Below are 56,524 nucleotides of genomic sequence, written 5' to 3' on the forward strand. Positions count from 1 at the left end.
CCATCGTGTCAACTGGAGAATCCATGCCTTCCCGAACCGCCCTGTCTTTCCTGCTGCCGCTCCTGTTCGCCCAGCCACTCCCGGCAATGGCTGCCCAGCCCGCCCAGCCCGCTCAGCCCGTTGTTGAGGTCTACAAGACCGCCACCTGTGGCTGCTGTAAACAATGGATCAGGCACCTGGAAGCGAACGGGTTCAGCGTCAAGGCCCAGGACGTGGCGAATCCGGGCGACTACCGCGCGAAGTTCGGGATCGCCGACGAGCATGGCTCCTGCCACAGCGCCAAGGTGCAGGGTTATGCGATCGAGGGGCATGTGCCGGCGTCCGACATCAAACGCATGCTGGCCACCCGCCCGCAGGCGGCCGGCCTTGCGGTACCGGGCATGCCGATGGGGTCGCCAGGCATGGAAGGCGCGCATAGCGAGCCGTACGAGGTGTTGCTGGTGAAGAAGGATGGAACGACGAGCGTCTACAAGCGCTACCGCTGACGCTTGGGTCCTGTCCTACAGCGGCGCCGCCAGGATGCCGATGGCGCCCGCCGCTGCGCTTGGCATAATCGGATATTCATGCAACCAGGATGCGGGAGGACGACGATGAATGCAGGGACGACGAACGGACCGGGGCAGAATGATGCTACCGATAGCGCCGCGATCGGCGTGGGTGGTGTGACCAGTGGCCAGGAAGGGGCAACGCCCAGCCATGAAACGCAGCAGGAAACGGGTGGCAACGGCGGTGAGCAATTGACCGCAAGCCAGGGCAACGGCGAGGAAGCGGCAGTGGCCGAGGCGCGGGATGCGGCGGCGCAGCAGGATGGAACGCCCGCGGCGGCGCCCGGCGCGGCGCCAAACCCTGCGGAGCCGGATGAAACCAGCATGCACAGCGGTGCCCGTGGCGCCTTCGATACCCGCTCCGGCCAGGCCGGCGGTACGGGCACCGGGATCGGCTCGCCGGAAAGCGGCGCCAACCAGTCGCCCGAAGACCTGGCGCCGCCTGCCGGCGAGACGAATCCGGTGCCGCCCGGCGGCCACAAGGCTTAGGTCAGCGGTAAGGCCTGGGCCCGGTTCCGGCAAGGTCCAGGTCCGTTCCAGCAGGTCCGGGCCTTTCGGCAAAGCCAGCGCGCTCCGGCAGGGCCGAGGCTCCGTTCTGGCGCGGCCAGCCGGCGACCAGCGCCGCGACGCGGACGCCGGCCCTGCCCTGGCTGGCCTCAGTTATCCAGCTTGATCGTGCCGTGCTCGCCGGGATCGACGTCCGGCGTGGTGCCGGTCACGGCCGCCTTGGCCATCTGGAACAGGCGCACCATCTTGCTGTCGTTCGAATCCCAGTATTCGGCGCTGTGCGGCGCCACGCGCACCAGCACCACGTGCTCGTCGTCGGGGCCGTGCGGGAACCAGGCCTGGACCATCGGGTTCCACAGCGCACGGATGCGCTCGCGGTCGACCACGCGCTCGGCGGTGCCGCTGATCGACACGTACAGGCTGTCCTCGGGCTGGGCGAAGCTGACGTTGACCTCGGGCTGCATCGCGATGTTCTGCCACAGCGGCGTATGGATCGAGGTGTAGAACCAGAGTCCGCCCTCGGCGTCGGTATCCTGGTTCGTCATCGGATGGCTGATCAGGTGGCCGTGTTCGTCGACGGTCGTAAACATGGCAAAGCGCATCGAGCGAATCTTGTCCGCCAGTGCAGCGGCCTGGACGGAAGCGTTCGTTGTGGACATGGCATACCCTTCAAAGTTGTCTGAAGCACCATCCTAGCCTGAGCACGCAGCCGGCATCGGTGCGGCGGCGAACGCAAGGCCCCGGCATGGGGCGCGAATACCCGCCGGGCCCCTCATCCGTGCCTTGTTATTAGGCCTGCCTGGCCCCGCGAGGTTCGGTCGCGCACATTGATACGCCTCAGCCACCTGCCCCGGCGCACACCGATACTGTGGCTTCGCGCGGCCAGCCAGGCCGCATCTCTCCACCACAGCCGACGGAGGAAACGTGACGCAGCCGGGCGAGAACGCGTGCGGTATCCAGGACCCCACGCAGGGATCCATGCAGGACGCCGCGCAGGCCGGCGGGCACGACGGCTTCCTGCACAGCCTCGACCTGTTCACCCGCCAGCACCGCGCCGGGCACTGGGCCGGCACCTTCGGCGACTTCCTGGCCACCATCCTGCCCGCTGCGCCGGAACGCGTCGCGCGCAGTTCGCACCAGTACATCTGGGACATGATGCGCGCCACCTGCCTCGACGATGCCGGCGGCACCCTGCGCTGCAGCCTGTTCGCCGACGACCTCTTCGGCATCGACGAAGCGCTGGCGCGGGTGGTCGACTATTTCAAGGCGGCCGCGGCCGGTTCGGAAGTGGGCCGGCGCCTGCTGCTCCTGCTCGGCCCGCCTTCTGGCGGCAAGTCGACCCTGGTCATCCTGCTCAAGCGCGGGCTGGAGGAATACAGCCATACCGACGACGGCGCCCTGTATGCGATTGCCGGCTGCCCGGTGCGCGAGTCGCCGCTGCACCTGGTGCCGCACACCATGCGTGCCGCCTGCCGCAACACCTACGGCATCGACATCGCCGGCGACATCTGTCCGCATTGCCGAGCGCGGCTGGAAGACGGGTTCGACGGCGACTTCATGCGCATGCCGGTCGAGCGCGTGTTCATTTCGGAAGCCGGCCGCAGCGGCATCGGCACCTATGCGCCGCACGACCCCACCACGGCCGACCTGGCCGACCTGGTCGGCTCGGTCGATTTGTCGAAGGTGGCGCAGTACGGCGACGAAGGCGACCCGCGCGCCTGGTCCTGGTCCGGCGCCGTGTACGCGGCCAGCCGCGGCGTGCTGGAAATGATCGAGATCCTGAAGGTCAAGCGCGAGTTCCTCTACCTGCTGCTCACGCTCACCCAGGAAAAGAACGTCAAGGTGGCGCGCTTTCCCCTGATCTACCTCGACGAAACCATCCTCGCGCATACCAATCTGGCTGAATTCCGCAAGTTTTTGCAGGAAAGCGAAAACGAAGCCCTGCTCGACCGCATGGTCATCATCCAGGTGCCCTACACCCTGAACTACCGCGAAGAAGCGCGCATCTACCGCAAGCTGATCTCGTCGGCGGCGCCGGCCTTCCGCGACGTCCACCTCGACCCGCACGTGCTGCATGCGGCGGCGGTGTTCGCCATCCTGTCGCGCATCCAGGACGGCGACGACAAGGAGGCCGAGCTGGTCAGGAAGGTGCGCATCCATGCCGACGAGGAAGTCGATGGCGTGAACCGGGCCGACATCCGCCGTGTCAAAGAAAAGGAAAAGGCGCCCGACGAAGGCCTGGCCGGGGTCTCGCCGCGCTTCGTGATCAACGCGCTGTCGAACGCCATCATCGGTTCGAACCAGAAAAGCCTGTCGACCATGGACGTGCTGCTGGCCCTGAAGGATGCCATCGAAAACGACGCCCGCATCGAGGCGCGCAAGAAGCGCAAGTGGGTCGACTACCTGGTCCTGACGCGCAAGGATTTCTATAACCGCTGGGTGAAGCAGGACGTGCACAAGGCGCTGTTTGTCTCCTTCGAGGGCGAAGCGCTCGAGCTGCTCAACAAATACCTCGACGAGGTGGAAGCCATGCTCGACAACCGCACCGTGAAAGACCCGATCACCAACGAGGAGCGGCGGCCCGACGAGCGCTTCCTGCGCGCGGTCGAGGAAAAGATCCACATTTCCGAGTCGGGCAAGCAGTCGTTCCGCCAGGAAGTCGTGCGCAAGGCGATGGGCGCCTACAAGCGCGGGGTCAAGTTCGGACTCGACAGCCACATCCAGCTCAACGACGCCGTCCAGCAGTATTTGTTCGAGGGGCGCCGCGACGTGCTGCGCCTGGTCAGTTCCAGCAAGCGGCCCGACGACGATGTGCGCACCAAGATCTCGGCCGTCGAGAAACGCCTGGTCGACGAGTATGGCTACGACGCGCACAGTGCGCGCGAAGCGCTGAACTACGTCACCACGCTGCTGGCCCAGGAATGAGGGAGCGGACCATCCCATGGCGCTCACCATCAGCACCGAATGGTACGAGTTGTTCTCGCGCGGCGCGCGCGACTGGCTACGCCACAACGACAAGGTGCGCGAGGCGGTGCGCCAGCACCTGCCCGACCTGATCGCCGGCCCCGACCTCATCACCGGACCGCAGCAGCGCAGCGTGCAGGTGCCGGTGCGCCTGCTCGAGCACGCGCGCCTGCGCCTGGCCGAAGGCCGAATCGAGACCGGCGCCGGCCAGGGCCGCGGCGAACCCGGCGACATCCTGCGCCATGCCGAGGACGACGACGAAGGCGACGATGGCGCCGGCGGCAACGAGGACGGCGAAGTGAAACTGCTGCTCGAATTTTCGATCGACGAGATCATGGACTGGCTGTGGGAAGACCTGCGCCTGCCCGACCTGAAGCCCGCGGCCAGCCCGGCCATTCCCGACACCGAACTCGTGCGCGAAGGCTGGGACCGCCGCGGCGCGCGCTCGCGCCTGGACCGTCGCCGCACCCTGAAAGAAGCCATCAAGCGCCGCGCCGTGCAGGACGATCCGCTTCCGTTTACCGACGAGGACCTGCGCTTTCGCCAGCTGGTCAGCCGGCCGCGGCCGGCCACGGCGGCGCTGATCTTCTTCGTCATCGACGTTTCGGCCAGCATGACCCAGCTCGAACGCAAGCTGGCCAAGTCCTTTTTTTTCTTCGCCCTGCAGGGCCTGCGCCGGCGCTACGCCAAAGTGGCGGCGCGCTTCATCGCCCACACCACGCAGGCCTGGGAATTCAACGAAGGCGATTTCTTCCAGGTGAGCGGCATTGGCGGCACGATCGCCTCGAGCGGATTCCGGCTGGTGCTCGACATCATCCGGCGCGAACGGCTGGCCGGGCAAACCAACCTCTACCTGTTCTACGCTTCCGACGGAGAGAATTTTACCGAAGACCGCGGCGCCACCCACCACAGCCTGAAGGAGCTGGCCGGCATGCTCAACTACATGGGCTTCGTCGAAACCCTGCCTGGCGTCACCCGCTCGCTCGATACCGAAATGCGCCGACTGTTCACCGACCTCGAGGCGCGCGGACTGGCGGTGGGCGCCAGCGTGCTGTCGAATGCCGACGATGTCTGGCGCGCCCTGCGCCGCTTCTTTGGCGAGACGGCCGACGCGCGGACCGCGGGCCTGGGTCCGCCGCGAGCCGATCTGCGAGCCGATTTGCAAGTCGACTTGCAAGCCAACCTGCAAGCCGATCTGCGCACCGGTCCGCTCGCCGGTTCACTGGCCAACCCGGGCGAGGTGCGCGCATGAGCAATCCCTTGTCCGGTGATCCTTCGTCCGATGAGCCCTTGTCCGGCGACCGCCTGGCTGACTATGCCGCCCGTCTGGAGCAGCTGGCGATCGAGCATGGCCTGGACTTCGACCCCGTGCACTTCGACATGGTGCCGAACAACTTCATGCTGGAGATCGCCGTCTACGGCTTGCCGGTGCGGATGCGCCACTGGTCGTTCGGGGTGCGCTACATCCACCAGCTGGTGCGCCAGCACATGGGGCACTCGCGCATCTTCGAGGTGATGTTCCCGGGCGACCCTTGCCGCGCCTTCATGCTCGAACATAATTCGCTGGCCGAGAACACCCTGGTCACGGCCCACGTGCTGGGGCATGCGGACTTCGCCAAGAACAATGCGCTGTTCCAGCGCTTCATGGGCATGGCAGGCGGCCACATCCTGGAACAGAGCGCGGCGCGCGCGCACCGGCTGGAGGCGGCCCTGGCCGAGCATGGCCAGGAGCGGGTCGAAGCCGTGCTCGACGCCGCGCTGGCGCTCGAGGCCCATATCGACATCGACCAGCCGCTGCACCGGCCGCGCTATCCCGACTATCTGGCGCGGCCCGGGGACGCGGCGGCCGGCGTACCGGTGCCGGGCGAGCCAGCCGCCGCCGCTTCGCCGGACCGTGCCTTCCGCGACCGCTACACCCGCCTGCCGGGCGAGGACGAACCGCCCGCGCCCGACACGCGGCGCCAGCGCGCACCCTTGCCGCCGTACCCCGAGCACGATCTGCTGTGGTTCATCGCCCAGTACGGCGCCGAACTCGAGGAATGGGAGCGCGACATCTTCCTGGCCGTGCGCGAGGAGGCATATTACTTCCACCCGATCTTCGCCTGCCAGATCATGAACGAAGGCTGGGCCTCGTACTGGCACGCGCGCCTGCTGCGCGAAGCCGGCTTCCTGCCGCACGAACTCTACCTGGCGGCACTGAAATCGCATTCGGACGTGGTGCGGCCGTATGCGGGCGGGCAGCAGCTGGCGCTGTCCCTGAACCCCTACCACCTCGGCTTCGTCATGTGGGAGCACATCATCGAACGCGAGGGGCTGGACGCGGCGCGCCGCATCATGCGCGAGGAAGACGATTTCGGCTTCGTCCGCAACTACCTCGACGAGGACCTGGCGCGGGAACTCGATCTGTTCGTGCACGAAACGCGCAAGGACGGCGAAACGCGGATCGCCAATCGCGACATCCACGCGATCCGCGAGGCGATCCTGGCCCCGAAGTACAATTATGGCGCGCCCTCGGTGGCGGTCACGCTGCTGAAACCCGACGGCAGCCTCGAGCTGCGCCACGACTTCCAGCACGACGGGCGCGGGCTCGACCTCCAGCAGGCCGAGCGCGTGATGGAATACGTCGACCGCATCTGGCGCCGGCCGGTGTCGCTGAACACGGTCGACTTCCGCGGCGTGGTGCGTACCCTGCCGGCGCGCAAGATCGGTTTCTGAAGCGGCCGTCCTGCCGATACCTACGTGCCGGTCTGTGCGTGCCAGTCCGCACACGCTGGTCCGTACGCGCTGATCCGCACCCCCCGGTCTGCACCTTCCGGTCCGCACGCCTCACCCTGGCGCCTGCGGTGCAGGACCGGATCGCGCTTGCGGCCAGGCGGCGCGCTGCGGCTGCATGGTCGAACGCGTTCAAGCATGCCCTCAGCACGCGTCCTGCCGCGCCGCCACGCCCGGCTCGTACCGCCCAGGCGTCAGGATGCCCTGCGGATCAAGCGCCGCCTTCAACGCCGCCACCGTGCGCCAGTAACTGTCGCCATCCGGGTCGAGCGCCGCCATCGAGTGGTTCCCGGCGCGGTAGGGAATGTAGCCGGCTTCGAGCATCTGCGCGAACACGGCGTCGTGGCAGGCCCGGGCACGCGCGGTTTCCTCGGGATCGTCGCGGTCGTAGGCCACGGTCAGGACCCCGCCCAGCGTGCGCTCGTTGATCATGCTGAAGGTGGCGAACAGATCGAAGCCGTAGTGCTCGAACTGGGCCTCGGCCAGGGCGTACACGGCCAGCATGTCCTCGCCGCGCAGCGGCAGCACCGGCGACACCCACAGCAGGCCGCAGCCGTCGCGCGCCGGATCGGCTCCTTCGGGAAAGCCGGCCGGCAACCCGCCGCGCCGACGCCAGTAGGCGCCGGCCAGGAAGCGCCCGTTCGGCACGCCGCGGTTCATCTCGAACAGCGATTCGCCCAGCGCCACGCTCGTGCGCAGGCGTTGCCCGACCCCGGTGTTGCCCAGCAGCCGGCCAGCCAGCGCCCCCCATTTCAAACCGCGCTCGCTGACGAAGCGTGCCTTGCCCCGGGTGCCGCGCAGCGCGCGCTTCACCGCTGCGCTTGCCAGCGCCACCTGGGCCTTGCTGCCATACAGGGCGCCGGACACCGTCCAGGCGCCCAGGCCGGCGCACAGTTGCGCGCGCACCTCGGGCGCCAGCCGCGAAGACGGCGCTGGTGTGCAGCCTGGGCCGGCATCGGCCCCGCATCCCGCTCCCGGTTCCGCCTCTGATTCCGCCCCAGATTGAGGCCCCGATTCCGCGCCCGATCGAGGCCCCGATCCAGGCCCCAGGTCAGGCTTGGCTACACGCTTGGCTGCCGCTCCCGACGCAGCACGCGCCGCCGGCGCCGCCTCATCGCGAGGAAACACCCGCCCGCCCGACAGCACCCGCAAATCGTTCCCGATATGCAGGATGCTGCGCAAGGTGCCGTCCAGGCGCAGTGGACGCAGGGCGTCGACCACGGCGGCAATGTCGCCATGGGCCGGCACGCTGCACAGGAAATGGTTAACGCAGGCAGCCTGGGGCATCAGCCAGATGCCCAGGCGCGTGACGATGCCCATGTTCGACTGCGTAAACAGGCCGTCGAGGAAGGGCCCGACACCATACGGGAACAGGTGGGTGGCGCGCGCCTGGCGGTAGTGGCCGAAGCCGGTGTCGAGCACTTCGCCGCTGGCCAGCACCACCTGCATGCCGGCCACGTGCTGCAGGCGGTTGCCGTAGGGCGAATGGCCAAAGCCGCGCTCCATGATGTTGCCGACGTAACTGGTATCCGGTCCGGCCCCGGTACAGTCGGCCCATAGCGGGTAGCCGTTGTCGCGCAGGAAGTCCGACAATTGGCGCTGGGTCACGCCCGGCTCGATGACGGCATAGGCCAGCTCGGCGTCGACCTGGACGATGCGGTTCATGCGCGACAGGTCGAGGATGACCTGGCCGGCGCCGACCGCGCAGGCATCGCCATAGCCCCAGTTCTTGCCGGTGCTGAGCGGATACACGGCGAGCCGGTGGGCTGCGGCGATGCGCACCAGCTGCGCCACCTCGCCGGCGCCGGCCGGCCGCACCACCGCCAGCGGCCGCACCGGGCGCGCGGCCGTGCTGCGCGCATAGCGTTCCAGGGTAGCGTCGTCGGCCAGCAGGTGCGCCGCGCCGACCACGGCTTCCATGGCGCGCAGGGCGGCGCCGGTATCCACGGCTCCCTGTAGTTCGTTCATGGCGGTCATGTCCGGTCCTCCCCCTGGCACAGCGCGGCCAGGCGCGCGCTGATCCCGGCTTCTTCGCGCAGCGGGAAGAAATACGGGTAGAAGGAGCGCTCGGCGCCGGCCGCGTCGAAGCTGCCGCTCCAACGGCGGATGCGCTCGCCCATCACGTCCAGCGGCAGGCGCAGCAGCACCGCCGGTGCGCCGACCCGGCTGCAGTCGCGTTCGCCGCCGAAGACGGCGAAGCCGAGCATGCGCTGGTAAAAGGCAACGTGGCGCGGGTTGACCTCGATGATGTAGTCGCTGAAGCCGCGCAGCCGGTGTGCATACAGATAGGAAATGTGAATCAGCGCGGCGAAGACCCGCTTCGACATGCCCTTGTCGATGGCCAGGCGCGAAGGCTCGCACAGGCGCCGCCCGGCCAGGCGCAGCGGCGCCAGGCGATCGCCGAAGTTCTCGTCGGCCGGCAGGCGGCCATGCAGGTCCAGCGCCAGGCTCATGGTTCCGACCAGTTCGCCGTCGGTTTCGGCGTAGAAGGTGACGCGGGCACCGTCCTGGCGTGCGGCCGGGTCGAGTGCATAGCCGCGCCAGGCATACATGCGGCGCACCAGGACCCCGGCGGCGTCCTGCCGGCCAGCCGAGCTCGCCAGGCGGACATTGAATACCTGGGGGCGGCCCGGCTCCGGATCGGGAAGTCCCGGCCGCGGCGGGTGTTGCGCGGCGTACGCCGCCGGTTCCGCGGACGGGATGGTTGCAAATGTTGCGATGGGCATGTCATCGACCAGCATGCTGTTTCCTCCTGAGTGGCGTCCCGCCGTTATTGGCGAAAACGGGATAGCTGCCAGTCAGACAAGGTCAGCCGTAGCCAGTTCCCTGCATTTCCTGTGATTCTTTTCTGTCTGAACATAGATCAAGCCCTAGAGAAATTTGCCACAAGCATGGGTCGCATTCCGGCGGGCGTTGCGCCCGAGGATGACAGCGCAAAGGCCTTTTTTGACAGGTATCAATTGAAAAAAGGGTAGCGAAATGCATGGTTTGCCCAGCCATATAATCGACAGACGGCAAGGGCTGCGCGCCGCGCCACCAGGCTTTCACTGGAGAATCCGACATGTTGCTCACATCACGCCGTGAATCGACCCGGCCGCACTTGCCGTCCCCGCCGTCCCTGGCGCACTCATCGTCTGCGCAAGGGGAGCGGCCATGAACGCGCGCTTCCTTCCTGCCGGCCCGGCTGCCGGCGCCGAACTGCTGGTGCTCGCTCCCTGCCTGCCGCGTCCCGACGGCGATGCCGCCAGCCTGCGCTGGTATCAGCTGCTGCGTTTCCTGGCCCGCCATTTCCGGGTACACCTGGGCTGCAGCGCCGACCCGCTGCGCGACGGCGCCCAGTTCAGCCGGGTGCGCGCCCTGTGCCATGAAACCTGTTTCGTGGCGCCGCCCGGGATTGGCCGCAGCATGCGCCTCGCTGCCATGCGGTTCGGCGCCATGCGCATGGACCCGGCGCTGCAGGCCTGGGCCACGCGCCTGTGCGCGCGGCGGCCGGTGGGCGCCGTGCTGGCCTGCGGGGCGGGCATGGGCGCCTGCCTGGCGGCCCTGCCCCCGGGTCTGGTGCGCGTGGTGGACTTCGTCGAGCTCGATTCCGACCGGCAGCGCCGCCGCGGCGCGGTGCGGCCTTGGCCTGGCGCCGCGCTGTGGCGGCGCCAGGCACGGCGCCTGCTGGCCATCGAGCGCGGCGCCGGCGCGGCCTGCGATATCGCGCTATTCGCCGGCGCCGCCGATGTCGCCCGCTTCCGGCTGTTCGCGCCGGAATCGGCGCACAAGGCGCAGCTGCTCGCCAGCGGCGTCGATCCCGAGCATTATTCGCCGCACATCCTGCAGCGCTCGCCCTACAGGCCTGGGGAAAGGGTGCTGCTGCTGGCCGGCCCGCTGCAGGGCGACGCGGCCGACGCCGCGCGCTGGCTGGCCGCCGAGGTCTTCGCGCCGCTGCGCGGCGCCGATCCGACCCTGTCGCTGTACCTGGCCGATACCAGTGCGCATGCGGGGCGGCGCTTGTCCCCGGGAGCCCTGGCGCGCCAAGCCGGCGTGACGCTCGTCGGCGGCCAGGGCGTCCCGTTCGACGTGCGGCCCTACCTGGCCCACGCCGCCCTGGTGCTGGCGCCGCCCGCCGACGGCCACGCGGCCGGCATGGCGGTGCTGGCCGCGATGGCGATGCAAAAGCCGGTGCTCGGCCTGCCGCGCTCGCTTTCCGGTTTGGCTTGCCTGCAGTTGCCGGAAGCCCTGGCGGCGGCGGACGCGCCGGGTTTTCGCGCGCGCATCGCCGCTGTCCTGGCAGAAACCGGAACCGAAACCGGAAACGGAACCGGCGCCGGCCAGGCAAGCGCGGTCGGGCGCGCGGCGCGGGCGCGGGTATTGCGCGAGCACGACTGGAACCTGCGCCTGGCCGGCTTGCCGGCCTTGCTGGCAAGCGCGGTGCAGCCGCTGGCCAGTGCCGGCTGAGCATGCCATGGGTAACCGGCCGCCAGACGCCATCGCGCACAGCGCCGCCTTGCCGCTGGTGGCCCACCTGGTCGAGCGGCTCGACACGGCAGCCCCCAGCCTGCTCGAACTGGTCGACCACTCGCCGGCCGGACGCTACCGCCACGCCGTGGTCTGCCTCGGCAGGCACAGCGCCCTCCATGCCGAGTTGCGCGAGCGCGGGGTCGAGGTGGTCGATGTGGCGCGCCGCGCCGGCCCCGGCTTCTACCTGGCCCTGTACCGCACCCTGCGCGCAATGGCGCCCGACCTGGTGCACACCCGGAATGCCGGCAACCTCGATGGCCAGCTGGTGGCCGCGCTGGCGGGCGTGCGCTGGCGCGTGCATGGCGAATACCCGCGCGACGGCCGCCGCCAGCCCGGCGCCGAGGCGCACGCCGGCCTGTTCGGGGCCGCGCGCCGGAAGGCGGCGCGGCGCCTGCGGATGCAGCTGCTGCGGCGCGCCTGCTGCCCGCTGGTGAACCACTATATCGCCGCCGGCGCCGAGCAGGAACGCTGGCTCATCGAGGCCATCGGCGCCGCGCCGTCGCGGGTTACGCGCATCCTGGCCGGCGTCGACAGCCTGCACTATCACCCGCGCCTGGGTCCGCATACCGCCGTCGGTCCGGCCGGCTTCATGCGCGACGAGGTCTTCGTCATCGGCAGCGTCGGCCGCATGGACGAAGCCGGGGGACACACCACCCTGGTCGATGCCTTCCTGCGCCTGATCGCCTCGCCGCATCCGGCGCACCGGCGCTTGCGTCTCCTGATCGCCGGCGACGGCCCCCTGCGCGCCGCCTGCCAGGCCACCCTGGAGCGCGCCGGCGCGGGGGCGCGCGCCTGGCTGCCGGGCGAACGCGCCGACACCGCCCAGCTGATGCGCTCGATGGACCTGATGGTCTTGCCGGCGCGTTCCGCCGGGCCGGGCACGGCGCTGCTGGAAGCGATGGCCAGCGGCTTGCCAGTGGTGGCGACCGCCGTCGGCGGCCACCGCGAACTGGTCCAGCCCGGCCTGACCGGCATCCTGGTGCCGCCGCTCTCGCCCGAGATCATGGCGGCGGCGATCGCCGACTATTGCCGGATTCCGGAAATGGGCCTGCGCCACGGCGCCCGCGCGCGGGGCCAGGTGATCAACCACCACAGCCTGGCGGCGATGGCGCGCAGCCACTGCGCGGTGTACGACGCCCTGGTCCAGGGCGCGGCCGGACCGGGGCAGCGCTGAAAAGCCTGCCCCGCCGCCGGTGGTGGCTCGGGCAGGCTCAGGGAAGCTTCAGGACAGCACCAGTGGCGCCACCGCATCCTGGCGCGTGCCGTGGGCGCAGCCGTCGTGGCGCTGGCGCGCGAACCACCCCTCCAGCATCATCAACTGCCATACGGTGCGGCCATGCAGTTCCGGGTCTTCCGGCAGGCGCCGCGACAGCAGCAGGTCGAGGAAGTCGCGGCGCAGGATGCGGCGCCGCGCCAGGTCGTTCAGGCTGTCGCAGGCCAGGGCGCGCAGGCGGGCATCGCGCTGCAGCCAGCGTCCGAGCGGCAGTGACGGCGCCGCGGCATGGCGCCAGGTGCAGCCGGGAGCCAGTTCGCGCAATACCGCGGCGAACAGGCGGCGCGGTCCGGGTCCGGCCTTGGCTGCCGGCGCCAGGCGCGCCGTCATCGCCACCACCGCGTCGTCGAGGTAGGGAAGCAGCGGTTCCACGCCGGCGGCGGCGCAGGCGCCGGCAAAGGCCGGCAAGACCCGGCCAGGTAAATCGAGCTGGAGTTCGAGTTCCACCTGGCGGTTGGCCGCGCTGCGCGCCTGGGCGCCCCACCACAGCGCTTCCTGCAGCGCGGCCGACGAATCGGGGTCGACCAGTTCCAGGAAGCTCGGCTCGAACATCGCCGCCACCCCGTGGCCGGATACGGCGTTGGCGCGGCGCAGGCGTGCCGGCAGCGGCGCCAGCGACAGCTCGATGCGCGCACGAAGGCGCGCCAGTACGCCCGGCACCTGCGCGGCCAGCTTGAACAGCAGCGGCTCGATGGCCAGCTGGCGCAGCGCGCCCGGCAGGCGCTCGTAGCGTCCCGGACGCGCCAGCTGGTCCAGGCGCCGGCCGCAGCCGAACAGCTGGGCCGCGCCCTGGGCACCGGCCAGGCGCAGCGCGCCCTCGGCACGCGCCGCGCGCGCCGCCGCCAGCAGGGTCACCGCCGCCGGATCGCCGCAAGGCGCGTCGCAGGCGGCCACCAGCAACGGCACGGCGTCGACCACATCGCGCGGGCCGATCAGGAGGTCGCGGTGGCGGCTGCCCAGGCGCCGGGCGGCGCCGCCCGCCGCGTCGGGCGTCGCGCCGCCCTCGAAGCCGACCGCGACGGTCGTGACCGACTCGCCGCCGGCGCGCTGCAGCAAACCGGCCAGGGCCACGCTGGCGGCGCCGCCGCCGAGCAGCACCGCAGTTTGGCTCGCAGCCTGGCCGGCCTCCTGCCCCTCGGCCGCGCAGGCCAGGGCATCGAGCAGCGCCGCCTGCGGCCTGGGGTCGAGCGCGTGCTCGGTAAAGCGCATGCGCCAGTAGCGCTGGCGCTCGGCGCGGCCGCCGCGCAGGTGCAGGCATTCGCCGGGCGCCAGGCGGCGCTGGCCGCTATGCAGGGTGCGTGGACCGGGCAGCGCCTCCAGGTACACGTAGTCGAAGACGGCCTGCGGGTCGATCTCGCGCCCGGCGCCGGGGTGGCGCGCCAGCGCTTCGCCGCTGCTGGCGAACAGCAGGGTCCGGCCGACCATCTGGTAATACAGGGGCCGGGTGCCGCAGCGGTCGACCGCCAGCAGGGCCTCGGCGCGGCGCTCGTCGAGCAGCGCAAAGGCGAACTGGCCCGACAGTGCGGCGCAGGCCTTGGCGCCGTGGCTGTGCCATAGCCGGGCCAGGGTCTCGGGCCGCTCGCCCCAGCAGGCGATCAGGAGGCCGTCCTCGTGGTACAGGCCGGGGGCGCCGGCCAGTGCCAAGGCGCCCAGGCTGTGGGCGGCGCAGCGCACCGGCGCGCCAGCCGATCCACGCAGGGGCGCCGCCATGTCGAGCACCGGCAGCGCGCCCGGCTCGCGCGAAAACCATCCGCACAGGCCGCTCATGACAGGGCCTCGGCAAACAGCGGCGCCAGTTCGCCGGCCAGCAGCGCGCGGTCGATCTGGCCGTCGCGGGCGCGCGGCAGCGGCGAGCGGCGCACGTCGACCATGGCCGGCAGCATGTGCCGGGGCAGGCGTTCGCGGCAGGCGCCAAACAGGATGCTGGAATCGAGGCGCGCGCCGGGGCGCGCCGTGGCCAGCACCGCGATCACCTGGCCCAGCACCGGATGGGCGACGCCGACCGCCGCCGCCTCGGCCACCAGGCCGGTGCCGACCACGATCTTCTCGACCTCGCGCGGGCTGACGCGGTAGCCGCCGGTGGTGATGGTGTCGCTGCGCGCATCGACCAGGTAGAGATAGCCGTCCATGTCCTTGCGCGCGACCGCGCCCGGCCAGCGCCCGTTCTCGCCGCGCGCCAGCCCGGGCAACGCCGGCAGCTGGCGAAATTCCAGGCTGCTGCGCTGCGGGTCGTTCCAGTAGCCGAGCGTGACCTGCGGCCCGCGCTGTACCAGTTCGCCCGCCTCGCCGGGCGCGCATTCGCGGCCGTCGGCACGCAGCACCAGCCAGTCCGAGTATGGCAGCGCGCGCCCGATCGAACCGGGGCGCTCGTCCAGCAGGGCCGGCATCAGGCTGGTCGAGCGGCAGGCGGCGCCGACGTCGTACATCAGGTGGATGCGGGTGCGCGGCAAGGCGCGGCGCAGCGCCTCGACCGCCGCGCGGCCCGGGCTGCCGCCGGCGCTGGCCAGGTAGCGCAGGCAGTCGGCGGCGCGCCCGAAGCGCATCTGCGCTAGCGCTTCCCAGGTGGCTGGCAGGGCCGAAAGGCCGGTCGCATCGCCGCGCTCGAGGAGCCGCGCCAGGCCGGCCGTATCCGGGGTAAGGTCGAGCAGCGCCGTGGCGCCGGCGGCCAGGGTGGCCAGCAAGGCGTTCAGGCCATAGTCAGTATGCAGGGGCAGCGCCGCCAGGATGCGGTCGCCTGCGCCGATGCCCAGGCAGCGCGCGGTGGAGGCGGCGCCGGCCACCAGGTTGCGCGGCGAGTGGGCGCTGGCCGCCGGCTCGCCGGCTTCAGGCTGGTACAGCAAGGCGCCCAGGGCCGGCATGACTGGCACGCCTGCCGTTCCCGCCGCCCTGCCGGCGCCCGCCAGCCAGTCGTCCCAGCCGACGCTGCGCGGGCCCGTGCCACCCCGGGCCGGGCGCTGCCCACCGCCCAGCACCACGACCTGGCGCAGCGCCGGGCAATCGGCAAGCAGGCCGGCCAGCGCCGCCGCCTGCGCCGCGCCGGCCACCAGCACGCGCGCGCCGCTGTGGCGCAGCTGGGCCAGCAGTCGCAGCGGGTCGAGCGCCGGATCGAGCGGAACAAAAGCGCAGCTTGCGGCCGAGGCGCCCAGCATGGCGGCCACGCTTTCGGGACAGGCGGGCAGGCAGAGCGCGACCCGCTCGTCGCGCCCGGCGCCGCTCTGGACCAGGGCGGCAGCGACGGCCGCGGCGGCTGCCGCCAGCCCGGCATAACTGATGCGCGCCGCGCCGTGGCGCAAGGCGGTGGCGGACGGTGCGCGCGCCGCAATGCGCTCGACCAGTTCATGGATCAATTCGGCCATCTCGTCTCCAATGATGCTGTGCATAAAGATTCATCATTGAGAAAATCTGCACGGGGATCATTGACCCGTATCAATTGATATTGCGACCGTTCCGCTGTCGGCAATCAAGACGCCACGCCCGAGCGCGTGTCAAATGACATAAATGCATGTTCCTGACATGTTCACCCGGCTACGACACGCACGTCACCGACGCGCCGCGCCGCGCCAGTGCAGGAGATCCACGCCATGAATGCCCCGCTCTTGTCCACGCCGCGCGTGGAACCCTTCTTCTTCGACGCCGAACCGGGCACGCGCTTCAGTTTGTATCACGCGCCGAATCCCCAGGTGGCGCCGCGCGGGGCAATCCTCTACGTCCATCCCTTCGCCGACGAACTGACGCGCACGCGGCGCATGGCGGCCCTGCAGTCGCGCGCATTCGCCGAGCTCGGCTTCGCGGTGCTGCAGATCGACCTTTTCGGCTGCGGCGACAGCTGCGGCGAATTCAGCGCCGGGCGCTGGCACCTGTGGCGTGAAGACCTGGTGCTGGCCGCGAACTGGCTGGCCGAGCGCGATACCGGCCCCCTGACCTTGTGGGGCCTGCGCCTGGGCGGCCTGCTGGCCCTGGACGTGGCGGCGCAGATCAGGCCGCGCCGCCTGCTGCTGTGGCAGCCGTACCTGAGCGGACGCGCCTGCATCAACGGCTTCCTGCGCCTGTCCGAGCAACTGCGCGACCCGGCGCCCGGCGCGCCGCGCAGCACCTCGGCCCTGCGCGCCCAGCTGGCGGTGCACGGCGCGATCGAGGTGGCCGGCTTCGAGGTGGCGGTGCCGCTGGTGAAAGCCATCGACGCCTGCGACGCCGCCCAGCTGACCCTGCCGCCCTGCGACATCCACTGGCTGGCCTACGCCGGGTCGGCGCCGGCGCGCGCCGCCGCCGGCGCCGCGCGCATGCAGGCGCGCTGGGCCGCCGGTGGCGCCCAGCTGCATTACTACCAGCTGGAAGGGGCGCCCGACTGGAGCGGCGCCGGCCACCTCGACTGCCCCGAGCTGCGCACCGCCACCGCCAGCCTGTTCGCGGGAGAACCGACATGAAGCTCGAACAGCGCGCCCTGCGTTTTTCTTCCGGCCGCAATGCCCTGATCGGCATCGTCGACGTGCCCGAACGCCCGCTGGTGCGCGGCCTGCTGGTGCTGGCCGACAGCCGCCAGTACCGCACCGGCAGCCACCGCCAGTTCACGCTGCTGGCGCGCCTGCTGGCCGGGCGCGGCGTGGCCGTGATGCGCTTCGACCGCAGCGGCGCCGGCGACAGCGAGGGCCGCGAGAGCGAGCGTTCCGACGACAGCGACCTGGCCGCCGCGATGAAGGAATTTTTTATCCACGTACCCGAAATGAAAGAATCCGTCATTCTCGCCGCCGGCGACGCCACGCGCGCGGCGGCCCTGTATGCCGCGGGGGACCCGCGCGTCACCGGCCTGGCCTTGTTCAATCCCGAGCTGCCGCCCCTGGAGTCCGGCACGACCGGCGCTTTGCGCTACATCCACCGCCTGGCGCCGGAGCTGCTGCGGCGCCGCCTGCCGGGCCTGCGCGGCGCACCGCCGCCGGCCCTGCCGCCCGAACTGGCCAGCGCCTTTGACGCCTACAGCGGCCACATCCTGCTGGTGCTGGGCAGCGCCGACCCGGCGTTCGAGCGCACCGCGCGCCTGCTCGAGCGGCGCCGCGCGCACTGCCGCCGGGTCGAGATCGCCGGCGCCGACGTGGGCTTCAGCCGCAGCGACTGGCGCGAAGCGGTGGCGGCGGCCAGCACCAGCTGGCTCACCTCGTGGTGATCGAACGGCCGCCGTCGCCGCGGGGGCAAGACGGATGGGTGCCAAATCGTCTATAGTGGCGCTCTTGTCCAAACAGTAGACTTGCCATGAAATTTGACGTCGCAATCGTCGGCAGCGGTCTGGCCGGCTTGTCGGTGGCTTTGCATCTCGCCCAGACGCGCAAGGTAGCAATCATCTCGAAACGCGCCCTCCTCGACGGCGCCAGCAACTGGGCCCAGGGCGGCATCGCCGCCGTGCTCGATTCCGGCGACAGCCACGACCAGCACATCGCCGATACCCTGGTGGCCGGCGCCGGCCTGTGCGACGAAGTGGCCACCCGCTACATCGTCGAACACGGGCGCGAAGCGATCGAATGGCTGATCGAACAGGGCGTCCCGTTTACGCGCGACGCATCGGCCGAACTCGGCTTTCACCTGACGCGCGAGGGCGGCCACAGCCAGCGCCGCATCATCCACGCCGCCGACGCCACCGGCCACGCGGTGCAGGTGACCCTGGAACAGAAGGTGCGCGCGCACCCGAACATCGCGCTGTTCGAACACCACTGCGCGATCGACGTCATCACCTCCGATAAACTTACCGGCAAGGGCGTGCATGGCGGCGCCCCTGCCCTGGTCGGCCAGCCGCGCTGCCATGGCCTGTACGTGCAGGACGAATCGACCGGCAAGGTGCTGACCTTCGAGGCCGAGCACACGGTGCTGGCCACCGGCGGCGCCGGCAAGGTCTATTTGTACACGACCAACCCGGACACCGCCACTGGCGACGGCATCGCCATGGCCTGGCGCGCCGGCTGTCGCGTGTCGAACATGGAATTCATCCAGTTCCACCCGACCTGCTTGTACCACCCCTATGCCAAGTCCTTCCTGATCACCGAGGCGATCCGCGGCGAAGGCGGATTATTGAAGCTGCCGCCGGAAGCCGGCGTGGCGGCCGGCACGCGCTTCATGCCGGCCCACGACGAACGCGGCGAACTGGCCCCGCGCGACGTGGTGGCGCGCGCTATCGACTTCGAGATGAAGAAGCGCGGCCTGGACTACGTCCACCTCGACATCAGCCACCAGAGCCCGGAATTCCTGCAGGAGCACTTCCCGACCATTTACGCACGCTGCCTGGAACTGGGCATCGACATCACGAAGGAACCGATTCCCGTCGTGCCGGCCGTGCACTTCACCTGCGGCGGCGTGGTGACCGACCTGGCCGGCCGCACCGACATTCCCGGCCTGTACGCGGTCGGCGAAACGGCCTGTACCGGCCTGCATGGCGCGAACCGCCTGGCCAGCAATTCGCTGCTCGAATGCGTGGTCGTGGGCCGCGCCTGCGCCAGCCAGATCGCCGCCGCCCCGCGTATCGAAAGCCCGGTCTTGCCACCCTGGGACGAAAGCCGCGTCACCAACGCCGACGAGGAAGTGGTCATCGCCCACAACTGGGACGAGCTGCGTCGCTTCATGTGGAACTACGTCGGCATCGTGCGCACCACCAAGCGCCTGGAGCGGGCCCAGCACCGCATCGCCCTGCTGAAGGAAGAAATCGACGAGTACTACCGCAACTTCCGCATCACGCACGACTTGCTGGAACTGCGCAATTTGGTCGACGTGGCCTCGCTGATCGTGAACAGCGCGCTGTCGCGCCGCGAAAGCCGCGGCCTGCACTACTCGCGCGATTATCCCGACACCCTGCCGAAAGCCCTGCCGAGCGTGCTCACGCCGCTCAGGCGCTGAGTCTGCGCCAAGCGTCCGGGACCCCATGAACCGCAAGCTCACCGTCTCCACCGCCCTGCTCCTGACCGTGCCGCCGGTGCTCTGGGCCGGCAACGCCATCGTCGGCCGCCTGGTGCGCGACGCCGTTCCGCCCATGACCCTGAACCTGCTGCGCTGGTCGATCGCGCTGCTGGTGCTGCTGCCGCTGGGGCGCGCGGCGCTGAAGAATGGCAGCGGCCTGCTGGCCAACTGGCGCCGCTACGCCCTGCTCGGCCTGTTCGGCATCGGCCTCTACAACTCGCTGCAATACCTGGCGCTGCAAAGCTCGACGCCGATCAACGTGACCCTGGTGGCCTCGGGCCTGCCGGTGTGGATGCTGCTGGTCGGACGCCTGTTCTTCAAGGTGCCGGTCAAGCCGCGCCAGGTCGGCGGCGCCGTGCTGTCCATCGCCGGCGTGCTGGTGGTGCTGTGCCGCGGCGATCTCGGCCAGCTGGCCGCGCTGCGCCTGGTAAGTGGGGATTTGTACATGATCCTGGCGACGATCGCCTGGTCCTTCTACAGCTGGCTGCTGATGCAGCAGCGCGACGTGCCCGGCATACGCGCCGACTGGGCCGCCTTCCTCCTGACGCAGGTGGTGTACGGCGTGCTGTGGTCGGGTGCGTTCTCCGGCGTCGAGTGGGCGCTCAAGGGTGTCGACGTCGCCTGGAGCTGGCCGGTGGCGGCCGCCCTGCTGTACGTGGCGATCGGGCCGGCGATCATCGCCATGCGCTGCTGGGGCGCGGGCGTGCAGCGCGCCGGGCCGGCGCTGGGCGCCTTCTTCATCAACCTGACGCCACTGTTCACGGCGCTGTTGTCGTCCGCCTTTCTGGGCGAGGCGCCGCACCTCTACCATGCGCTGGCTTTCCTGCTCATCGTGGGTGGCATCGCCGTGTCTGCGCGCCAGGGCTGATGCGGGAGTGCTAGGATCGGCAGACAGGAGGAGGCCGCACCATGTCTGAAGGATTCACGATCACCGAACGGGCCGAGGTCTTTGCCGAAATGCTGGCGGCGTTCCTGGCGCGCCACCCGAACACGCTGGTGCTGACCGGCGCCGGCCTGTCCACCGCCTCGGGCATCCCCGACTACCGCGACCGCGACGGCGTGCGCCGCGGCCGCCAGCCGATCCAGGGCCCGGAGTTCCGCAAGCTCGAAGCCGTGCGCCGCCGCTACTGGGCGCGCAGCATGGTCGGCTGGCCGACGCTGGCGCAGGCGCGGCCGAACGCGGGCCACGCGGCGCTGGCCGCGCTCGAATACGCGGGGCGCATCGGCCCGGTGCTGACCCAGAACGTCGACGGCCTGCACCAGCAGGCCGGCAGCCGCGCCGTGCTGGAACTGCACGGGAACATCCACACCGTGGTCTGCCTCGATTGCCGGACCCTGATGCCGCGTGCGCTGGTGCAGGGCATGCTGGAGGAAGCGAACCCGCACCTGCTCGGGGCCATGGCCGTGCCGCTGCCGGATGGCGACGCCCAGATCGAGCCGGAGTCGCTGGGGGACTTCACGCTGCCGGTTTGCCCGCACTGCGGCGGCACGCTGATGCCGGACGTGGTGTTCTTCGGCGATAACGTGCCGCCGGCGCGCACGGCGCATGCGCTGGCGTTGATGGAGGCGGCCGACGCCCTGCTGGTGGTGGGGTCCTCGCTGATGGTATTTTCGGGCTTTCGGTTTTGCCGCATGGCGGCGGCAGCGGGCAAGCCGATTGCCGCCGTGAACCTGGGACGTACGCGTGCGGATGACCTGATCTCGATAAAGATCGAGGATTCGGCCGAGCAGTTGCTGCCGCAGGTGGTGCGCCTGCTGGGGTGAGGTGGAACGCAGACGTTGCAGGTGCCGGGCGGCGGCGGGAGACACGGCGGTTCTATACCGCGTGGACACAGGTGTCCACCCTACGGAGCGCCACAACGCATACCAGGTGGGTACAAGTACCCACCCTACGGACCGCCATAGCGCATACCAGGTGGGTACAAGTACCCACCCTACCCGTTCAGCCGACGATGCGCAGCGAGAAGTCGGTGGCGCGGACGTCTTTCGTCAGGCTGCCGATCGAGATGCGGTCGACGCCGGTTTCGGCGATGGCGCGCACGGTCCCCATGTTGATGCCGCCCGAGGCTTCCAGCAGGGCGCGGCCGGCGTTCACTTTCACCGCTTCGCGCATCATGTCCAGGTCGAAGTTATCCAGCAAGACCGATTGCACGCCGGCGGCCAGCGCTTCTTCGAGCTGGGCGATGGTCTCGACTTCGATCTGCACGGTGACGCCGGCGTTCAGCGCTGCCGCATTCTCCAGCGCGCGGGTCACACCGCCGGCGGCGGCGATGTGGTTCTCCTTGATCAGGATGCCGTCGTACAGCGCCATGCGCTGGTTCTGGCCGCCGCCGACGCGCACCGCGTACTTCTGCGCCTGGCGCAGGCCCGGCAGGGTCTTGCGGGTGTCGAGGATGGCGGCGTTCGTGCCCTGTACCACGTCGACGTAGGTGCGGGTGGCGCTGGCCACGCCCGACAGCAGCTGCATGAAGTTCAGCGCCGCGCGTTCGGCCGTCAGGAGCGAACGCGGCGAGGCCTCGATCGTGCAGACCACCGAATCGGCCGCCATCAGGTCGCCCTCGGCATACTGCCAGCTGATCTCGGTGTCCTGGTCGATGGCCAGCATCACGCCTTCGAACCAGGGCGCGCCGCACAGCACGGCGGCTTCGCGCACGATCACGCGCGCCTGCACGCGTGGTTCGGTTGGGACCAGCATGCCGGTCAGGTCGCCGGTGCCCACGTCTTCCAGCAGCGCGGCGAGGATGTTCTGTTCGAAGGCGGCTTGCAGTTTGTCGTCGAACTGGGAATGCGGATTACGCAAGGTCGTCATGCTGGGCCTACTCCAGAGAAAAGCGTGGTGTTCTGTTCGAGCGCGCCGGTCGGCAGCGCCTTTGCCTTCTTGGCGGCGGCGAAATCGAGCATGCGGTCGATGGCGCGCACGGCTTCCTTGCCGACGGCGGGGTCGACGAAGACTTCGTTGGCGCCGGATTCGAGCACCTCGGCCAGGTTCTTCAGGCCGTTCATCGCCATCCACGGGCAGTGCGCGCAGCTCTTGCAGGTGGCGCTGTTGCCGGCGGTCGGGGCTTCGATGAAGGTCTTGCCCGGTGCCGCCATGCGCATCTTGTGCAGGATGCCGTTGTCGGTGGCGACGATGAAGGTGGTGGCATCCATCGTTTGCGCGGCGTTGATCAGCTGGGTGGTCGAGCCGACCACGTCGGCCTGGGCCACCACGTTGGCGGGCGACTCGGGGTGCACCAGCACCTTCGCGTCGGGATACTCGATCTTCAGGAGGTCGAGTTCGATGCCCTTGAACTCGTCGTGCACCAGGCAGGAGCCTTGCCACAGCAGCATGTCGGCGCCGGTCTCTTTCTGGATGTAGGAGCCCAGGTGACGGTCCGGCGCCCACAGGATCTTTTTCCCCTGCTCGTGCAGGTGCCTGACGATGTCGAGGCCGATCGACGAGGTCACCATCCAGTCGGCGCGTGCCTTCACGGCGGCGCTGGTATTCGCGTAGACGACCACGGTGCGGTCTGGATGCTGGTCGCAGAAGGCGGCGAATTCGTCGGCCGGGCAGCCCAGGTCGAGCGAACAGGTCGCTTCCAGGTCCGGCATCAGGATGGTTTTTTCGGGGCTGAGGATCTTCGCGGTCTCGCCCATGAAGCGCACGCCGGCCACCACCAGGGTCTTGGCCGGATGGTCGCGGCCGAAGCGCGCCATTTCCAGCGAGTCGGAGACGCAGCCGCCGGTTTCCTCGGCCAGGTCCTGCAGCTCGGGGTCGACGTAGTAGTGGGCGACCAGCACCGCTTCCTTTTCTTTCAGCAGGCGCCGGATGCGGTCTTTCAGTTCCGCCTTTTCTTCAGGCGTCGGGGTGGCGGGGACCTTGGCCCAGGCATGGGCGGTGCAGGCGGCGCCGTCCTGCGGGTGGTCGTATTCGAAGGTTTTGATGGGGATGTTCATCGCAGCGGATTCGTCAATGAATACAAAAACGGCGCCGGATCAGCGGCGCCGGTTGAACGCGTGGACGGCACAGCCGTCCACGATGCGAACATGCATCGGTTTAGTCGATGCCCTGGCTGGTCAGGTACTCTTCGTAGGTGCCGCGGAAGTCGACAACTTCGTTTTCCTTCACTTCGAGCACGCGCGTGGCCAGCGAGGAGACGAACTCGCGGTCGTGCGAGACGAAGATCAGCGTGCCTTCGTATTTATCGAGCGCGATGTTCAGCGACTCGATCGATTCCATGTCCATGTGGTTGGTCGGCTCGTCGAGCAGCATCACGTTGTGACGGCCCAGCATCAGCTTACCGTACATCATGCGGCCCTTTTCGCCACCGGACAGGACCTTGACCGATTTCTTGACTTCGTCGCCGCCGAACAACAGGCGGCCCAGGATCGAGCGCACGGCCAGGTCGTCGTCGCCCTCTTTCGTCCAGCGGCCCATCCAGTCGGTCAGGATGTCGTCTTTCGGGAATTCCTCGGTCGGATCCTGCGGCATGTAGCCAACGTTCGCGTTCTCGGCCCACTTCACGCGGCCGTGGTCGGCGTCCAGGCCGGTGATCGCGGCGCCGCCGATGCAGCGCAGCAGCGTGGTCTTGCCCGCACCGTTGGCGCCGATAATCGCAATGCGCTCGCCCGCTTCGACCATGATCGAGAAGTTCTTGAACAGGGTGCGGTCGTAGGCCTTGGTCAGGCCCTCGGTTTCCACGGCCAGGCGGTGCAGTTTCTTCTCGCCTTCGAAGCGCACGAACGGATAGGCGCGCGAGGACGGCTTGAATTCCTCGATCTTGATCTTGTCGATCATCTTGGCGCGCGAGGTGGCCTGGCGGGCTTTCGACTTGTTGGCCGAGAAGCGGCGCACGAAGTCCTGCAGCTCGGCGACCTTCTCTTTCGCCTTGGCGTTGTTCGCCAGCTGCTGGTTGCGCGCCTGGGTCGAGGCCAGCATGTAGTCGTCGTAGGAACCCGGATACACCTTCAGGGTGCCGTAGTCCATGTCGGCGATGTGGGTGCAGACCTGGTTCAGGAAGTGACGATCGTGGGAAATGATGATCATCGTCGAATTGCGCTGGTTCAGCACGTCTTCCAGCCAACGGATGGTGTTGATGTCCAGGTTGTTGGTTGGTTCGTCGAGCAGCAGAATGTCCGGGTTCGAGAACAGGGCCTGGGCCAGCAGCACGCGCAGCTTCCAGCCCGGCGCCACGGCGCTCATCGGGCCCTGGTGCAGTTCGCTCGCGATTTCCAGGCCGAGCAGCAGTTCGCCGGCGCGCGCTTCGGCCGAGTAGCCGTCGAATTCGGCGACCTTGCCTTCGAGCTCGGCGGCTTTCATGTAGTCGTCGTCGGTGGCTTCCGGATTGGCGTAGATGGCGTCGCGCTCGGCGATGGCGTTCCACAGCTCGGTGTGGCCCATCATGACGACGTCGAGCACGCGCACGTCTTCGTACGCGAACTGGTCCTGGCGCAGTTTACCGAGGCGCTCGCCCGGGTCGAGGCTGACGTTGCCGGCCGACGGTTCCAGGTCGCCGCCCAGGATCTTCATGAACGTCGACTTGCCGCAACCGTTGGCGCCGATCAGGCCGTAGCGGTTGCCTTCGCCGAACTTGACGGAAATGTTCTCGAACAACGGCTTGGAGCCGAACTGCATGGTGATATTGGCTGTACTGAGCACTGGGGTGACCTTTAAAGCAGGGTTTGCGCGAAGTTCGGACAGGGTTTGTACGAACTTTGCAATTAACCGTCGATTTTACCATTTTCGCCAGCGGCGAGCCTAGGAATGTCGTTCCGATATGCGATGGCGGACTGTGACCGCGGCGGCAGAACGTCGCGCAGGCCGGCCGCACGAGCCCTGGTCATCCTGCTGTTGTGTTTTTTATGCAATTTTATTCAAAGTAAATTGCCATAAACAAAACTTGTAAGTACATTTCAGGTTTGCTTAATAACAAGGCAACTTCATGTCCGATCCCAAGCATATCGCCTGCCTGGACGGCTGGCGCGGCGCTGCCATCGCCGCCCTGCTCCTCGGCCACTTCTATCCGGTACCCGGCATCAACTTCGGGACCCTGGGTGTGAACCTGTTCTTCGTGCTGTCGGGACTGCTGATGACGCGCATCCTGTTCGTCCAGAAGCAGCCGCTGGGAATCTTCTACCGGCGCCGTGTCGCGCGCATCTTTCCTTCGGTGTACCTGTTTCTGGCCGTGACGACGCTTGCTTTCCTGGTCGCGGGGCGCGACCTGAGCGTGCTCGAGCTGGCCAGCGCCGCCACCTTCACGAATAACTACATCGTGCCGGACGGGCCCTGGCGCATGCCTTTCGGGCATATCTGGTCGCTCAGCGTCGAGGAACACGCCTACGTCCTGCTGTCGCTGCTGGCGCTGCTCACCCGTGCCAGCCGTCGCCGCAGCGTGCGCGCGGTGGGCGCGGCCACGGCCGCCATCAGCCTGGTCGCCCTGCTGTATGCCTGGACCCACAGCGGCGCCGCGCTCTCGCGCCTGTGGCTGCATTCCGAGGTATCGGCTTTCGGCATTTTTGCGTCGAGCCTGGTGTTCCTGCTGGGCCTGGGCGCGCGTCCTTCGCGCTGGGATTGGATGGCGGTACCAGCCTTGCTGGTGATAGGTATCGCCGCGCACTGGTGGTCGGCGCCGGCGCCGCTGCGCATGCTGCTGGGCTGCGGCGCCTTTGCGCTGGCGGTGAACCGGCTGCAGCATGCGCCGCAGGCCGTGATCCGGGTGTTCGAGTTCGCCCCGCTGCGCCAGCTCGGCGTCTGGTCGTTCTCGCTCTACCTGTGGCAGCAACCCTTTTATCAACTGGTGCGGCACGAGGGCATGCATCCGGCCCTCGGCCTGGGGCTGTCGCTGCTGGTCGGGGCCGCTGCCCACTACCTCGTCGAAAAGCCGGCGCGCGCCTGGCTGAATGCGCACTGGGGCAAGCCGGCCTCGGCGCGTCCTCAGGCGCAGCGGATGGTCGGGTAATCTGAGAGTTTGATGCTGAACCCTTCGGCATCCGACACCAGGCGTGCCTGGGCGCCGAAGGGTATCGTCACGCGGCACGGGCCATGGCCGAAACGCAGGCCGGTCAGCACCGGCAGCGGCAGCGTGGCGCGCAAGTGGGCCAGCATGGCGTCGAAATCGTAGCCGTTGTCCATCGGCCCCAGCCTGTAGCCGGAAAAGTCGCCCAGCACAACCGCCTGCTGGCGCGCCAGCACCCCGGCCTGCATCAGCTGCAGCAGCATGCGCTCGACCCGGAACGGATGCTCGCTCACGTCTTCCACGTACAGGATGCCGCCTTCGATGGACGGGAAATACGCGGTGCCGAGCAGTGACACCAGCATCGCCAGGTTGCCGCCCCAGATGGTGCCGCGCACGTCCAGCGCCGGGTTGCCGCAAACCTGCTCGACGATGGTGTGCGTCGGCCCCGCCAGGCAGGACCAGAACTGGTCGAGCGTGAAATCGACCGGCTCGAGGGCGCCAAAGTCGCCCGCCAGCATCGGCCCGGCATAGCTGAGCGCGCCGGTTTTCGCGTACAGGCCCATGTGCAGGGCCGTGATGTCGGAAAAGCCGACGAACAGCTTGCCGCTGGCGGCCAGGCGTTCAAAGTCGATGTCGGGCAGCAGGCGCGTCAGGCCGTAGCCGCCGCGCAGCGCCATCACCACCTGGACGTCGGGGTCATCGGCCGCCGCATACAGCTGGGCCAGGCGGGCGGCGTCGGTGCCGCCGAAGCGCAGGTGGACGGCGTCGGGGTCGTAGTAATTGTGGACCAGGCAGCCGCGCGCTTCGAGACGGGCGATGCCGCGGGCGATGGAATCGAGGTCGTGCGTATGGCCGGCGGGCGCGACGATCGCGACGCCGAGTTGGGAGGTGATCACTGTTTGACGAAGAGGCGCGGTGTTGAGTCGAAAGCCATCTTACCGCGCGCATGGGCGTCGATCAAGGCAAGCATCCGCTCGTTCAGCTGGGCCGGCAGGTCGTGGCCCATGCCTTCGATGACCTCCAGGCGCGCGCCCGGCACCTGGGCCGCCACGTCTTCGCCGCAGGCGAGCGGCACCAGCGGGTCGCAGGCGCCGTGGATCACCAGGGTCGGCGCGGCGATCGACTGCAGCAGCGCGCTGCGGTCGGCGGCGCCGGCAATCGCCAGCATCTGGCGCGTGACGCCGGCCGGGCAATAACAGCGCCGCAGCGAGCGTGCGGCGCGCCGGCGCAATTGCTTTTCCGGCGTCGGATAGGCCGGGCTGCCGATCGCCTGCTGCACGGCCACTGCCTGGTCGAGGATGGAATCGACGTCCTTCGGGTCGGCCGGGGCGCGCAGCAGCGCATGGCGCGCCGATGCCGTGGGGCCGGGCAAGCCGCGCCGGCCGCTGCTCGACATGATGGACGTGAGGCTGAGCACCCGTTGCGGATGGCGCGCCGCCAGGATCTGGCCGATCATCCCGCCCATCGAGACGCCGACCACGTGGGCGCGGGCGATGCCGAGCGCGCTGAGGACGCCGAGGGCGTCGCCGGCCATGTCTTCCAGGCCGTAGGGCGGCTTGAACGGCAGCTTCAATCGGGACTTGAGCCAGCTCCACACCAGGCTGGGCTTGCCGGCGCTGTCGAACTTGGTGGACAGGCCGCAGTCGCGGTTGTCGAAGCGGATGACGTAGAAGCCCAGCTCGACCAGGCCGTCGACGAATTCGTCGGGCCAGTTGGTGAGCTGCATGCCCAGGCCGTGGATCAGCAGCACCGGCGTGGACTTGGCGTCCCCGGCGGTGTCGAAGGCGATGCGGATGCCGTTGGCGGTCAGCGTCGGCATGGCGGTGCGGTCGGCATGCTGGGCTGCCGGCTGGTGCGTGGATTGAATGGGCTCGGGCAAAACAAGGCTGGTCTCCTCGGCTGCCTGTCGGCAGCGCGCAAAACCAGCATAGCATTTTCAGCGCGGCGGCGGCGCTCAGGGGCAAGCGTGCGCCGGGGCGACGGACGGCATGCCGCGCCGGGCAGCGCCCTAGAGTTGCGCCTGGCCGACAGTTTTGCGCGCAGCGGCGCGGCGTTCGGCAAAAAAGCTTTTCAGCATCGCACTGGCTTCCTCGGCCAGCACGCCGCCGGTCACCTCGGTATGGTGATTCAGCACGTCGTGCGAGAACAGATCGAGCACCGAGCCGCAGACGCCGGTCTTCGGGTCGCTGGCGGCATACACCACGCGCGCCAGGCGCGCATGCATCATCGCGCCCGAGCACATGGCGCAGGGTTCGAGCGTGACGTATAGTTCGCAGCCCGGCAGCCGGTAGTTGCCGAGCTTTTCGGCGGCGGCGCGCAGCGCGCTCACCTCGGCGTGGGCGGTGGGATCGTGGCGCCCGATCGGCTGGTTGTAGCCGACCGCCACGACTTCGCCATCCTTCACCACCACGGCGCCGACCGGCACCTCGCCTTCCAAGCGTGCGCGTTCGGCCTGCTGCAGCGCGAGGCGCATGAAGCCCTGGTCGCGGGTGTCCGCTGCCGGCGGCGCGGACGGGTCTGCAACCGATCCCACAGCCAGTTCGGCAGCCGATTCCACAGCCGGTTCGGCAGCTTGCACGGCATCAGGCATCGGTGATCTCGGCCCAGCAGTTCGGGGTCTCGTGCAGCACCAGCTTGTGCAGGCGCAGGCCGGTGCCGAAGCGGTCGGTGTAAGCCGCCTTCAGGATGCCGAAAGCCACTTGCGCCAGGTTTTCCACGGTCGGGATACGGTCGATCACCACGGTCTTGTGGCCCGGCAGGCTGGACAGGAACTCGCGGACCTTGTCGTCCTTTTCGTACACCAGGAAGGCATGGTCCCAGACGTCGACCAGGTGCTCCTTGGCGAGCGCCTTGATGTCCGAGAAATCCATGATCATGCCGTTGTCGGAATTGCCTTCAGCCTGGATGACTTCGCCGATCAGCGTGATTTCCAGGGTGTAGCGGTGCCCGTGCAGGTTGCGGCACTGGCTTTTGTGGTCGGGAATCCGGTGACCGGCATCGAATTCGAGTTTGCGGGTGATGGTCAGCATCAGCTTGTCGTCCAGTTAAGGTATTTGCAGGAGTTTATGGGTCTGGAGGCTGAGCTTCCATTTCGGGTTGCGGCGGCAGGTTTCGATCGCCAGGCGGGTGTTCTGGGCGGCCAGCAGGCCATCCATCGGCTGCACGAAGAAATGCTCGAAGTCCAGGTGCTCGTAGGCCGCCAGGTCCTGGTTCGCCTGCGGGATCACGACCTTGATTTCGTTGCCCTTCCCGACCACCAGTGTCGAGCCCATCTTCGGGCTGACGCAGACCCAGTCCACGCCGGCCGGCACCGGCAGGGTGCCGTTGGTCTCGATGGCGATCGTAAAGCCGCGCGCATGCATGGCCTCGATCAGGGCCGTGTCCAGCTGCAGCAGCGGCTCGCCGCCGGTGAAGACCACGTATTTGCTGGGCGCGTAGGTGGCCGGCCACAGGCCGTCGATTTCGGCCGCCAGGCTGGCGGCGTCGCGGAACTTGCCGCCGCGTTCGCCGTCGGTGCCGACGAAGTCGGTGTCGCAGAACTGGCAGACCGAGGTGGCCCGGTCGGCTTCGCGCCCGGTCCACAGGTTGCAGCCGGAGAAGCGGCAGAATACCGCCGGCCGCCCGGCATGGGCGCCTTCGCCCTGCAAGGTGTAGAAAATCTCTTTGATGCTGTAAGTCACGTTAAGCCTCTCGTCAACCGGCCATTATAACCGCGCGCCGCCCCCTTTGCCGACCCCCGGGCCATCCGCCCTTCGCCGCTGTGGTTATTGCCATACGGCACGGGCTTTGAGCGCCAACAACACCCGCCGCTACGACAAGCGGTAACTTGTGTGCCGGAAAGTTCTGATAACCCGTCGGAAGGATCGCCATGAAATCAGCCTTTGTTCGTACAGCCGGTGCCGCCCCAGGCCTGATGATCGTGGGCGCCTGCGCGCTTGCCGCCGGCCTGCCCGGCAGTGCTTTCCCCTCCTCGGCCGTGACCGCGCTGATCTGGCTGCTGGGCGCGGCCGGCGCCCTGTGCCTGCTGCTGCGCCGCAGCATCGACCTCGACGACCGCGCGCGCGAACTGGCCGCCCGCCTCTGCCTCGAGCAAAAGGCGCGCCAGGTTGCCGAGGGCACGCTGGCCGATACGCAAACCGTGTTGACGCGCGTCGTGCGCCAGCAGGAAAGCGTGCGCGACGGCGAGCGCAAGCGGATCGCCCGCGACATCGACGACGAGCTCGGCCAGGTCCTGGTCGCCCTGCGCGGCGAAATGTCGCTGCTGCAGGTGGCGAGCGCCGGCATCCACCCGGCCACCCACCAGAAGACGGGCGCCATGATCGGCACGCTCGACCTGGCGCTGCGCGCGCTGCGCGTGCTGGCCGGCGAACTGCGTCCGCTGGCCGCCGGCGAACGCCTGGGCGACGCGATGGCGCGCCAGCTGGCCGAGTTCACGCGGCTGAACGGCATCGCTCACCAGTTCGAGGCCAGCGCCGGCGACGACGAGCGCGACGCCGACACCGACGCCCTGCTCTACCGCGCGTTGCAGGAAACCCTGGCCCAGATCGCCCGCAGCGCCCGCGCCACGCGGGTCGGTGTGCAGCTGAGCCGCAGCAACGCGCGCCTGTCCCTGTGCATCGAAGACGATGGCGATGCCGACGGCAGCTGCGCCGGCGCCGTGGCTGCGCTGCGCGAACGGGTAGCGGCCGCCGGCGGCGCCGTGCACGCCGAGGCCCTGCCGGGCGGCGGCAAGCGGCTGGCGATCGTGGTATCCGGCGTGCATGGGGTAGTCCCCGGCTGAGAAGTCAAGCCTGTGAATATTGCTGCACGTCAATAGCTCGGAAAGCCTGAGGTAGCAGAATCGGTCCTTGTCAGCGATCAATAGATTGCTTAACGGAACTTCGATAAGGCCGCCTCATGACCAGCACACACATGCAGCGCTCGCTCGATGCCACGCCCGGCGTCGTGGCGCATGGCAAGGATCTCGGCTTCGCCCACCAGTTGATGGAAACCCTGGCGATCCCCGTCTTTGTCCTCGACAGCAGCGCCCATGTCCTGATCTGGAACCGCGCCTGCGAGCGCCTGACCGGCGTGCCGGCGGACGAGATCGTCGGCACCAACAAGCACTGGCACAGTTTCTACGACCACCCCCGCCCCACCCTCGCCGACCTGGTGCTGCAGAACCGCACCGACGAAGTGCGCCACATCTACCCGCGCCACGGCAAGCCGCAACCGCTTGGTCAGCCGCTTATGCAGGCCGCGAATGCCCACCTGTCCGTGGAAACCTGGTGCGACATGCCGCGCGCCGGCAAGCGCCGCTACCTGGCCGTCGACGCCAGCCCGATCTTCGACCAGCACGGCCAGGTCACGGCGGTGGTTGAGTCGCTGCGCGACCTGACCGACGAAAAGATGGCGCAGATGGCGCTGGAAAAGCTGGCGACGCGCGACGGCCTGACCGGGCTGGCGAACCGGCGCTGTTTCGACGATACCCTGAACGCCGAATGGCAGCGCGCCCTGCGCCAGCACCAGCCGCTGTCGCTGCTGATGGTCGACGTCGACAACTTTAAAGCTTACAACGATGCCCACGGCCACCTCGGCGGCGACGAATGCCTGAAGCGCATCGCCACCGCGGTAGCCAGCGAAATGCGCGCGAACGACCTGGTGGCCCGCTACGGCGGCGAGGAATTCGCCGTGATCCTGCCGAACCAGTCGCTCAAAGGAGCGGCCATCGTCGCCGAGCGCATCCGCCGCCGCGTCGAGCAACTGCGCGTGCCCCTGTACGGCCCGGCCGGGCCGGCGCCGCTGCAGCACGTGACGGTGTCGATCGGCGCCGCCACCGCGATTGCCGGCGCCGACAACGACGCCAGCCAGCTGGTTGCGATTGCCGACGCCGCCCTCTACCGCGCCAAGCACCTCGGGCGCAACCGCATCAGCCTGCCGCTGGTCGAACCCGGCTGAGCCGCGCCGCTCCGCTCCGCTTTTCCGCGCGCAATGCAGGCCTGCGGCCGGCATGCATACGTGATAAAACTGTTCATTCCTTGGGGAATATCTTATGCTTCGTGCCAGATTTTTTCCCAAGGAGACAGTGTGTCCAAACTCTTCCCGATGGCGCTGCTCGCGCTGTCCGCGCCGGCATTCACCTTGCCGGTCCAGGCGGCGCCGGCCCAAGCCGCCCCTGCCGGCAAAACCGCCGGCAACGACGTCCTGCCTTTCAAGACCACCGAAAAGACCCTGGCCAACGGCCTGAAGGTGATCGTGGTACCGACCGGCTTCCCGAACCTGGTGTCGGTGACCATTCCGGTGCAGACCGGTTCGCGCAACGAAGTCGAGCCGGGCAAGTCGGGCTTTGCCCACTTCTTCGAGCACATGATGTTCCGCGGCACGAAGGCCTACCCGCCCGAGAAGTACCAGGAAGTCATCACGAAAGCCGGCGCGCGCCAGAACGCCTACACCAGCGACGACCTTACCAACTACTACACCACCTTCGCCAAGGAAGACCTGGAAACCGTGCTGAAGGTCGAGGCCGACCGCTTCCAGCACCTGTCCTATCCGATCGAGGCGTTCAAGACCGAATCGCGCGCCGTGCTGGGCGAATACAACAAGAACAGCGCGAACCCGATGCAGAAGCTGTTCGAGGTGCAGCGCGACGCCGCCTTCACCACCCACACCTACAAGCACACCACGATGGGCTTCCTGAAAGACATCGAGGACATGCCCAACCAGTACGAGTATTCGAAGGTCTTCTTCGACCGCTGGTACCGCCCCGAGCGCACGACCATCATCGTGGCCGGCGACGTCGAGCCGCAAAAGGCCATCGCCATGGTCGAGAAATACTGGTCGAAGTGGCAAAAGGGCAGCTATAACGCCCCGGTGCCGGCCGAGCCCGCTCCACGCGGCGCGCTGTACCGCCACGTGCCCTGGCCCACCGCGACCCTGCCGCTGGTAACGATGGCCTTCCGCGCGCCGGCCTTCTCGGATACGCAAAAGGACGGCGCCGCGCTCTCGATGCTGCTGTCGCTTTCCTTCGGCTCGACCTCGCCCTTGTACAAGCGCCTGGTGCAGGACGAGCAAAAGGTCGACCAACTCTTCGACTACACGCCGAACCGCGTCGATCCCTCGCTGGCGACCATCGGCGCGCGCGTAAAGAAGCCAGCCGACGCCCTCTACGTGCGCGACGCCATCCTGCAGACCATTGCCCAGCTGCGCGACACCCCGGTCACCGAAAAGGAACTGGCGGACGCGAAGTCGGCCAACAAGTATGGCCTGATCCGCTCGCTGGATAACACCGAGCAGATCGCCGCCACCCTGGCCTCCTACGTGCACTTCAACCGTTCCTACGGCACCCTGAACCGCTACTATCGCCTGGTCGACAGCCTGACCCCGGCCGATTTGCAGGCCGCGGCGCGCAAGTACGTGGTCGACGACAGCATGGTCGTCACCACGCTGGCGCACGACGCTTTGCCTGCCGGCATCGACGCCCTGCCGAAGCTGGCTTCGCTGGCGCCCAAGGCGTCGGATGCGAAGTTCGACGTGCTGGTGCAAAAGTCCGCCCTGCCGCAGGTGCGCTTCAAGCTGCTGTTCGCCGCCGGTTCGGCGCACGACCCGAAAGGCAAGGAAGGCCTGGCGGCCCTGACCGCGTCCATGGTCTCGGAAGCCGGTTCGCGCGAGCGCAAGATCGACGAGATCACCAAGTCGCTGTTCCCGCTGGCGGGCAGCTTCTCGGACCAGGTCGACAAGGAAATGACCACCTTCTCCGGCTCGATCCACAAGGACAAGTGGAACGAGTTCCTGGACATCGCCCTGCCGCAGCTGATCGAGCCGGGCTTCCGCGAGGAAGACTTCCGCCGCCTGAAGGACGCGCAGAAGAACGCCCTGCAGCTGGACCTGAAGGACAATAACGAGGAAGAGTTCGGCAAGGAGCGCCTGCAGGCCAATGTCTACGCCGGCACCGGATATGGCCACCCGGTACTGGGCACGGCGAAGGGCATCGACGCCATCACCCTCGACGACGTCAAGGCCTTCTACAAGCAGGCCTATACCCAGGGCGCGGTGCGGGTCGGCATTTCCGGCGACGTCAGCGATGCCATGACGGCCTCGCTGAAGACCGCCCTGGCGCGCCTGCCGCAGGGCGCCGGGCTGCCGGCCACCACGGTGCCGCAGGGCCGCAAGCCGCAGGGCCTGGAAGTCGAGATCATCGAGAAGAACACCCGCGCCACCGCGATCTCCTTCGGCCTGCCCCTGGAAGTGACGCGCCGCCATCCGGACTTCCCTGCCCTGTGGCTGGCCAAGACCTGGCTCGGCGAGCACCGTGCCTCGAGCGCCCACCTGTACCAGCAGATCCGCGAACTGCGCGGCCTGAACTATGGCGACTATGCCTACATCGAAGCCTTCCCGGGCGGCATGTACGGCTTCTTCCCGCGTCCTAACCTGGGCCGCAAGGCGCAATTGTTCGAGGTGTGGATCCGTCCGGTTGCGCCGCAGAACGCCCACTTCACGCTGCGCCTGGCGCTGTCGGAACTGGGCAAGATGGTCGACAGCGGCATCTCGCAGGAAGACTTCGAGACCACCCGCGGCTACCTGATGAAGAACGTGTTCGTGATGACCGCGACCCAGGACCAGCGCCTCGGCTACGCCCTCGATTCGCAGTGGTACGACACGCCCGAATTCACGCAGATGATGCGCGACGGGCTGTCGAAGCTGACCGCGGCAGACGTGAACGCGGCGATCCGCAAGCACCTGTCGGCGAAGAACCTGTCGGTGGTGGTGATCACCAAGGATGCGGCCGGGCTGAAACAGGCGCTGGTGTCGGATGCCTTCTCGCCGATCAAGTACGATGCGGCCAAGCCGCAGGCCGTGCTGGACGAAGACCAGGTGATCGGCAACATGAAGCTGGGGATTTCCGCGGACAAGGTGACGATCACGCCGGCGGCGCAGGCGTTTGCCGAGTAAACGTAAGCGCAGCTTAACCAACCCTGGTTGGATTAGCTGCGCTTACCCGGGCAGGTTCCGGAAAAAACGAAGGGCGCCGAGAGGCGCCCTTCGTCGTTAACGCTGGGCCGACGGCATTGCCGCCGGCCGCTGCGCGGAGTATTACGAGGTCATGCGGTCCCAGCCGTGACGGACGGCGGCCTTCATCTTGTCCCAGGTCGACACACCGTTGTTCGGGTAGCGTGCGTCCCAGCTGCTGCGCAGGTCGGGCTCGACTTCGTCCCATGGACGGTTGCGGTACATGTCGCTGTTGCGCATTTCCGAACCGTAGCTGTAGGCCGGCTTGTAGCTGTCGAAGTCGTCACCGGTGCCGGCGCTGCTGTAGGTGGCGTTGTAGTGGTTGCGGTAGTAGGAATCGTCGTCGTCGTTCGTCATGCGGTCCCAGCCATGCTTGACGGCGTTCTTCATCTTGGCCCAGGTCGAACCGGCCTTGTTGCCGGCGCGGGTCGACCAGTCGCTCGACAGGTCGGTTTCGACGTCGTCCCACTGGCGGCCGCTGTACTTCTGGTTGCGCGCCATTTCCGAGCCGTAGCTGTAGGCCGGGGCGTAGTCGTCGTACGAATCGCCGGTGCTGCCGTAGTTGCTGGTGAAGTGGTTGCGGTAGTAATCGTCGTCGCTCATCATGCTCGAGCGGGCCGAACCGCCGCCCAGTTGCTCGATCTCGACTTCGGTGTGGCGCACCGTGTCGTTGATCTGCTGTTCGCGCTGGGTGACTTCCTTGTTGATCGTCACTTCCTCGACCACGCGCGCCGATTTCTCGACCACGGCTTCCTCAGCCGTTTCGCGCATCTCGATCGACTGCTCCTTGAAGGCCGAGCTGTCGGCGGTGCTGATCGGCTCGTCGACGGCGCGGCGCTGCACGTTCACGTGCTCTTCGCGCAGGCCGATCGATTCGTTGACCGGGGTTTCGACGACACGCGAGAACACGCGCACGCCGCCGCGCTGGACTTCACGCTTGCCGACCTTCAGCTGTTCCTGCACCACGGGAATCGCGGCTGTGCTGGTGTCGCGCTGCTGCGAGCCGCTCAGGGAGGAGCCGCTCAGGGACGACGACGACGAGCCGCTCAGCGAGGAGCCGGTCAGCGAGGAATCCTGCATGCTGCCGGTCGACTTGGCCGAGCCTTCGAGCGAGGAGCCTTGCAGCGACGAGGACGAACCCGACAGCGAGGACGAGCCCGACAGTGCGTCGGAGCCGGTCGACGGGTTGCTCGAACCCATGCTGGTCTGCAGGTTGCCGCTGCCGGTGCCGTAGGTGCCGGCGCTCAGCTGGTCGTGCGAGGACATCGGTTCCTGGTAGGTGGTGCCCATCGGGTTCGGGTCGTTCAGCGATTGCTGGTTCAGCGGCAGGCGGTCGTTATCCGACTGCAGCGACATCGATTGCGACTGCTGCAGGCCACCCGCACCCACGCCCATCACGCCGGCGCCAGGCGAGTTCATGCTGCCGCCCATGCCTGCACCGCTGGCCCATTTCTCCGACTGTTCGTCGATGTCGACCGGGCCGTAGCGCTCGACGATGTCGGCGGCGCGCTCGACTTCCGGCTCGCTGTCGGTGTTCACGGTCAGCACGTGGTTGCCCTGGGCCACCGCGTTCGAGTACTTGGTGTGGTGCTCGTCGTTATCGGCGCCAAAGATGTCGCTGAAGAAGTTCTTGATACTGGTACCGATGCCCGGCTCGTCGTCGGTGCGGGTGACGCTCGTGTCGGTCATCGAGCCGGCCGGGGTCACGCCCTTCGAGGCCATGGCCGGATCCTCGTTGCCGTGCGAGAGACGCACGTCGGCGCTCGAGAAGCCCGAGGACAGCAGTTCGTTCTTGGCGCTTACCGCGTCGTTGTGATTGTCGAAGACAGCAATCAGGGTATGTTGCATGATCATTCCTCCAGTAATATGGTCACTTCGTTGGCGGGGTCCCGGATTCGTCGAAGCGTTCGATGCTGACCTGTTCGGCCTTCAGCACGACCGCTTCGCGATGCGTTTCTTCACGCTGAATACGGGTAATGTGGAGCTCTTCCTTGATGCGCACGCGGCGCTCGACCACCAGCACTTCCTCGAGAATCGGCACGATCATCGTGTCGCCTTCGTGGCGGGTGGTGGGCGCCTCTTCCAGCGCGACGATGCGGTCGACCGCGACGTGCTTGATCTCCACCTCGTCGCGCACGAGGCGCTCGTCGATGGTGACCGGCTGCTCGATTACGGTCTTGTGAATGCGGACGCCGCGCCCGGTGTCAACCGTACGGGTGCCGACCGCGAGCTGTTCCGCGACGACCGGGATCGTCAACAGATCCTGTCCTGTTGGGTCTGACGTGTTACCTGCCATTGAATCGGCTCCGTTTGGTCGCTGACGCGAGACCAGATCAGGTTACTCCAAACTGTCGGGGCCTAGCGCACCATTGACCCCAGTAAATGGATGAGGTTTTTGGGCAGTAAAACGCGCGGAAGAAAAGCCGGGAAAAACGCAGGAAGCCTGTAGATAAAGGCTTTCTGGAGAATGCTGGCGCGGGCCGGCAAGCGGGCGCCGGCAGCAAACGTGCCGGCGCGAAGGGAGCTACGCCCGTGGGCGAAACTTAATAGAAGCTTAATTAAACGGATTCTCGACCTGCTGCACCGCCGGCGGCGGCAATTGCGCCGGCAATTCCTGCGCCTCCATCTTGCCGACAATGTCGCCGAGCAGCGCATGCAGGCGCCGCGCCAGCGCCAGGCCGGCCTGGTCCAGCGTCAGGTCGACGTCGCCCGAAAGCGTGATGCGGTCCAGGCGGTTCTCCACCATCAAATCGCCGATGTGCAGCACGTCTGCCTCGCTGGCGAAGGGGACGAAGGTGTTCGGGTCAGACTTTTTCTTTGCGTTCATGTTGGCTCCTTATCCTTTCAGGCCCGACCAGAAGTCGCGCTCCTTGGGCTGTTTCTTTTGCTTGATCTTGGGCAGGCGCAGCATGCGTTCCTTTTGCTGCTGGCTCAGCGACGGCAGGAATTCGATGCCGACGATGCGCTCGAGTTCGGCTACGGGAATCACCTGGATGTCGGCCTGCGCGCGGTTCTCGGTGAACCAGGCCGCCGCCATTTTCTGGCGCGGGCTGTACACCACCTTATACATGTGGCTCGGCACCAGCACGTTGCCCACCTTGCGCAGGTTGTTGCCGAGGAAGGCCGGCCCGGTGATCACGTACAGCTGCCCTTCCTTCTTCGCCATCTTGCGCACCTCGCCCTCGATCGGCGCCCAGATGTGGCGGTTGTGGTCGCCGTCCTGCGGCACCATGTTCGCCAGCGTGAAGCTTTCGCGCTGGGTGCGCTTGTCGGGCATGTCGCCGTTCGGCGCCAGGTGGCCGCGGTCGAAGCCGCTGCGCGCATAGTCCGACAGTTCGGCGCGCTGCGAGCGCGGCAGGCGCGACTCGGCATGGAAGTCGTTGTCGCGTTTCATGCCCTGGGCGGCGGCGACGTTTTCGGCACGCAAATTCTCCGCCGACCACAGCGGCGTGCGGGTGATCCCGGAGTGCATCACGCCGAACACGCCGTAGCAGAGTTCGCGGGTGGCATTCGCCAGCTTGGGGTTGCGGATCTCGGGCGCGCGGCCGTCGACGTAGTGTGAAGGACAGCCGGTGCTGGCGCCGGCGGCGCTCGCCGCGCCGGGCGCGATGAGTGCGGCGGACAGCGCCACCGCAGTGAAGATTCTGTAAAACATGTGCTCGGTTGAAAGAATGTAACGAGCCCGCATTGTAGCCGACACATCCGCCCTCACCCGCCCTGCATGGCACAGTTTCAGGACAAACACCCTGAGATGGCGCACGATTGATTGTGCATTGTCTAAGGGAATCCTCTAGAATACGCGCTCTTTTGTTAACATTCCGTAACGGAAACAAACCACCGTCAATGGAAAAGGCCCCGATTCCGGAGGACCTACGGCGCTTTGTGCTGACCAGCATTCCGTCCGTACCCTTCCTCGAAGCGCTGCTGCTGCTGCGCGCCGATCCGGCGCAAGAATGGCACAGCGACATGCTGGCCCAGCGCCTCTACGTACGCGAGCGTACCGCCCACACCCTGCTGGAAGACCTGTGCCGCGCCGGCATGGTGGCGCCGTGCGCCGATAGCCCCGGCTGCTACGGGTACCGGCCCGGCTCGCCCCAGCTGGGCGAACGCATCGATGCGCTGGCCGAGCTGTATACGAAGCACCTGGTGGAAGTGACCCACCTGATTCACTCTTCCCTCGACCGCAAGGCGCAACAATTCGCCGACGCCTTCAAACTGCGAAAGGATTCGTAAGTGGCGGAAACGATCTATCTCCTGTGCATCCTGACCTCGCTCGCCTGCGCCTGGCTGCTGTTCGCGAGTTACCGGCGCACGCGCTACCGGCTGCTGTTCTGGAGTGGTTCCTGCTTTGCGGTGATGACGCTGAACAATCTGTTCCTCTTGCTCGACAAGATCGTCTTCCCGGATATTAATTTCCTGCCTGCGCGGCTGATCAGCGCCCTGGTCGCCATCGCCCTGCTGCTGTATGGCCTGATCTACGAGAAGGAATGACATGACCGAACTGTTCACCGGCGCCATCACCATGGGCTCGCTCGTCATCGCGCTGTTCTTCCTGCGCTTCTGGCGCGATTCGCGCGACCGCTTTTTCCTGTACTTCGCCCTCTCCTTCTTCATCGAGGGCGTGCACCGCCTGTATTCCGCGCTGCACGATGCCGGCGGCGAGGATTCGCCCCTGCACTACCTGATCCGCCTGCTGGCCTATGGCCTGATCCTGTGGGCGATCCTGGAAAAGAACCTGCCGAAAGCCAGGGCGCGCAAGTAGCGTGCGCCTGCGTCGGCTCCTCTGCGTGATAATCGCGTCATGATCTTCAACGCAAATATGGAGGACGCATGACGACACCAGACCAGCAAGCCAAGCCGCAAGACGATCAACAGGCCGCACAGTCGGGTACCGACGACCTGAACCGCTCGGAGAATTTGTTGCCGGGAGAAGAAGGCGCGGAGGATGGCCGCTTCGAGGTGGCCGAGGAAGTCAGCCTCGACATCCAGGGCGACGACACGCGCCGTGTCGGCCAGATGCCGGGCAGCATCACCGAGTCGCTGCCGGACACGGTCAGCACCGAGCCGGACAGCGAGGACGCGGGCAAACCCTGAGACCGGACTGAAGTGTTACAACAGCAGGAGGAAGCCTGCGCGGTGCAAGCCGCGCAGGCTTTCTTCTTTTCTGCCCTACATCGTCAGGCCCATGCGCAGCCCCTCGATGGTATGTGCCTGCACGATATTCTCCAGGCCGTCGACCACGCGGCAGGTGATGTGCTCGCGCAGATGCGGCGCCAGGCTCTCGTAGTAGGCGCGGCTCAGCTGCAGGTCGTGCTTGTCGGCATTGCGCGCATCCGGCGCGTCGACGCCGAGCACAAACACCGGGCGCGAACGGTCCGACCGGTTCGCCGTGCCGCGGTGAATGGTCAGCGCCGAGCGCGCCGAGATGTCGCCCATGCGCGGCAGCTTGCGCTGGGCGCGCGCCTCGTAGCGGCCCCACAGCTCGCGCGGCGGGAACATCGGGTCGCCGTCGCCCAGGTCGTCCCACTGGGTGCCGGGCGCGATCTCGAACGGCCCCATGTCCTCGTCCACGTTGACCGTGGTGATGTTAAAGGCCAGCGAATTCAGGCGCCGGCCCTTGAGGGTCGCCTCGGGCGAAGCGAAGTCGCGGTGCCAGGGCTGGTGCAGCGCGCCCGGCCCGGGGATGTCGAAGCCGGCCTCGACCACCCTGTAATCCGGTCCCAGCACGGCGCGGCAGACCGCCACCACCCAGGGATGGCCGATGATGTCGGCGAAGCCGGAAATGCGCTCGGGATGCGCCTCCACGTAATAGCGGTTCGGCCCGCGTTCGAGGGCACCGCCCGGCCGCGCGCGCGCTTCCGCGAACAGCGTGGCGATATCCTGCCCCAGGCGCTCGACCCAGGCGCGCTCGAAGGCGCCCTTGCAGGCGATGATGCCGTCGCCATACAGGCCGCCCATGATGGTGGCGACGTCGTAGCCTTCGGTGCCGTGCCCGGGGGTATGTGCTGCGTCTTGCATTTTGCTGTCTCCTTGTCCGCGCCCTGTCGTCTGCTGCCAGGTCACTTGGCCGGGCGTGCGCCCATGCTACGCCCAAACGCGGCCGGGGCGAAGCGCGGGAAGGCTTTTCGGCTTCGCCTGTGGAAACAATGTCACAGGCAAGGCAAGGCCGCCACGCACGCGTACGGCCGTGCAAAGATTGACATTCTCGCGCGCCGCTTTTACATTCTTACGTCGAGGACAACAAAAACCGGACCCGCCCCGTGCCCCGGCCGCCCACCCATGAGACCGACGCAATCCACATCCGCGCCCGCCGCGCTCCGCCCTAGTTTGCTGCCCGAGGCCGGGCGGTGAGCGCCGCCGGCCTGATCCTGTTCGTCTGCGAATCGGATAAGCTCGATCCTGCCGTGGCCCAGGTCGGCGCCCAGCTCGGCCAGGCGGTGGTAAGGGCCAGGTCCGCCGCCGACGCCCTGGGCCTGGCGGACACCACCGACTTCGCCCTGATCCTGGTCGGCCATGCCGGCGACGACGCCGCCCTGCTGCGAACGGTCGGCCTGGTGCGCGCCAACAGCCGTTCCAGCCACACCCCGGTGGTGGTGCTGGGCCTGCCGCCTTCTCCGCCTTCTCCGCCGGCCCTGCTGGAGCAAGTCTACGAAGCCGGCGCGATCGCGGCCCTGAACGATCCGGTGTCGCCGACCATCCTGGCCGCCAAGGCCCGCTTCTACCTCGATGCCTTCCACACCGCCGCCGAACGGCGCCGCGCCGAACGGGCCCTGGGCCAGGCCAGCGCGCGCCTGGAAACCATCCTCGCCGCCGCCAACCTGGCGGTCTGGGAATGGGACATCGCGGCCGACCAGGTGCGCGGCGACGCCCGCCTGGCCGCCATCTTCGGCGGCGTGCTGCCGCCCGGCGCCCCGATGGCCGCCTACCTGGCGGCGCTGCACCCCGACGACCTGGCCGCCACCCGCGCACGCCTGCGCGCCTCGATCGAGAGCGGCGCCGGCTACGACGCCACCTTCCGCGTGCGCGCCCCCGAAGGACGCTGGCGCTGGGTAATCGCGCGCGGCCAGGTCGACGCCGGCAGCGACGGCGCCCCGCGCGCGGTCAGCGGCGTGGTGATCGACGCCACCCGCCAGTTCGAGGCGGAAGCCCAGCTGCGCGCCAGCGAGGAGCGCTACCGTACCCTGTTCGAGGCCATGGACGAGGCGATGTGCGTGATCGAGGTGCTGTTCGACGAGGACGGCCTGCCCTGCGACTACCGCTTCGTGGAAACCAATCCGGCTTTCGATGGCCAGACCGGCCTGCAGGACGCCGTGGGCCGCCGCATGCGCGACATCGCACCCGAGCACGAGCAGCACTGGTTCGACATCTTCGGGCGCGTGGTGGCGACGGGCGAGCCGGCGCGCTTCGTCAACGAGGCGCGCGCGCTGGGCCGCTGGTTCGATTTGTACGCCACCCCGATCGGCACGCCGGCCGAGCACCGGGTCGCGGTGCTGTTCAAGGACATCACCGAACGCCGCCGCGGCGAGGAGGAACTGCGCCGCCTGGCGGCCGACCTGGCCGAGGCCAACCGCCTTAAGACCGAATTCCTGGCCACCCTGGCGCACGAACTGCGCAATCCGCTGGCGCCGATCCGCAGCGGCATCCAGCTGCTGCGCCACGGCGGCGCCGACCCGGCCGCCAGCGCGCGCGTGCACGCGATCATGGACCGCCAGCTCGACCAGCTGGTGCACCTGGTCGACGACCTGCTCGACGTCGCCCGCGTGACGCGCGGCCAGGTGGAATTGCGGCGCGCATGGATCGACCTGGGCGAACTGCTGCGCGCCGCCGCCGACACCAGCGCGCCGCTGATCGAGGCCGCACGCCACCGCTTCAGCCTGCGCCTGCCGCCGCAGCCCGTCACGCTGTACGCCGACCCGACGCGCCTGACCCAGGTGGTCAGCAACCTCCTGAACAACGCGGCACGCTACACGCCGCCCGGCGGCGTGATCGAACTGGCCGCCGAATGCCAGGGGCAGGAACTGGCGATCAGCGTGCGCGACAACGGCATCGGCATCCCGGCCGATTCGCTCGAACGCGTGTTCCAGATGTTCACCCAGGTCGGCGGCAACGGTAGCCTGGGCGGTCTCGGAATCGGCCTGTCGCTGGTGCGCAGCCTGGTCGAGCTGCACGGCGGCAGCGTGGCCGCCGCCAGCCCGGGCAGCGGCGCCGGCAGCGTGTTCACGGTGCGCCTGCCGCTGGCCGGCCCGCAGGCCGACGGCCCGCGCGGAACAGCGGCGGACGATCCTGTCCGCTTGCCGGTCTTTACGCCGCTGCGCATCCTGGTGGTTGACGACAACCGCGATGCCGCCGACACCTTGGCCGCCCTGCTGGGCGCGATAGGGCACACGACCGCCACCGCCCACGACGGCGACGCGGCGCTGCGCACGCTGGCGGCGTTTGCGCCGGCCGTGGTCTTCCTCGACCTCGGCATGCCGGGCATGTCGGGCTACGAGGTGGCGGCGGAAATCCGCAAGGACCCGCGCAACGACGGCCTGCGCCTGGTGGCGCTGACCGGCTGGGGCGGCCCGGCCGACCGCGAGCGCAGCGCGCGCGCCGGCTTCGACCTGCACCTGACCAAGCCGGCGACCCTGGACACGATCGCGACGGCGCTGGCCCCGCCGCTACCGGCCGCCGCCCGCGCGCCGGCGGGCCTCACCAGTCCAGCGTCAGCAGCAGGTTCGCCATCCTCGGCCAGCACAGCTGGCTGATGTCGGCACGGCCGGCCCAGCGGAAACCGTCCATTTCCAGGGTCGGCTTGCCGGTCCTGTGGTGCGGGAACCAGCTGGTGCACACCAGCTGCGACAGGTCGCCCAGCTCGCTGCCGGCATCGACCCGGTACAGGTGCAGGCGCTTGTCGCGCCGGTAGGCGAATTCGCCGAGGTCGGCGAAGCGCTCCGGCGCGAACGCGGCCCCGCTTTCCTCGCGCAGCTCGCGCATCGCCGCTTCCAGGGTCGTTTCGCCGGGGTCCTGCATGCCCTTCGGGATGTCCCAGTGGGCGGTGCCGGTGACGTGGCCGAGCAGCAGGCGGCCCGCGCCGTCCAGCACCAGGGTGCCGCAAGAAACTGTCCAGGTCCGCGTGTCCTTGCGCATGCCGTGCCATCCTCGCTTGCAAAGATGGCAATGTAGGACGCTTCCTGCCGAGTGTCAATTGTGCGCGCTCCGCCCGCGGGCCACAGCACACTAAGTGATGACAAGCTTGGCCGGAGCCCGGATGCACGTTACCTTCCTCAACAACAACCTCGAAAGCTGGGCGCTGGCCGTCGCCATCACCCTCGGCGTGACGCTCGCCCTGTACTGGGTGCGCCGTTTCGTCCTGCACCGCCTGCAGGCGGCGTCGCGGCGCACCGACGGGCTGGCCGATATCAGCGTCAACGAGCTGCTGGGTCAAATGCTGCGCAAGACCTACATCCTCATCATGCTGGCGATGGCGGCCTATCTCGGCGCCCTGGCCCTGGAACTGAGCGACAAGCAGCACCTGATCGTCTCGCGGGTGGCGATCGCGGCCCTGATCCTGCAGCTGGCGATCTGGGGCGACACCCTGCTGCGCGCCTGGCGCGACCACTACATCGCCAGCGACGGCCGCAAGGCCTCGCGCACCATCATCTGCTTCCTGTCGCGCCTGGCGCTGTGGGTGGTCGCCTTCCTGATGGTGCTGGATAATTTCGGCTTCAACATCACGGCCCTGGTGGCCAGCCTGGGCGTGGGCGGCATCGCGGTCGCGCTGGCGGTGCAGAACATCCTGGGCGACCTGTTCGCCTCGCTTTCCATCATGCTCGACAAGCCCTTCGAGATCGGCGACTTCATCATCGTCGGCGACGTGCTGGGCTCGGTCGAGCACATCGGCCTGAAGACCACGCGCCTGCGCGGGCTGGGCGGCGAACAGGTGATCTTCTCGAACGGCGACCTGCTCAAGAGCCGCATCCACAACCACAAGCGCATGGAAACCCGGCGCGTGGCCTTTGTGCTGCGCGTTGCCTACGGCAGCAGCGAGCAGCAGCTAGCACGCATTCCGGAGCTGATCCGGGAAGTGGTGGCGGCCGCTCCCAGGGCCGCCTTCGAGCGGGCGCACTTCTTCAACTACGGCGAGTGGTCGCTCAATTTCGAGGTCGTGTATCACTTCCAGAGCCCGGACTACATCGCGCACATGGATACCCAGCAGGCGATTTTGCTCGAGATCTACCGCAGGTTCGAGCGCGAAGGGATACGGTTTGCGCATCCGCTGTCGATCGTGCGGCTGGCGGACGGGAATGGTGGCGCACCGCATCCCGCGATGGCTGCGCCACCGGGTGCGTCCTTCAAACATTAAAGGCGCAACGCTGTGGTAGGGTGGGCACTCCGTGCCCACGCGGTACGCGCGGCTCCGAAGTTCGCTGCAGTGAGGTAACGCTCGATACGCATGCGACGAAGGCAAACCGACCACCCGGCGGGGGCTTCGCTCGGCGACACGAGCGACATCCTCCCGCCACGGGTGCAAGGATCAGCACGTACCGCGTGGGCACGGGGTGCCCACCCTACCGGCCCGTGTTCGATATGAGTCGCTGTCGTGACTCCTTCACGCACGCAAAAAAGCCCGCCAGGCTGTCGCCGGGCGGGCTTCTCATACAACCTGAATCGCTTACGCAGCCTGCACCGGCAGCGGCTCGACGCGCTTCTCGATCACGGCCTCGGTAACCACCGGCGCCGGACGGGCCTTGTTGCCCGGCACGGCGTTGCTGATCAGCTCATGCATGCGGGCGGCGGTCTTGTCCCACGAGGTGTTGGCGACGACTTCGCGCATGCGCTTGGCCATGGCCGCATTCTCTTCGGCCGACTGGGCCAGCATGCGTTCGCAGGCGGCGATGTACTCGGCCGGGGTTTCGGCAATCGCCACCACGTCGCCGTATGGCACCTTGACGTCGGTGATCGGGGTGCTGACGCTCGGCTTTTCGGCTGCCATGTACTCCAGCACCTTGGTCGGGCTGATGAACTTGGTCGATTCGTTCATGGCGAACGGCAGCAGGCAGACGTCCCAGCCGGCCAGGAACTTCGGCAGTTCCTGGTAGCCGCGCTGGCCCATGTAGTGCACGTTCTCGGCGCGCGGCAGCTCGGCCGGGTCGATCTTCACGACCGGGCCGACCAGCACGATCTGCCATTCCGGGTGGGCGGCGGCCATCTCGCGCACCAGGCCGGTGTCGAAGCGCTCGTCGATCACGCCGTAGAAGCCCAGGCGCGGACCGGCAACGTGGGCCTGCTCGGGGTGCGAGATGGCGGCGTCCAGGGCCTGGCGGAAGTGGGCGGCGTCGACGCTGCTCGAGAAGCAGTGGGCGTTCGGGTGACGGTTCTTCTTGGCTTCGTACAGGCTCGGGCCGCCGGTGAAGACCAGGTCGGCGATGTTCAGCAGGGCCGATTCGCGCTGCAGCAGCTGCTTCGGCGGGTTCTTGAAGGCGGACAGTTCGTCCATGCAGTCGTACACGACCAGCGCCGGGTCCAGGCCCTGCAGCAGCGGCAGCGCCATCGGGGTGTAGAACCAGACGACCGGACGCTCGCCTTCAGGGACCAGGTCGGACAGCAGGCCTTGCAGGACCGGGATCTGGTCGTCGTGGAAGCCGTAGTGCGGGACATTGGTATGCGGCTGGCACACCGTGATGTTCGGCGCGACGGCCGTTTTCTTCAGGTGTGCGGGCCCTTCGGTTTGCACCGGCTCCTCGACGAAGAGGATGTTGTAGTGTTCCGCCAGACGCGTCATCAGGTGCTGGGGACGCTGAAACACGAAATCCCAACGGAGGTGGCAAAACACGATAAGGGTCTGCATGTTGATTTCCTTTCGCCTTGGTGGCGTTTTAGTTGATCTTGGAGCCGGGTAGAACGGGCGCCCCGAAGGCTGGCGCATGGCGCAGCGGCCTTCGTTTCGGGCTGGGTTGTTACACCGGACCGAACAATCGTAACATGCAAATTTGCCATTATTTTCAGTTATGCATGGCAAGCTTCGGCTGAGGAAACAATCTTGGCTCAGCAGTAATCGCGTTCTCATAGGAGAGCCTGGTGTTGCGCTGCCTCATCTGTAGGGATCGTCCTACTTCGATACAAGAAGAACAACTACGAAAACTCGTCCATATTGCTGAGCTGAGCAATCGTGCGCAGCCCTGAAATACACTGAGCAAGCGCTGTACGCGCCATTTTTCGCATGGCGGGAGGCAGCACGAGGTTGTAGGCAAAGCGGAAAGGAACGACCGTGCGAAATGCACGGCCGCCAGGGTCAATACAGCCGAGAATGCTGCACTGCAGCAGGCGCAGGCCGCATCAAAAAAGCCGGCCGGGAGCCGGCCGGGCCGGGTACAGGATTAACTCTGCTCGTTCGGATACGGCTGGGCGCCTTCCGGATGGCCATCCTCGCTGAAGCCGTCGGCGGTCGAGATGTCGTCGATGCCGATGGTAGCGAGCGCGTCGCACAGCTCGTCGACCTCGGCGCCGAGATCGGCCGCCAGGTCCACCGGCTTGCTGACCCCGCCCCAGGGCGGGCCGCCGTCGAGCGCATACAGGTTCACGCGCAGGGTGGCGTGGTCGCCGCCGTCGAGCGGCGCCACCACGGCGCGCACCGCGTCCGGCGCCAGTTCCTTCTCAAGCAGCAGGCCGTTGATTTCCGCCAGCAGCCCGAGCATCGCCAGCTCGGCCACGCCCTGCTCCTTGGCGCCGTAGAACAGGTCCTGGTACAGGAAGCTGATCGCCAGGCGCTCGGGGTCGGCGGCCAGGCAGCGTGCCACCAGCGGCGTCACGCGTTCGGTCCAGGCGCGGTAGCGGCGCATGCGCTCGGCGAAATACACGTCGGCGCCGATCTCGTCCTTCGGCACCTCGTAGAACGGGTCGCCCACGCGCTTCATCGAGAAACCGAGCAGGAAGCGCAGCTCCATCGCTTCTTCGTCGGGGGCGAAGCGTTCGCCGGTCCAGCCGCGGATGCTCGCTTCCAGCAGCGGCGCCGCCACCGGCTTCTTGCTGCCGAGGCTGGCTGCCGCCTCGCGCAGCAGTTCCTGCAGGGCGCTGTAGGGAATGTGGTCGATCTCGGCCAGGTCGTAGGCATGGCGCACCAGCGCCACCTTCGCGTCCTTGCTGTCGAGGTCGGCGGCAACGAAGCTGGCCGCGAGTTCCTCGTAGGCGGCATCGTCGCCGAAGGTTTCTTCGGCCACCAGGCCGCCGCCGCTGCGCACGAACAGCGGAATCAGGAAGGCGTCGATCTCGCGTTCCGGCTCGCCTTCCTTGCGCAGGTGCAGGGTCGCGGCCTGTTCGCCCACGTGGGCGCGCAGCAGGCGGCAGGCCTCGGGATCGGTGTAGCGGGCCAGCTCGATGGCGCCGTACAGCACTTCGTCGCGCTTGCGGCGCAGGGCCTTGCGTACCGCCACCACCAGTTCCTCTTCGCGCGCGGCGGCCAGTTCGGGGTCGCCCTCCTCGCCTTCGGCCACCTCGAGCGCGAGGTCGGCCAGGGCCTGGGCCAGGGCATCGAGGTCGGCTTCGTTCGCGGACTGGCTGGCGGATGCGGCGGCGCCTTTGCGCGGCACCGGCTTCTTATTTTTCGGCATGGGCATGGATCTCGAATGATGAAGGCGCCATGTTAGCAAATCCGGGGTCCGGCTTACGCGTTCGTCGGCGCGCCCGCCGGATGTTCGGCGCCCGCCACGCGCACCCCGGCCAGCGCCGCCAGGATGGCTTCGGGTTCGGCCGGCTTGGCGATGTGCAGGTCGAAGCCGGCTTCGCGCGCCCGCACCTTGTCCTGCAGCTGGCCGTAGCCGGTCAGCGCGATCAGCAGGGTGCCGGAGAATTCCGGCAGCGCGCGCAGGCGCCGCGCCAGTTCGTAGCCGTTCATGTCGGGCAGGCCGATGTCGAGGATGAATGCGTCGGGCCGCTCAAAGGCCGCCCATTCGAGCGCGCTGGCGGCGTCGTAATAGGTCGACACCAGGTGGTCGCCGGCCGCTTCCAGCAGCAGCGACAGGCTGACGGCGGCGTCGATGTTGTCGTCGACCAGCATGATCCTCAGGCCACTCTGGGACGCGCCCTGGAGTGCGGGCGGGAAGGCGTGCTGCTGCGCGCCCGCTCCGGTCTCGGCCGAGCGCGCTGGCAGCGGCGCCCGGCTCAGGGCCGGCAGCTCGACCTTCAGCGGCAGCTTCACGGTGAAGATGCTGCCGCCGCCGCGCCCGGGGCTGCTGGCGTCGACGCTGCCGCCGTGCAGCTGCACCAGGCTGCGCACCAGGGCCAGGCCCAGGCCCAGTCCGCCCTGGGGGCGGTCCGGCTTGCGTTCGCCCTGCGAGAACAGGTCGAACACGCGCGGCAGCAGTTCCGGGGCGATGCCTTCGCCGTCGTCGGCCACGGTGAGCGTGGCCTCGTCGCCGCCGCTGCCCAGGCTCAGCTGGACGTGGCCGCGCGGCGGCGTGTACTTGGCCGAGTTGGTCAGCAGGTTCGCCACCACCTGGGTCAGGCGGGTCTGGTCGGCGCGCACCAGCACCGGGTGCTTCGGCAGGCGCAGCTCGAGCCGGTGCTGGCATTCCTCCATCAGGGGCCGGGTCTGCTCGACGGCGCGTTCGACCACGGCGCGCAGGTCGATGTCGTCCAGGTTCAGCGTGACCAGCCCGCGCGTGACGCGCGACACGTCCAGCATGTCGCTCAGCAGGCGGTTCATGTGCTCGATCTGGCGCCCGATCACGTCGGCGGCGTAGCGCGCACGGTGCACGTCGAGCCCGGGCATCTTGAGCAGCTGGGCGGCGGTGCCGATCGGGGCCAGTGGATTGCGCAGTTCGTGGCCGAGCATGGCCAGGAACTGGTCCTTGGCGCGGTTTTCCTCTTCCGCCATCTGGCGCGCCTGCTGCTCGCGTTCCAGCAGCAGCTGGCGTTCGTTGCCGGCGTGTTCGCGGAAAGCCTGGGCGCGGCGCAGTTCGGCGCCGGCCTGGCGCAGGGCATCGAGCAGGCGGTCGATCTCGACGATGCGCGAGCCCCTGGCGTCGGGCAGCACGCCGTGCCCGAGCGCCACGGCGGCATCGACCGCCACGCCGATCGAACGCGCATGCATGCGCGCGAACCAGGTGGCCAGCAGCGCCGCGCAGGCCAGCGCGGCCAGCAGGACGGCGCCGGCCAGCTGGCGCGGGGGCCCGGCCTGCGCCAGCCCGGTCCCGGCCAACGGCGCCGCCACGGCCAGGGTCCAGCCCCAGGACCCCACCTGGACCCAGGCGGCATGCGCCGGCTCGCCGCGGCGCAGGGCCAGTTCGAGCGTGCCCTGGGCGGCGCCGGCCGCCGCCTCGGCCAGCGCCGGCGCGGCCGGCTGCCCTACCAGCTCCACCGAACCCAGGTTCGAGGCGATCAGCTTGCCCTTGCGGTCGACCAGGTCGACCTGCCAGTCGGCCGGCACGCCGTCCTGGCCCAGGTGCGGCCGGAAGTGTTCGTTGCTGAAGCCGGCGGCCAGCGCGTAGCGGCGCCCGCCGGCCTGCACCGGGATGGCGAGGTAGGTCATCAGTCGCCCGCTCACCCGCCCCGGCATCAGGTCGGTGGCCACGGCGCGCTGCCGGTTGAACAGGCTGGCGACGTTCGGCGACACCGGTTCCGGCGGCAGCGGGGTGCCGGCCGGCGCCACGGTGTTGATCAGCTGGCGCCCCCCTTCGTCGAGCAGGACGATCCAGGTCGAGGTGCCATGCGGCGTGGTCACGGCTTCTTCGCGGAAGGCATCGAGGTCGCCGCTGGCCAGGGCCGGCGAGGCGGCCAGCGCGCGCAGGTGGACTTCGGTATCGGCCAGCTCGTCCTGCACCAGCAGCGCCACCCGGCGCGCGGTGTGGGTGATGTCGGCCATGGCGGCGTCGGCCTCGGCCTGCTGCAGCAGGCGCAGGGCCAGGCCCGCGAACAGGACGACCGGTATCATGATTGCTGCGGCCATCAGGTACAGGTAGGCACGGATTCGCATCGCGGGCTCACAGATTGGCGGCCGTCGACATGACAGCCAGCAAGTCGATGATACCAATGCTGCAACATAAATCAAGGAAAGAATATTTACATGGGGCGGAGCGGCAACGGGCAGACGAACGGGCAAGCTTCATGGCTGTTCCGACAAGCTTGCTGACGGCGCGGTGCGCGGCAGTGTATGCTTCGCCCATCCAATCCCCCCAACCATTCTCACATCGGAGCAGCGCTGCCCATGCTCGACAATTACTTCAAACTCAAGGAAAGCGGCACCGACGTGCGCACCGAGCTGCTCGCCGGCCTGACCACCTTCCTGACGATGGCCTACATCATCTTCGTCAACCCCTCGATCCTGGGCGACGCCGGCATGCCGAAGGAGGCGGTGTTCGTCGCCACCTGCATCGTCGCCGCCCTCGGCACGGCGGTGATGGGCCTGTACGCCAACTACCCGATCGGCATGGCGCCGGGCATGGGCCTGAACGCCTACTTCGCCTACGCCGTGGTGCTGGGCATGGGCGTGGCCTGGCCGGCGGCGCTGGGCGCCGTCTTCATCTCGGGCTGCCTGTTCATCCTGGTGTCGGTGTTCGGTTTGCGCGGCATGATCGTGAACGGCATCCCGCATTCGCTGCGGGTGGCGATCACGGTCGGCCTTGGCATGTTCCTGGCCCTGATCGCGCTGAAGAACGCCGGCATCGTGGTCGGCAGCGAGCCTACTTTGGTCAAGGCCGGCGACCTGCACGCCCCGCCGGCCGTCATGGCCATCGTCGGCTTCATCCTGATCGTCACCCTCGACCGCCTGAAGGTGCGTGGCGCGATCCTGATCGGCATCATCGTGGTGACCGTGCTCAGCTTCTTCTTCGGCGGGAATACCTTCAAGGGCATTTTCTCGATGCCGCCGTCGATCGACCCGACCCTGTTCAAGCTGGACATCCCGGGCGCCCTGTCGGTCGGCATCCTGAACGTGGTGCTGGTGTTCTTCCTGGTCGAACTGTTCGACGCCACCGGCACCCTGATGGGCGTGGCCAGCCGCGCCGGCCTGCTGGTCGAGGGCAAGATGGAACGCCTGAACAAGGCCCTGCTGGCCGACAGCGGCGCCATCGTCGCCGGTTCGGTGCTGGGCACCTCCAGCACCACCGCCTACATCGAAAGCGCGGCCGGCGTGCAGGCCGGCGGACGCACCGGCCTCACGGCCCTGGCGGTGGCGGCGCTGTTCCTGGCCTGCCTGTTCATCGCGCCGCTGGCCGGCGTGGTGCCGGCCTACGCCACCGCCCCTGCCCTGCTGTTCGTGGCCTGCCTCATGCTGCGCGACCTCGGCGACATCGAATGGGGCGACACCACCGAGAGCATCCCGGCGGCGATCACGGCGCTGGTCATTCCGTTCACCTACTCCATCGCGGAAGGCATCGCCTTCGGCTTCATCACGTATGCGGCCCTGAAGCTGACCACCGGGCGCGCACGTGAAGTCAAGCCGGTGGTCTGGATCATCGCCGCCCTGTTCATCTTCAAGATCGTCTACATAGGCACCTGAGCGCGACCTGCCCGCAAGCTAGCCGGCTCTGCGCGCTACCCAGCCCTTGAAGCTGAAGGCGCAGTAGAACAGCTCGATGTCCACGAACCCGACCTCGGCCAGCAGCGCGGCATCCTGTTCCGGCGCCAGGACCGGCAGGTGCGACCGCAATGCCGGGATGTTCGCGGCCAGGTGCGCCGGCATGCCGGACGCCGCGGCGAAGCCGGCATTGCGCAGCAGCCAGCGGTCCGGGTCCGCATCCGCCGCCACGAAGCTGTGGTGCGCAACCACCAGCCGCGCGCCAGACCTGAGGCGGCGCTGCAGTTCGCGCAGGGTCGCCAGCCGCTCCTCCGGCGCCAGGAAATGCAGGGTCAGCAGGCAGCAGGCGCCGTCGAATTCCGCGTGCGGGGCATTCCCGATATAGCCTTCGTGCAGCCGCACCCGGTCCATCAGCGGCCCCACGGTTTGCCGGGCGAGGTCGAGCATGGGGCCGGACGGGTCGATGCCGTCGAACCGCCATCCCGGCTGGGCCTGCGCCAGCGCCGCCAGCTCCATGCCGCCGCCGGCGCCCAGCACCAGGATGCGTGCGTCGGGTGGCGCAGCTTCGGCCAGCAGCACGCCGGTCATCCTGTGCAGGTCGTGCAGGCCGGGCACCATTCTGATGGCGTTCTGCGTGTAGCCGGCGACTGTTGCCGCATCCTTGAATCCGCTCATGTTTCCTCTCTTTCGCGTGGGGCCGAACGCCGGGCCGCGCTCGTGATTTCATGTAACTTATGATGATACGATAATGTTAGACTGTCAATGCCGCGCCGCGACGGCTGAGTCGCTTCAGCGCCGCAGACGGGATTTCTGTTCCGCCGGAAGGCGTGTTCCTGCTGCTTCTGGGATACAATGTCCGCCGAGCCCCACTGCCGCACGGCGTGCACCGGCGCTCCTTCCTCGAATGAACGACCGGCAGGCGCCTCCCCGGCCCGGCCCTGATGCAACGATGCTTATGAAATCACTTCCCCTGTACGCGCTGGCCCTGCTGGCATCCGCACACGGCGTCGCAGCTGCCGCCGGCGGCGCTGCCGACGAACTCCCGACCATCGGCAACATCCACAACGGCCTGACCGTCGCCCGTCCCGACATGATTCCCGAAGGCGGCTGGTTCACCTCGGCCGAGCTGGGCGCGATCACCACCACCGGCAACACCACCGGCACCTCGGTGACCGGCAAGATCGACGCCCGCCACGAGACCGCCGACTGGAGCAACGAGTACATCCTTAGCGGCTACTTCAAGGAAGACGAGATCACCGACGACGACGGCGAACGCTACCGCCAGCGTTCGGCCGAGCGCTGGGCCTTGTCGGCCAAGGCCGCCTACAAGCTGATGAAGGAAGGCTCGCGCGCCTTTGTGTTGGGCTCGCACGTGAACGACAAGTTCGGCGCCTACACGCGCTATACCTCGTTCGCGGTCGGTCACGGCTCGCAGCTGTTCAACACCGACACCAAGGCGCTCGACGTGGAAATCGGTCCGGGTTATTTCACCGGCCAGCGCGAGAGCGGCGACACCGAGAACGGCTTCACCGTGCGCGGCGCGGCGCGCTTCCGCTGGCAGGTCAGCCCCTCGGCGGCCTTCGTGCAGACCGTGAGCGTGGAGCGCGGCACCTCGAACGTGCACTCGATCGCGGAATCGGCATTGAGCACCAAGATCAACGACACGATGCAGATGAAGGCCGCCTTCAGCGCGCGCAACGACACCAACGTCCCCGAGGACAAGAAGAACACCGATACGCAGACGTCGCTGACGCTGGTGTATTCGTTCTGACTGCTTCGCCGGCCGGCACGCGTTCGGCCTATGCTCGAGCAGTCCCGTAGGGTGGACTCCCGAGTCCACGCGGTCGTGCCACAGAACACCGCAACGCTTGCGAACGTCCTCGCCTGCATGCAGTGCAGGCTGTGAACCCCATTCCGATAGGCCCGGGCACTACCGCGTGGACTCGGGAGTCCACCCTACGGACTGCAACGGCGCCGTGCAGCACGGCGCCGCCTCCCTTACTCCGCCACCGCCTTCTCGCGCACGTGCTCGCGCGCCTTGCCGCTGGTGAGGATCAGCGCCACCAGGCTCAGCAAGGCCGCACCCGACAGGTACCAGCCCACCGACGCGATCCCGTACTCGGTCGCCAGCTTGGTCGCGATGTAGGGCGCCAGCGAGGCGCCCAGGATGCCGGCCAGGTTGAAGGTCAGCGAGGCGCCGGTGTAGCGCACCGCCGGCGGGAACAGCTCGGCCAGCAGTGTGCCGAGCGGCCCGTAGGTCAGCCCCATCAGGCCCAGGCCGATGATCATGAACAGCATCACGGTGCCCATGTGGCCCGACACGAACAGCTGGCCGAAGGTCAGGCCGAAGAGGATGATCCCGAGCGTCACCGCGATCATCGCCGCGCGCCGGCCGAAGCGGTCGGCGATCAGTGCCGACGGCGGGATCGTCAGGCCGAAGAACACCACCGCGCCCAGCTGCATGAACAGGAAGTCGGTGCGCGAGAAGCCCAGGCTGGTGGTGCCCCAGCTCAGCGCGAATACTGTCATCAGGTAGAACAGCACGAAGGTCGACAGCGCCATCAGCGTGCCCAGCACCAGCGGGCCGCCGTGGTCGCGCAGCACGGCCAAGACCGGCACCTTCACGCGCTCGCCGCGATCGAGCACTTTCTGGAAGTCGGGCGTTTCGGTGATCTTCAGGCGCACGTACAGGCCGACGGCCACCAGGATCGCGCTGGCCAGGAAGGGCACGCGCCAGCCCCAGGCGAAGAACTGGTCTTCGCTCAGGGTCTGCGTGAGCAGCAGGAAGGTGCCGCCCGACAGGAAGAAGCCGATCGGCGCGCCCAGCTGCGGGAACATGCCGTACCAGGCGCGCTTGCCCGGCGGCGCATTCTCGGTGGCGAGCAGCACCGCCCCGCCCCATTCGCCGCCCAGGCCCAGGCCCTGGCCGAAGCGGCACAGGGCAAGCAGCAGCGGCGCCAGCGTGCCGATGGCAGCGTAGGTCGGCAGCAGGCCGATCACGATGGTCGAGATACCCATGGTCAGCAGGGCCGCCACCAGCGTGGCTTTACGGCCGATGCGGTCGCCGTAGTGGCCGAACACGGCCGAGCCGATCGGGCGCGCGAAGAAGGCGATCGCGAAGGTGGCAAACGACTGCAGCATGGCGGCAGTCGGGTCCGAGCCCGGGAAGAACAGCTTCGGGAAGACCAGCACCGCCGCCGTGGCGTAGATGTAGAAGTCGAAGAATTCGATGGTGGTGCCGATCAGGCTTGCGAACAAAACCGTGCGCGCGCGGTTCTTCGGCGCGGTCATGGATTGCCCGCCTTGCTCAAGGCCTGACGGACTTCGTCGGCGTCGACCGGGCGGGTCACGCGCGCCACTTCCACGCCGTCCTTCATGACCACCACGGTCGGCCACAGCTTGATGCGGAACGAGCGGCCCAGCGGCCGGCCGGGGCCATCCTCGACCTTGATGTGTTTCGCCTGCGGGTAGTCCTGCAAGGCCTGCTCGATCAGCGGTTCGCCGGCGCGGCAATAGCCGCACCAGTTGGTGCCGAAGTCGAGGGCGGTGATGCCGGAGGCCGCATCTATCGCGCTGCGCTCCGGCTGGGTTGTTTCATAGGTCATAC

Annotated in this window: 49 protein-coding genes; 24 read left to right on the forward strand and 25 right to left on the reverse strand. The window is 68.1% G+C overall.

The genetic code is table 11. The annotated features are described in order from the left end of the window. The first annotated feature begins 23 nt into the window (after positions 1–23). Both LK540_RS03470 and LK540_RS03475 read left to right on the forward strand, forming a co-directional pair. On the forward strand, positions 24–485 hold the full coding sequence (locus tag LK540_RS03470) for a DUF411 domain-containing protein (protein WP_374041316.1): 462 nt from the start codon (positions 24–26) through the stop codon (positions 483–485). Between the two features lie 105 nt (positions 486–590). After that, positions 591–1,034 carry a hypothetical protein gene (locus tag LK540_RS03475; protein ID WP_229435630.1) on the forward strand — a complete coding sequence of 148 codons (444 nt, stop codon included), beginning with the start codon at positions 591–593 and terminating at the stop codon, positions 1,032–1,034. Positions 1,035–1,201: 167 nt separating this feature from the next. Here LK540_RS03475 and LK540_RS03480 read toward each other — a convergent pair whose 3' ends face one another. Further along, a complete protein-coding gene (locus LK540_RS03480; protein ID WP_229435631.1) occupies positions 1,202–1,711 on the reverse strand; it encodes a pyridoxamine 5'-phosphate oxidase family protein in 510 nt (169 codons plus the stop codon). Between the two features lie 319 nt (positions 1,712–2,030). On the opposite strand from LK540_RS03480, the gene LK540_RS03485 reads away from it, so the two are divergent. Genes LK540_RS03485 through LK540_RS03495 form a run of 3 tightly spaced genes read left to right on the forward strand, consistent with a single transcriptional unit; the run spans position 2,031 to position 6,731 of the window. Continuing rightward, the gene (locus tag LK540_RS03485; protein ID WP_229435632.1) at positions 2,031–3,977 is read left to right on the forward strand and encodes a serine protein kinase; all 1,947 of its coding nucleotides are present in this window, start codon (positions 2,031–2,033) and stop codon (positions 3,975–3,977) included. 16 nt (positions 3,978–3,993) lie between these two features. Then, on the forward strand, positions 3,994–5,268 hold the full coding sequence (locus LK540_RS03490; protein ID WP_229435633.1) for a DUF444 family protein: 1,275 nt from the start codon (positions 3,994–3,996) through the stop codon (positions 5,266–5,268). Continuing rightward, a complete protein-coding gene (locus LK540_RS03495) occupies positions 5,265–6,731 on the forward strand; it encodes a SpoVR family protein (RefSeq protein WP_229435634.1) in 1,467 nt (488 codons plus the stop codon). The genes LK540_RS03490 and LK540_RS03495 overlap by 4 nt, the downstream gene beginning before the upstream one ends. 201 nt (positions 6,732–6,932) lie before the next feature. Here the strand turns inward: LK540_RS03495 and LK540_RS03500 are convergent, their stop codons facing one another. Together LK540_RS03500 and LK540_RS03505 are read right to left on the reverse strand one after the other, a co-directional pair. After that, a complete protein-coding gene (locus tag LK540_RS03500; RefSeq protein ID WP_229435635.1) occupies positions 6,933–8,765 on the reverse strand; it encodes an FAD-binding oxidoreductase in 1,833 nt (610 codons plus the stop codon). After that, on the reverse strand, positions 8,762–9,529 hold the full coding sequence (locus tag LK540_RS03505; protein ID WP_229435636.1) for a long-chain N-acyl amino acid synthase: 768 nt from the start codon (positions 9,527–9,529) through the stop codon (positions 8,762–8,764). The genes LK540_RS03500 and LK540_RS03505 overlap by 4 nt, the downstream gene beginning before the upstream one ends. A 412-nt stretch (positions 9,530–9,941) precedes the next feature. Here LK540_RS03505 and LK540_RS03510 point away from each other — a divergent pair, with 412 nt between their 5' ends. Then, entirely contained in the window at positions 9,942–11,234 is a 1,293-nt protein-coding gene (locus tag LK540_RS03510) for a glycosyltransferase (protein ID WP_229435637.1), read from the forward strand. 7 nt (positions 11,235–11,241) lie between these two features. Beyond that, positions 11,242–12,471 (forward strand): glycosyltransferase, encoded by a 1,230-nt coding sequence (locus tag LK540_RS03515; RefSeq protein WP_229435639.1) that lies wholly within the window; start codon positions 11,242–11,244, stop codon positions 12,469–12,471. A 48-nt stretch (positions 12,472–12,519) separates the two neighbouring features. Here the strand turns inward: LK540_RS03515 and LK540_RS03520 are convergent, their stop codons facing one another. Together LK540_RS03520 and LK540_RS03525 are read right to left on the reverse strand one after the other, a co-directional pair. Next, positions 12,520–14,337, reverse strand: a complete 1,818-nt coding sequence (locus tag LK540_RS03520) for an asparagine synthase-related protein (RefSeq protein ID WP_229435641.1) — start codon at positions 14,335–14,337, stop codon at positions 12,520–12,522. Then, on the reverse strand, positions 14,334–15,926 hold the full coding sequence (locus LK540_RS03525; RefSeq protein WP_229435642.1) for an AMP-binding protein: 1,593 nt from the start codon (positions 15,924–15,926) through the stop codon (positions 14,334–14,336). Before LK540_RS03525 ends, LK540_RS03520 begins: the two co-directional genes overlap by 4 nt. A gap of 225 nt (positions 15,927–16,151) precedes the next feature. On the opposite strand from LK540_RS03525, the gene LK540_RS03530 reads away from it, so the two are divergent. The 5 genes from LK540_RS03530 (at position 16,152) to LK540_RS03550 (ending at position 21,267) form a co-directional block, all read left to right on the forward strand. Continuing rightward, the gene (locus tag LK540_RS03530) at positions 16,152–16,994 is read left to right on the forward strand and encodes a hydrolase 2, exosortase A system-associated (protein ID WP_229435643.1); all 843 of its coding nucleotides are present in this window, start codon (positions 16,152–16,154) and stop codon (positions 16,992–16,994) included. Further along, the gene (locus tag LK540_RS03535) at positions 16,991–17,728 is read left to right on the forward strand and encodes a hypothetical protein (protein ID WP_229435644.1); all 738 of its coding nucleotides are present in this window, start codon (positions 16,991–16,993) and stop codon (positions 17,726–17,728) included. Before LK540_RS03530 ends, LK540_RS03535 begins: the two co-directional genes overlap by 4 nt. Positions 17,729–17,814: 86 nt before the next feature. Continuing rightward, positions 17,815–19,443, forward strand: coding sequence for an L-aspartate oxidase (gene nadB / locus LK540_RS03540; RefSeq protein WP_229435645.1), 1,629 nt, complete (start codon positions 17,815–17,817; stop codon positions 19,441–19,443). A 25-nt stretch (positions 19,444–19,468) separates the two neighbouring features. Then, the gene (locus tag LK540_RS03545) at positions 19,469–20,371 is read left to right on the forward strand and encodes a DMT family transporter (protein ID WP_229435646.1); all 903 of its coding nucleotides are present in this window, start codon (positions 19,469–19,471) and stop codon (positions 20,369–20,371) included. 41 nt (positions 20,372–20,412) lie between these two features. Beyond that, positions 20,413–21,267 (forward strand): NAD-dependent protein deacetylase, encoded by an 855-nt coding sequence (locus tag LK540_RS03550; RefSeq protein ID WP_229435647.1) that lies wholly within the window; start codon positions 20,413–20,415, stop codon positions 21,265–21,267. Between the two features lie 178 nt (positions 21,268–21,445). On the opposite strand, the gene nadC is transcribed toward LK540_RS03550, so the two are convergent. The 3 genes from nadC to LK540_RS03565 form a co-directional block, all read right to left on the reverse strand. After that, positions 21,446–22,312 carry a carboxylating nicotinate-nucleotide diphosphorylase gene (nadC, locus tag LK540_RS03555; protein WP_229435648.1) on the reverse strand — a complete coding sequence of 289 codons (867 nt, stop codon included), beginning with the start codon at positions 22,310–22,312 and terminating at the stop codon, positions 21,446–21,448. Then, positions 22,309–23,439, reverse strand: coding sequence for a quinolinate synthase NadA (gene nadA, locus LK540_RS03560; RefSeq protein WP_229435649.1), 1,131 nt, complete (start codon positions 23,437–23,439; stop codon positions 22,309–22,311). Before nadA ends, nadC begins: the two co-directional genes overlap by 4 nt. A gap of 100 nt (positions 23,440–23,539) precedes the next feature. Continuing rightward, positions 23,540–25,141 carry an ABC-F family ATPase gene (locus LK540_RS03565; protein ID WP_229435650.1) on the reverse strand — a complete coding sequence of 534 codons (1,602 nt, stop codon included), beginning with the start codon at positions 25,139–25,141 and terminating at the stop codon, positions 23,540–23,542. Positions 25,142–25,424: 283 nt separating this feature from the next. Between LK540_RS03565 and LK540_RS03570 the strand changes: the two genes are divergently transcribed. Continuing rightward, complete coding sequence (locus LK540_RS03570) at positions 25,425–26,441, forward strand: acyltransferase (protein ID WP_229435651.1); 1,017 nt, start codon at positions 25,425–25,427, stop codon at positions 26,439–26,441. Here the strand turns inward: LK540_RS03570 and ldcA are convergent. The 5 genes from ldcA to queE all read right to left on the reverse strand — a co-directional run bounded on the left by ldcA (position 26,417) and on the right by queE (position 30,118). Continuing rightward, a complete protein-coding gene (ldcA, locus tag LK540_RS03575; protein WP_229435652.1) occupies positions 26,417–27,334 on the reverse strand; it encodes a muramoyltetrapeptide carboxypeptidase in 918 nt (305 codons plus the stop codon). The genes LK540_RS03570 and ldcA overlap by 25 nt on opposite strands. Then, complete coding sequence (locus LK540_RS03580) at positions 27,331–28,257, reverse strand: alpha/beta fold hydrolase (protein ID WP_229435919.1); 927 nt, start codon at positions 28,255–28,257, stop codon at positions 27,331–27,333. Before LK540_RS03580 ends, ldcA begins: the two co-directional genes overlap by 4 nt. 189 nt (positions 28,258–28,446) lie before the next feature. Further along, positions 28,447–29,028, reverse strand: a complete 582-nt coding sequence (gene tadA, locus LK540_RS03585; RefSeq protein ID WP_267498640.1) for a tRNA adenosine(34) deaminase TadA — start codon at positions 29,026–29,028, stop codon at positions 28,447–28,449. Next, positions 29,021–29,467, reverse strand: a complete 447-nt coding sequence (queD, locus tag LK540_RS03590; RefSeq protein ID WP_229435653.1) for a 6-carboxytetrahydropterin synthase QueD — start codon at positions 29,465–29,467, stop codon at positions 29,021–29,023. The genes tadA and queD overlap by 8 nt, the downstream gene beginning before the upstream one ends. Positions 29,468–29,482: 15 nt before the next feature. Beyond that, positions 29,483–30,118 (reverse strand): 7-carboxy-7-deazaguanine synthase, encoded by a 636-nt coding sequence (gene queE / locus LK540_RS03595; RefSeq protein WP_229435654.1) that lies wholly within the window; start codon positions 30,116–30,118, stop codon positions 29,483–29,485. Between the two features lie 188 nt (positions 30,119–30,306). Between queE and LK540_RS03600 the strand changes: the two genes are divergently transcribed. The 3 genes from LK540_RS03600 (at position 30,307) to LK540_RS03610 (ending at position 35,366) form a co-directional block, all read left to right on the forward strand. Then, positions 30,307–31,218, forward strand: coding sequence for a sensor histidine kinase (locus tag LK540_RS03600; RefSeq protein ID WP_229435655.1), 912 nt, complete (start codon positions 30,307–30,309; stop codon positions 31,216–31,218). A 203-nt stretch (positions 31,219–31,421) separates the two neighbouring features. Beyond that, positions 31,422–32,375: a diguanylate cyclase gene (locus tag LK540_RS03605; protein WP_374041324.1), complete on the forward strand. Its 954-nt coding sequence runs from the start codon at positions 31,422–31,424 to the stop codon at positions 32,373–32,375. Positions 32,376–32,504: 129 nt separating this feature from the next. After that, positions 32,505–35,366 carry a pitrilysin family protein gene (locus tag LK540_RS03610; RefSeq protein ID WP_229435657.1) on the forward strand — a complete coding sequence of 954 codons (2,862 nt, stop codon included), beginning with the start codon at positions 32,505–32,507 and terminating at the stop codon, positions 35,364–35,366. A gap of 141 nt (positions 35,367–35,507) precedes the next feature. Here the strand turns inward: LK540_RS03610 and LK540_RS25300 are convergent, their stop codons facing one another. From LK540_RS25300 to LK540_RS03630, 4 genes are all read right to left on the reverse strand, one after another. Beyond that, on the reverse strand, positions 35,508–37,271 hold the full coding sequence (locus LK540_RS25300; RefSeq protein ID WP_307729146.1) for a YsnF/AvaK domain-containing protein: 1,764 nt from the start codon (positions 37,269–37,271) through the stop codon (positions 35,508–35,510). Positions 37,272–37,293: 22 nt separating this feature from the next. After that, positions 37,294–37,680, reverse strand: coding sequence for a YsnF/AvaK domain-containing protein (locus LK540_RS03620; RefSeq protein WP_229435658.1), 387 nt, complete (start codon positions 37,678–37,680; stop codon positions 37,294–37,296). A gap of 297 nt (positions 37,681–37,977) precedes the next feature. Next, a complete protein-coding gene (locus LK540_RS03625; RefSeq protein WP_229435659.1) occupies positions 37,978–38,250 on the reverse strand; it encodes a hypothetical protein in 273 nt (90 codons plus the stop codon). Positions 38,251–38,259: 9 nt separating this feature from the next. Continuing rightward, on the reverse strand, positions 38,260–39,078 hold the full coding sequence (locus LK540_RS03630) for a DNA/RNA non-specific endonuclease (protein ID WP_229435660.1): 819 nt from the start codon (positions 39,076–39,078) through the stop codon (positions 38,260–38,262). Positions 39,079–39,266: 188 nt separating this feature from the next. On the opposite strand from LK540_RS03630, the gene LK540_RS03635 reads away from it, so the two are divergent. From LK540_RS03635 to LK540_RS03650, 4 genes are all read left to right on the forward strand, one after another. Beyond that, a complete protein-coding gene (locus LK540_RS03635) occupies positions 39,267–39,656 on the forward strand; it encodes a hypothetical protein (protein WP_229435661.1) in 390 nt (129 codons plus the stop codon). Continuing rightward, the gene (locus LK540_RS03640; RefSeq protein WP_229435662.1) at positions 39,657–39,914 is read left to right on the forward strand and encodes a DUF5985 family protein; all 258 of its coding nucleotides are present in this window, start codon (positions 39,657–39,659) and stop codon (positions 39,912–39,914) included. Between the two features lies 1 nt (position 39,915). Next, positions 39,916–40,185: a DUF5985 family protein gene (locus tag LK540_RS03645; RefSeq protein ID WP_229435663.1), complete on the forward strand. Its 270-nt coding sequence runs from the start codon at positions 39,916–39,918 to the stop codon at positions 40,183–40,185. A gap of 68 nt (positions 40,186–40,253) precedes the next feature. Then, positions 40,254–40,517, forward strand: a complete 264-nt coding sequence (locus LK540_RS03650; RefSeq protein WP_229435664.1) for a hypothetical protein — start codon at positions 40,254–40,256, stop codon at positions 40,515–40,517. 75 nt (positions 40,518–40,592) lie between these two features. Here the strand turns inward: LK540_RS03650 and LK540_RS03655 are convergent, their stop codons facing one another. Then, positions 40,593–41,441: a phytanoyl-CoA dioxygenase family protein gene (locus LK540_RS03655; RefSeq protein ID WP_229435665.1), complete on the reverse strand. Its 849-nt coding sequence runs from the start codon at positions 41,439–41,441 to the stop codon at positions 40,593–40,595. A gap of 329 nt (positions 41,442–41,770) precedes the next feature. On the opposite strand from LK540_RS03655, the gene LK540_RS03660 reads away from it, so the two are divergent. Further along, on the forward strand, positions 41,771–44,170 hold the full coding sequence (locus LK540_RS03660; RefSeq protein WP_229435666.1) for an ATP-binding protein: 2,400 nt from the start codon (positions 41,771–41,773) through the stop codon (positions 44,168–44,170). Here LK540_RS03660 and LK540_RS03665 read toward each other — a convergent pair. Further along, positions 44,115–44,552 (reverse strand): NUDIX hydrolase, encoded by a 438-nt coding sequence (locus LK540_RS03665; protein ID WP_229435667.1) that lies wholly within the window; start codon positions 44,550–44,552, stop codon positions 44,115–44,117. The two genes, LK540_RS03660 and LK540_RS03665, sit on opposite strands and share 56 nt — an antisense overlap. A 121-nt stretch (positions 44,553–44,673) precedes the next feature. Here LK540_RS03665 and LK540_RS03670 point away from each other — a divergent pair, with 121 nt between their 5' ends. Then, positions 44,674–45,768, forward strand: a complete 1,095-nt coding sequence (locus tag LK540_RS03670) for a mechanosensitive ion channel family protein (protein ID WP_229435668.1) — start codon at positions 44,674–44,676, stop codon at positions 45,766–45,768. Between the two features lie 309 nt (positions 45,769–46,077). Here the strand turns inward: LK540_RS03670 and LK540_RS03675 are convergent, their stop codons facing one another. From LK540_RS03675 to LK540_RS03685, 3 genes are all read right to left on the reverse strand, one after another. After that, positions 46,078–47,253, reverse strand: coding sequence for a glycosyltransferase (locus LK540_RS03675; protein ID WP_229435669.1), 1,176 nt, complete (start codon positions 47,251–47,253; stop codon positions 46,078–46,080). A 529-nt stretch (positions 47,254–47,782) separates the two neighbouring features. Continuing rightward, complete coding sequence (locus LK540_RS03680; protein ID WP_229435670.1) at positions 47,783–49,012, reverse strand: hypothetical protein; 1,230 nt, start codon at positions 49,010–49,012, stop codon at positions 47,783–47,785. A gap of 53 nt (positions 49,013–49,065) precedes the next feature. Further along, positions 49,066–51,375, reverse strand: a complete 2,310-nt coding sequence (locus LK540_RS03685; protein WP_229435671.1) for an ATP-binding protein — start codon at positions 51,373–51,375, stop codon at positions 49,066–49,068. 231 nt (positions 51,376–51,606) lie between these two features. On the opposite strand from LK540_RS03685, the gene LK540_RS03690 reads away from it, so the two are divergent. Then, positions 51,607–52,899: an NCS2 family permease gene (locus tag LK540_RS03690; protein WP_229435672.1), complete on the forward strand. Its 1,293-nt coding sequence runs from the start codon at positions 51,607–51,609 to the stop codon at positions 52,897–52,899. Positions 52,900–52,917: 18 nt separating this feature from the next. On the opposite strand, the gene LK540_RS03695 is transcribed toward LK540_RS03690, so the two are convergent. Beyond that, positions 52,918–53,592, reverse strand: a complete 675-nt coding sequence (locus LK540_RS03695; RefSeq protein ID WP_229435673.1) for a class I SAM-dependent methyltransferase — start codon at positions 53,590–53,592, stop codon at positions 52,918–52,920. Positions 53,593–53,872: 280 nt separating this feature from the next. Here LK540_RS03695 and LK540_RS03700 point away from each other — a divergent pair, with 280 nt between their 5' ends. Further along, complete coding sequence (locus tag LK540_RS03700) at positions 53,873–54,688, forward strand: DUF481 domain-containing protein (protein WP_307729147.1); 816 nt, start codon at positions 53,873–53,875, stop codon at positions 54,686–54,688. A gap of 227 nt (positions 54,689–54,915) precedes the next feature. On the opposite strand, the gene LK540_RS03705 is transcribed toward LK540_RS03700, so the two are convergent. Together LK540_RS03705 and LK540_RS03710 are read right to left on the reverse strand one after the other, a co-directional pair. Beyond that, the gene (locus LK540_RS03705) at positions 54,916–56,208 is read right to left on the reverse strand and encodes an MFS transporter (RefSeq protein ID WP_229435675.1); all 1,293 of its coding nucleotides are present in this window, start codon (positions 56,206–56,208) and stop codon (positions 54,916–54,918) included. Beyond that, a complete protein-coding gene (locus LK540_RS03710) occupies positions 56,205–56,522 on the reverse strand; it encodes a thioredoxin family protein (RefSeq protein WP_229435676.1) in 318 nt (105 codons plus the stop codon). Before LK540_RS03710 ends, LK540_RS03705 begins: the two co-directional genes overlap by 4 nt. Positions 56,523–56,524 lie beyond the last annotated feature (2 nt).

Origin of the sequence: Massilia sp. IC2-278, from assembly GCF_020708045.1 — a bacterium.
Classification (GTDB): domain Bacteria; phylum Pseudomonadota; class Gammaproteobacteria; order Burkholderiales; family Burkholderiaceae_D; genus Telluria.

Excerpts from the sequence above, each read along its gene's own strand:
- LK540_RS03470 (WP_374041316.1), top strand. The coding sequence starts at position 24 with ATGCCTTCCCGAACCGCCCTGTCTTTCCTGCTGCCGCTCCTGTTCGCC.
- LK540_RS03475 (WP_229435630.1), top strand. The coding sequence starts at position 591 with ATGAATGCAGGGACGACGAACGGACCGGGGCAGAATGATGCTACCGAT.
- LK540_RS03480 (WP_229435631.1), bottom strand. The coding sequence starts at position 1,711 with ATGTCCACAACGAACGCTTCCGTCCAGGCCGCTGCACTGGCGGACAAG.
- LK540_RS03485 (WP_229435632.1), top strand. The coding sequence starts at position 2,031 with ATGCAGGACGCCGCGCAGGCCGGCGGGCACGACGGCTTCCTGCACAGC.
- LK540_RS03490 (WP_229435633.1), top strand. The coding sequence starts at position 3,994 with ATGGCGCTCACCATCAGCACCGAATGGTACGAGTTGTTCTCGCGCGGC.
- LK540_RS03495 (WP_229435634.1), top strand. The coding sequence starts at position 5,265 with ATGAGCAATCCCTTGTCCGGTGATCCTTCGTCCGATGAGCCCTTGTCC.
- LK540_RS03500 (WP_229435635.1), bottom strand. The coding sequence starts at position 8,765 with ATGACCGCCATGAACGAACTACAGGGAGCCGTGGATACCGGCGCCGCC.
- LK540_RS03505 (WP_229435636.1), bottom strand. The coding sequence starts at position 9,529 with ATGCTGGTCGATGACATGCCCATCGCAACATTTGCAACCATCCCGTCC.
- LK540_RS03510 (WP_229435637.1), top strand. The coding sequence starts at position 9,942 with ATGAACGCGCGCTTCCTTCCTGCCGGCCCGGCTGCCGGCGCCGAACTG.
- LK540_RS03515 (WP_229435639.1), top strand. The coding sequence starts at position 11,242 with ATGGGTAACCGGCCGCCAGACGCCATCGCGCACAGCGCCGCCTTGCCG.
- LK540_RS03520 (WP_229435641.1), bottom strand. The coding sequence starts at position 14,337 with ATGAGCGGCCTGTGCGGATGGTTTTCGCGCGAGCCGGGCGCGCTGCCG.
- LK540_RS03525 (WP_229435642.1), bottom strand. The coding sequence starts at position 15,926 with ATGGCCGAATTGATCCATGAACTGGTCGAGCGCATTGCGGCGCGCGCA.
- LK540_RS03530 (WP_229435643.1), top strand. The coding sequence starts at position 16,152 with ATGAATGCCCCGCTCTTGTCCACGCCGCGCGTGGAACCCTTCTTCTTC.
- LK540_RS03535 (WP_229435644.1), top strand. The coding sequence starts at position 16,991 with ATGAAGCTCGAACAGCGCGCCCTGCGTTTTTCTTCCGGCCGCAATGCC.
- nadB (WP_229435645.1), top strand. The coding sequence starts at position 17,815 with ATGAAATTTGACGTCGCAATCGTCGGCAGCGGTCTGGCCGGCTTGTCG.
- LK540_RS03545 (WP_229435646.1), top strand. The coding sequence starts at position 19,469 with ATGAACCGCAAGCTCACCGTCTCCACCGCCCTGCTCCTGACCGTGCCG.
- LK540_RS03550 (WP_229435647.1), top strand. The coding sequence starts at position 20,413 with ATGTCTGAAGGATTCACGATCACCGAACGGGCCGAGGTCTTTGCCGAA.
- nadC (WP_229435648.1), bottom strand. The coding sequence starts at position 22,312 with ATGACGACCTTGCGTAATCCGCATTCCCAGTTCGACGACAAACTGCAA.
- nadA (WP_229435649.1), bottom strand. The coding sequence starts at position 23,439 with ATGAACATCCCCATCAAAACCTTCGAATACGACCACCCGCAGGACGGC.
- LK540_RS03570 (WP_229435651.1), top strand. The coding sequence starts at position 25,425 with ATGTCCGATCCCAAGCATATCGCCTGCCTGGACGGCTGGCGCGGCGCT.
- LK540_RS03580 (WP_229435919.1), bottom strand. The coding sequence starts at position 28,257 with ATGCCGACGCTGACCGCCAACGGCATCCGCATCGCCTTCGACACCGCC.
- tadA (WP_267498640.1), bottom strand. The coding sequence starts at position 29,028 with ATGCCTGATGCCGTGCAAGCTGCCGAACCGGCTGTGGAATCGGCTGCC.
- queD (WP_229435653.1), bottom strand. The coding sequence starts at position 29,467 with ATGCTGACCATCACCCGCAAACTCGAATTCGATGCCGGTCACCGGATT.
- LK540_RS03600 (WP_229435655.1), top strand. The coding sequence starts at position 30,307 with ATGAAATCAGCCTTTGTTCGTACAGCCGGTGCCGCCCCAGGCCTGATG.
- LK540_RS03605 (WP_374041324.1), top strand. The coding sequence starts at position 31,422 with ATGGAAACCCTGGCGATCCCCGTCTTTGTCCTCGACAGCAGCGCCCAT.
- LK540_RS25300 (WP_307729146.1), bottom strand. The coding sequence starts at position 37,271 with ATGCAACATACCCTGATTGCTGTCTTCGACAATCACAACGACGCGGTA.
- LK540_RS03625 (WP_229435659.1), bottom strand. The coding sequence starts at position 38,250 with ATGAACGCAAAGAAAAAGTCTGACCCGAACACCTTCGTCCCCTTCGCC.
- LK540_RS03630 (WP_229435660.1), bottom strand. The coding sequence starts at position 39,078 with ATGTTTTACAGAATCTTCACTGCGGTGGCGCTGTCCGCCGCACTCATC.
- LK540_RS03635 (WP_229435661.1), top strand. The coding sequence starts at position 39,267 with ATGGAAAAGGCCCCGATTCCGGAGGACCTACGGCGCTTTGTGCTGACC.
- LK540_RS03645 (WP_229435663.1), top strand. The coding sequence starts at position 39,916 with ATGACCGAACTGTTCACCGGCGCCATCACCATGGGCTCGCTCGTCATC.
- LK540_RS03650 (WP_229435664.1), top strand. The coding sequence starts at position 40,254 with ATGACGACACCAGACCAGCAAGCCAAGCCGCAAGACGATCAACAGGCC.
- LK540_RS03655 (WP_229435665.1), bottom strand. The coding sequence starts at position 41,441 with ATGCAAGACGCAGCACATACCCCCGGGCACGGCACCGAAGGCTACGAC.
- LK540_RS03665 (WP_229435667.1), bottom strand. The coding sequence starts at position 44,552 with ATGCGCAAGGACACGCGGACCTGGACAGTTTCTTGCGGCACCCTGGTG.
- LK540_RS03670 (WP_229435668.1), top strand. The coding sequence starts at position 44,674 with ATGCACGTTACCTTCCTCAACAACAACCTCGAAAGCTGGGCGCTGGCC.
- LK540_RS03675 (WP_229435669.1), bottom strand. The coding sequence starts at position 47,253 with ATGCAGACCCTTATCGTGTTTTGCCACCTCCGTTGGGATTTCGTGTTT.
- LK540_RS03680 (WP_229435670.1), bottom strand. The coding sequence starts at position 49,012 with ATGCCGAAAAATAAGAAGCCGGTGCCGCGCAAAGGCGCCGCCGCATCC.
- LK540_RS03685 (WP_229435671.1), bottom strand. The coding sequence starts at position 51,375 with ATGCGAATCCGTGCCTACCTGTACCTGATGGCCGCAGCAATCATGATA.
- LK540_RS03690 (WP_229435672.1), top strand. The coding sequence starts at position 51,607 with ATGCTCGACAATTACTTCAAACTCAAGGAAAGCGGCACCGACGTGCGC.
- LK540_RS03695 (WP_229435673.1), bottom strand. The coding sequence starts at position 53,592 with ATGAGCGGATTCAAGGATGCGGCAACAGTCGCCGGCTACACGCAGAAC.
- LK540_RS03700 (WP_307729147.1), top strand. The coding sequence starts at position 53,873 with ATGAAATCACTTCCCCTGTACGCGCTGGCCCTGCTGGCATCCGCACAC.
- LK540_RS03705 (WP_229435675.1), bottom strand. The coding sequence starts at position 56,208 with ATGACCGCGCCGAAGAACCGCGCGCGCACGGTTTTGTTCGCAAGCCTG.
- LK540_RS03710 (WP_229435676.1), bottom strand. The coding sequence starts at position 56,522 with ATGACCTATGAAACAACCCAGCCGGAGCGCAGCGCGATAGATGCGGCC.